This is a genomic window from Tersicoccus mangrovi, assembly GCF_036881825.1.
GTDB classification, from domain to species: domain Bacteria; phylum Actinomycetota; class Actinomycetes; order Actinomycetales; family Micrococcaceae; genus Tersicoccus; species Tersicoccus mangrovi.
This window is the reverse complement of sequence record NZ_JBAJMW010000010.1, coordinates 56,417-112,537: the sequence shown is the minus strand read 5'-3', so window position 1 is coordinate 112,537 and position 56,121 is coordinate 56,417. Positions and strand designations below refer to the sequence as shown.

48 protein-coding genes and 2 tRNA genes (1 of these 50 running past the window's edge) are annotated in these 56,121 nt (G+C 70.1%); 28 read left to right on the top strand and 22 right to left on the bottom strand.

Features of this window, described 5'->3' with window-relative positions:
• Positions 1 to 201 precede the first annotated feature (201 nt).
• The 4 genes from V6N00_RS16455 to V6N00_RS16440 form a co-directional block, all read right to left on the bottom strand.
• Entirely contained in the window at positions 202 to 579 is a 378-nt protein-coding gene (locus tag V6N00_RS16455; RefSeq protein WP_334234069.1) for a hypothetical protein, read from the bottom strand.
• Positions 580 to 639: 60 nt separating this feature from the next.
• A complete protein-coding gene (locus tag V6N00_RS16450; protein ID WP_334234067.1) occupies positions 640 to 2,184 on the bottom strand; it encodes a glycosyltransferase family 87 protein in 1,545 nt (514 codons plus the stop codon).
• Positions 2,185 to 2,295: 111 nt separating this feature from the next.
• Positions 2,296 to 2,430 carry a hypothetical protein gene (locus V6N00_RS16445; RefSeq protein ID WP_334234065.1) on the bottom strand — a complete coding sequence of 45 codons (135 nt, stop codon included), beginning with the start codon at positions 2,428 to 2,430 and terminating at the stop codon, positions 2,296 to 2,298.
• Positions 2,431 to 3,122: 692 nt separating this feature from the next.
• Positions 3,123 to 4,571, bottom strand: a complete 1,449-nt coding sequence (locus V6N00_RS16440; RefSeq protein ID WP_334234064.1) for a CCA tRNA nucleotidyltransferase — start codon at positions 4,569 to 4,571, stop codon at positions 3,123 to 3,125.
• A 120-nt stretch (positions 4,572 to 4,691) separates the two neighbouring features.
• On the opposite strand from V6N00_RS16440, the gene V6N00_RS16435 reads away from it, so the two are divergent.
• The 4 genes from V6N00_RS16435 (at position 4,692) to trxA (ending at position 9,310) form a co-directional block, all read left to right on the top strand.
• Positions 4,692 to 5,195 (top strand): NUDIX hydrolase, encoded by a 504-nt coding sequence (locus V6N00_RS16435; protein ID WP_334234062.1) that lies wholly within the window; start codon positions 4,692 to 4,694, stop codon positions 5,193 to 5,195.
• A gap of 47 nt (positions 5,196 to 5,242) precedes the next feature.
• On the top strand, positions 5,243 to 6,988 hold the full coding sequence (gene murJ, locus V6N00_RS16430) for a murein biosynthesis integral membrane protein MurJ (RefSeq protein ID WP_334234060.1): 1,746 nt from the start codon (positions 5,243 to 5,245) through the stop codon (positions 6,986 to 6,988).
• A gap of 138 nt (positions 6,989 to 7,126) precedes the next feature.
• Entirely contained in the window at positions 7,127 to 8,794 is a 1,668-nt protein-coding gene (locus V6N00_RS16425; protein ID WP_334234058.1) for a hypothetical protein, read from the top strand.
• Between the two features lie 189 nt (positions 8,795 to 8,983).
• Entirely contained in the window at positions 8,984 to 9,310 is a 327-nt protein-coding gene (trxA, locus tag V6N00_RS16420) for a thioredoxin (protein WP_334234056.1), read from the top strand.
• 146 nt (positions 9,311 to 9,456) lie between these two features.
• Here the strand turns inward: trxA and V6N00_RS16415 are convergent, their stop codons facing one another.
• The 9 genes from V6N00_RS16415 to rpmH all read right to left on the bottom strand — a co-directional run bounded on the left by V6N00_RS16415 (position 9,457) and on the right by rpmH (position 17,782).
• A complete protein-coding gene (locus tag V6N00_RS16415) occupies positions 9,457 to 9,585 on the bottom strand; it encodes a hypothetical protein (protein WP_334234054.1) in 129 nt (42 codons plus the stop codon).
• A 1,625-nt stretch (positions 9,586 to 11,210) separates the two neighbouring features.
• On the bottom strand, positions 11,211 to 12,728 hold the full coding sequence (locus tag V6N00_RS16410) for a ParB/RepB/Spo0J family partition protein (protein WP_334234052.1): 1,518 nt from the start codon (positions 12,726 to 12,728) through the stop codon (positions 11,211 to 11,213).
• A gap of 335 nt (positions 12,729 to 13,063) precedes the next feature.
• Complete coding sequence (locus V6N00_RS16405) at positions 13,064 to 13,960, bottom strand: ParA family protein (RefSeq protein ID WP_334234083.1); 897 nt, start codon at positions 13,958 to 13,960, stop codon at positions 13,064 to 13,066.
• A gap of 567 nt (positions 13,961 to 14,527) precedes the next feature.
• Positions 14,528 to 15,265 (bottom strand): 16S rRNA (guanine(527)-N(7))-methyltransferase RsmG, encoded by a 738-nt coding sequence (gene rsmG / locus V6N00_RS16400; RefSeq protein ID WP_334234050.1) that lies wholly within the window; start codon positions 15,263 to 15,265, stop codon positions 14,528 to 14,530.
• Positions 15,262 to 15,882 (bottom strand): Jag family protein, encoded by a 621-nt coding sequence (locus tag V6N00_RS16395; RefSeq protein ID WP_334234048.1) that lies wholly within the window; start codon positions 15,880 to 15,882, stop codon positions 15,262 to 15,264. The genes rsmG and V6N00_RS16395 overlap by 4 nt, the downstream gene beginning before the upstream one ends.
• Positions 15,879 to 16,838, bottom strand: coding sequence for a membrane protein insertase YidC (yidC, locus tag V6N00_RS16390; RefSeq protein ID WP_334234046.1), 960 nt, complete (start codon positions 16,836 to 16,838; stop codon positions 15,879 to 15,881). Before yidC ends, V6N00_RS16395 begins: the two co-directional genes overlap by 4 nt.
• Before the next feature lie 14 nt (positions 16,839 to 16,852).
• A complete protein-coding gene (gene yidD, locus V6N00_RS16385) occupies positions 16,853 to 17,260 on the bottom strand; it encodes a membrane protein insertion efficiency factor YidD (protein WP_416385106.1) in 408 nt (135 codons plus the stop codon).
• Complete coding sequence (rnpA, locus tag V6N00_RS16380; RefSeq protein ID WP_334234044.1) at positions 17,257 to 17,598, bottom strand: ribonuclease P protein component; 342 nt, start codon at positions 17,596 to 17,598, stop codon at positions 17,257 to 17,259. The genes yidD and rnpA overlap by 4 nt, the downstream gene beginning before the upstream one ends.
• 46 nt (positions 17,599 to 17,644) lie before the next feature.
• A complete protein-coding gene (gene rpmH, locus V6N00_RS16375) occupies positions 17,645 to 17,782 on the bottom strand; it encodes a 50S ribosomal protein L34 (RefSeq protein ID WP_076694722.1) in 138 nt (45 codons plus the stop codon).
• Positions 17,783 to 18,323: 541 nt separating this feature from the next.
• Here rpmH and dnaA point away from each other — a divergent pair.
• From dnaA to V6N00_RS16305, 14 genes are all read left to right on the top strand, one after another.
• On the top strand, positions 18,324 to 19,751 hold the full coding sequence (dnaA, locus tag V6N00_RS16370; RefSeq protein ID WP_334234041.1) for a chromosomal replication initiator protein DnaA: 1,428 nt from the start codon (positions 18,324 to 18,326) through the stop codon (positions 19,749 to 19,751).
• Between the two features lie 505 nt (positions 19,752 to 20,256).
• On the top strand, positions 20,257 to 21,381 hold the full coding sequence (gene dnaN / locus V6N00_RS16365) for a DNA polymerase III subunit beta (protein ID WP_334234039.1): 1,125 nt from the start codon (positions 20,257 to 20,259) through the stop codon (positions 21,379 to 21,381).
• Positions 21,382 to 21,408: 27 nt separating this feature from the next.
• Positions 21,409 to 22,440 (top strand): phosphogluconate dehydrogenase (NAD(+)-dependent, decarboxylating), encoded by a 1,032-nt coding sequence (gene gnd, locus V6N00_RS16360; RefSeq protein ID WP_334234037.1) that lies wholly within the window; start codon positions 21,409 to 21,411, stop codon positions 22,438 to 22,440.
• Between the two features lie 4 nt (positions 22,441 to 22,444).
• Positions 22,445 to 23,647, top strand: a complete 1,203-nt coding sequence (gene recF, locus V6N00_RS16355) for a DNA replication/repair protein RecF (protein WP_334234035.1) — start codon at positions 22,445 to 22,447, stop codon at positions 23,645 to 23,647.
• A 200-nt stretch (positions 23,648 to 23,847) separates the two neighbouring features.
• Positions 23,848 to 24,345 (top strand): DciA family protein, encoded by a 498-nt coding sequence (locus V6N00_RS16350; protein WP_334234080.1) that lies wholly within the window; start codon positions 23,848 to 23,850, stop codon positions 24,343 to 24,345.
• 452 nt (positions 24,346 to 24,797) lie between these two features.
• Positions 24,798 to 26,795 (top strand): DNA topoisomerase (ATP-hydrolyzing) subunit B, encoded by a 1,998-nt coding sequence (gyrB, locus tag V6N00_RS16345; RefSeq protein ID WP_334234033.1) that lies wholly within the window; start codon positions 24,798 to 24,800, stop codon positions 26,793 to 26,795.
• Between the two features lie 97 nt (positions 26,796 to 26,892).
• On the top strand, positions 26,893 to 29,601 hold the full coding sequence (gene gyrA / locus V6N00_RS16340) for a DNA gyrase subunit A (protein WP_334234031.1): 2,709 nt from the start codon (positions 26,893 to 26,895) through the stop codon (positions 29,599 to 29,601).
• Complete coding sequence (locus V6N00_RS16335; RefSeq protein WP_416385105.1) at positions 29,598 to 30,281, top strand: DUF3566 domain-containing protein; 684 nt, start codon at positions 29,598 to 29,600, stop codon at positions 30,279 to 30,281. The genes gyrA and V6N00_RS16335 overlap by 4 nt, the downstream gene beginning before the upstream one ends.
• Positions 30,282 to 30,418: 137 nt before the next feature.
• Entirely contained in the window at positions 30,419 to 31,294 is an 876-nt protein-coding gene (gene efeU, locus V6N00_RS16330) for an iron uptake transporter permease EfeU (protein ID WP_334234029.1), read from the top strand.
• A gap of 3 nt (positions 31,295 to 31,297) precedes the next feature.
• On the top strand, positions 31,298 to 32,485 hold the full coding sequence (gene efeO / locus V6N00_RS16325; RefSeq protein WP_334234027.1) for an iron uptake system protein EfeO: 1,188 nt from the start codon (positions 31,298 to 31,300) through the stop codon (positions 32,483 to 32,485).
• Positions 32,486 to 32,531: 46 nt separating this feature from the next.
• Positions 32,532 to 33,770 (top strand): iron uptake transporter deferrochelatase/peroxidase subunit, encoded by a 1,239-nt coding sequence (efeB, locus tag V6N00_RS16320; protein ID WP_334234026.1) that lies wholly within the window; start codon positions 32,532 to 32,534, stop codon positions 33,768 to 33,770.
• Positions 33,771 to 33,851: 81 nt separating this feature from the next.
• Positions 33,852 to 33,925: transfer RNA gene (locus V6N00_RS16315), tRNA-Ile, on the top strand.
• A 29-nt stretch (positions 33,926 to 33,954) separates the two neighbouring features.
• Positions 33,955 to 34,074 (top strand): DLW-39 family protein, encoded by a 120-nt coding sequence (locus tag V6N00_RS16310; RefSeq protein WP_334234023.1) that lies wholly within the window; start codon positions 33,955 to 33,957, stop codon positions 34,072 to 34,074.
• Positions 34,075 to 34,085: 11 nt separating this feature from the next.
• Positions 34,086 to 34,158 (top strand) — tRNA-Ala (locus V6N00_RS16305).
• A gap of 62 nt (positions 34,159 to 34,220) precedes the next feature.
• Here V6N00_RS16305 and V6N00_RS16300 read toward each other — a convergent pair.
• Together V6N00_RS16300 and V6N00_RS16295 are read right to left on the bottom strand one after the other, a co-directional pair.
• Positions 34,221 to 35,678, bottom strand: a complete 1,458-nt coding sequence (locus tag V6N00_RS16300) for a hypothetical protein (RefSeq protein WP_334234021.1) — start codon at positions 35,676 to 35,678, stop codon at positions 34,221 to 34,223.
• A 452-nt stretch (positions 35,679 to 36,130) separates the two neighbouring features.
• Complete coding sequence (locus tag V6N00_RS16295) at positions 36,131 to 36,853, bottom strand: hypothetical protein (RefSeq protein ID WP_334234019.1); 723 nt, start codon at positions 36,851 to 36,853, stop codon at positions 36,131 to 36,133.
• A 160-nt stretch (positions 36,854 to 37,013) separates the two neighbouring features.
• Here V6N00_RS16295 and V6N00_RS16290 point away from each other — a divergent pair, with 160 nt between their 5' ends.
• Both V6N00_RS16290 and V6N00_RS16285 read left to right on the top strand, forming a co-directional pair.
• Positions 37,014 to 37,556 (top strand): peptidylprolyl isomerase, encoded by a 543-nt coding sequence (locus V6N00_RS16290; RefSeq protein WP_334234016.1) that lies wholly within the window; start codon positions 37,014 to 37,016, stop codon positions 37,554 to 37,556.
• A 24-nt stretch (positions 37,557 to 37,580) separates the two neighbouring features.
• Positions 37,581 to 38,435: a rhomboid family intramembrane serine protease gene (locus V6N00_RS16285; protein ID WP_334234014.1), complete on the top strand. Its 855-nt coding sequence runs from the start codon at positions 37,581 to 37,583 to the stop codon at positions 38,433 to 38,435.
• Positions 38,436 to 38,735: 300 nt separating this feature from the next.
• Here the strand turns inward: V6N00_RS16285 and V6N00_RS16280 are convergent, their stop codons facing one another.
• The 3 genes from V6N00_RS16280 to V6N00_RS16270 form a co-directional block, all read right to left on the bottom strand.
• On the bottom strand, positions 38,736 to 41,315 hold the full coding sequence (locus V6N00_RS16280) for a glycoside hydrolase family 65 protein (protein WP_334234011.1): 2,580 nt from the start codon (positions 41,313 to 41,315) through the stop codon (positions 38,736 to 38,738).
• A complete protein-coding gene (locus V6N00_RS16275; protein ID WP_334234008.1) occupies positions 41,312 to 42,031 on the bottom strand; it encodes an HAD family hydrolase in 720 nt (239 codons plus the stop codon). Before V6N00_RS16275 ends, V6N00_RS16280 begins: the two co-directional genes overlap by 4 nt.
• A 292-nt stretch (positions 42,032 to 42,323) precedes the next feature.
• Positions 42,324 to 42,800, bottom strand: a complete 477-nt coding sequence (locus V6N00_RS16270; protein ID WP_334234006.1) for a VOC family protein — start codon at positions 42,798 to 42,800, stop codon at positions 42,324 to 42,326.
• Positions 42,801 to 42,940: 140 nt separating this feature from the next.
• Between V6N00_RS16270 and V6N00_RS16265 the strand changes: the two genes are divergently transcribed.
• The 5 genes from V6N00_RS16265 to V6N00_RS16245 all read left to right on the top strand — a co-directional run bounded on the left by V6N00_RS16265 (position 42,941) and on the right by V6N00_RS16245 (position 49,614).
• Positions 42,941 to 44,548, top strand: a complete 1,608-nt coding sequence (locus tag V6N00_RS16265; protein ID WP_334234005.1) for an MFS transporter — start codon at positions 42,941 to 42,943, stop codon at positions 44,546 to 44,548.
• Positions 44,549 to 44,659: 111 nt separating this feature from the next.
• On the top strand, positions 44,660 to 45,325 hold the full coding sequence (locus V6N00_RS16260; RefSeq protein ID WP_334234004.1) for an SDR family oxidoreductase: 666 nt from the start codon (positions 44,660 to 44,662) through the stop codon (positions 45,323 to 45,325).
• A gap of 184 nt (positions 45,326 to 45,509) precedes the next feature.
• Positions 45,510 to 47,378, top strand: coding sequence for a Na+/H+ antiporter (locus V6N00_RS16255; protein WP_334234002.1), 1,869 nt, complete (start codon positions 45,510 to 45,512; stop codon positions 47,376 to 47,378).
• A gap of 44 nt (positions 47,379 to 47,422) precedes the next feature.
• Positions 47,423 to 48,712 carry a M18 family aminopeptidase gene (locus V6N00_RS16250; RefSeq protein WP_334234000.1) on the top strand — a complete coding sequence of 430 codons (1,290 nt, stop codon included), beginning with the start codon at positions 47,423 to 47,425 and terminating at the stop codon, positions 48,710 to 48,712.
• A gap of 131 nt (positions 48,713 to 48,843) precedes the next feature.
• Positions 48,844 to 49,614 carry a MerR family transcriptional regulator gene (locus V6N00_RS16245; RefSeq protein ID WP_334233998.1) on the top strand — a complete coding sequence of 257 codons (771 nt, stop codon included), beginning with the start codon at positions 48,844 to 48,846 and terminating at the stop codon, positions 49,612 to 49,614.
• Between the two features lie 161 nt (positions 49,615 to 49,775).
• Here the strand turns inward: V6N00_RS16245 and V6N00_RS16240 are convergent, their stop codons facing one another.
• Positions 49,776 to 50,621: a hypothetical protein gene (locus V6N00_RS16240; protein WP_334233996.1), complete on the bottom strand. Its 846-nt coding sequence runs from the start codon at positions 50,619 to 50,621 to the stop codon at positions 49,776 to 49,778.
• 174 nt (positions 50,622 to 50,795) lie between these two features.
• Between V6N00_RS16240 and ribA the strand changes: the two genes are divergently transcribed.
• The 3 genes from ribA to V6N00_RS16225 all read left to right on the top strand — a co-directional run bounded on the left by ribA (position 50,796) and on the right by V6N00_RS16225 (position 53,794).
• Entirely contained in the window at positions 50,796 to 52,118 is a 1,323-nt protein-coding gene (gene ribA, locus V6N00_RS16235) for a GTP cyclohydrolase II RibA (RefSeq protein WP_334233994.1), read from the top strand.
• A complete protein-coding gene (locus V6N00_RS16230; protein WP_334233993.1) occupies positions 52,115 to 53,278 on the top strand; it encodes a hypothetical protein in 1,164 nt (387 codons plus the stop codon). Before ribA ends, V6N00_RS16230 begins: the two co-directional genes overlap by 4 nt.
• A gap of 114 nt (positions 53,279 to 53,392) precedes the next feature.
• Entirely contained in the window at positions 53,393 to 53,794 is a 402-nt protein-coding gene (locus V6N00_RS16225) for a hypothetical protein (protein ID WP_334233991.1), read from the top strand.
• An 83-nt stretch (positions 53,795 to 53,877) separates the two neighbouring features.
• Here the strand turns inward: V6N00_RS16225 and V6N00_RS16220 are convergent, their stop codons facing one another.
• The 3 genes from V6N00_RS16220 to V6N00_RS16210 form a co-directional block, all read right to left on the bottom strand.
• The gene (locus tag V6N00_RS16220; protein ID WP_334233988.1) at positions 53,878 to 54,804 is read right to left on the bottom strand and encodes a class I SAM-dependent methyltransferase; all 927 of its coding nucleotides are present in this window, start codon (positions 54,802 to 54,804) and stop codon (positions 53,878 to 53,880) included.
• A 7-nt stretch (positions 54,805 to 54,811) separates the two neighbouring features.
• Positions 54,812 to 56,044 carry a glycosyltransferase family 4 protein gene (locus V6N00_RS16215; RefSeq protein WP_334233986.1) on the bottom strand — a complete coding sequence of 411 codons (1,233 nt, stop codon included), beginning with the start codon at positions 56,042 to 56,044 and terminating at the stop codon, positions 54,812 to 54,814.
• Between the two features lie 10 nt (positions 56,045 to 56,054).
• Positions 56,055 to 56,121, bottom strand: the final stretch of a protein-coding gene (locus tag V6N00_RS16210) for a 6-pyruvoyl trahydropterin synthase family protein (RefSeq protein ID WP_334233985.1). It continues 326 nt past the right edge of the window; the window shows 67 of its 393 coding nt (coding positions 327-393); its start codon lies off the right edge, out of view; its stop codon occupies positions 56,055 to 56,057.

Below are 56,121 nucleotides of genomic sequence, written 5' to 3'. Positions count from 1 at the left end.
AGCACCTCCCATCGTGCCGACCAGGAGCCCGTTTCCTCATCCCCGCCCCACTGTCGGCAACGTCAGGACCCACAACACCTAGGGGCGGGACGGTCCGTGACCGTCGCGGCGCCTCGTCCCGGGACGCCGATCGGCGCACCGCCGGGACAAGGCGGTGCGCCGATCGTGATCACTCAGGGAGGAAGGGAAGGCGTCGATGGATCACCCCCGTCCCTTGCGTGGCGGCAGGGAGGTCGAGGAGCGGACCAGCTGGATCGGGGCCGTCAGCGTGGCCACCTGGGGATGGGCGACGGAGGTGGAGGAAGCGGCGTTCCGGGCGGCGTCGGAGGCCGCGGCCTGCGCCGGGAGCGCGCTACCGGTGGCGAGGGTCGCCGTCAGCAGTGCGGCCGCGCCGAGTCGGCGCCAGAGTCGACGCGGGCGGGGCCGCCCGGCGGCAGCGGTCGTGCCGACGCGCGTGCGGGTGGCATCGGCCGCGCCCGGCTCGACCATCCCGTTGGCGGCGACCATCGACGGGGTGTGCGCGTAGCGGATGAGGGGCCGCGGGTCGGCGGTGCCGGTGCGGCCTGCGTGCTCTGACATGACGTCCTCCGGGTTCTGCTGGGCTGGTGTCTCCATTCCAGGTCCCGGAGTTGGGTCGGCTCACAGACGGGGCTGTGGGTCTCCTGTGTCCCTGACGGCGCGCGTGGAACCCATCGTCGCCGGGCGGGGACGACGTCGAACGGTGATCCACGGCAGGACGTCGGCGGCTCCGTTGAACGGGCCACCCTGCGGGTCGTCGATGCCCTGGTCGCGCACGACGTCGAGGTCGGGACGGAGGATCTCCCGCACGACGGCGGCCATCAGGTAGATCAGCGCGACCATGTGGGCGATCACGGCGAGCGAGTAGTAGAGCTTGTCGATGTTGTGCTGGGCGTTGCCGCCGGACGTCAGCTGCCCGAGGTAGAGCCACGTCGCCGCCCAGTGCAGCACCTCGATGACCTGCCACACGAGGAAGCTGCGCCAGCGCGGGCGGGCGAGGGCGAGCAGGGGCACCAGCCACAGCACGTACTGCGGGGAGTACACCTTGTTGGTCAGCACGAATGCGGTCACCACGAGGAACGCCAGCTGGGCCATCCGGGGCCGGCGCGTGCTGGTGAGGCCGAGCAGCGCGACGGCGAGGCAGCACAGCACGAAGAGCCCGGTGCTCAGCGTGTTGATGGTGTCGACCGGCAGCGGGGTCAGGTGGAACCGGTCCGCCATCACCTCCTGCACGTACCAGACGGAGGAGAAGCCGGCCGGCCGGTCGCGGGTGAAGTCGAGGAAGTACCGCCAGCCCGCGTAGTCGGTCAGCATGAGCGGCAGGTTCACGGCCAGCCAGCTGACGGCCGTGGCGAGTGCGGTGAGGGCCACCGGCCGCCACTTCCCGGAGCGCACCGCGAGGACGAGGATCGGTCCGAGCAACAGGAGGGGGTAGAGCTTGACGGCCGTGCCCAGCCCGATGAGCACGCCCGCGAGCACGGGTCTCTCCCGGGCGAAGGCGAGCATCGCCAGGGCGGCGAGCATCACCGCCCAGAAGTCCCAGTTGATGGTCGCGGAGAGGATGACGGCGGGGGCCACGGCGAGCATCGCGGCGTCCCAGGGCCGGCGGTGGCTCATCCGGGCGGTCGCCACGACCGCGACGATCCACGTCGCCGCGACGAGGACGGCGTTGATGTCGAAGTACGCGGTGCTGCGCGCCACGGAGGCACCGCTGCCGGGGACCAGCAGCGCGGTCAGGCCGGCGAGAGCGCCGAGCAGGACGGGGTACTCGAACCGCTGACCGGGCGTGATGAAGGGGATGACGCCGGTGTCGAGTCCGCGGGTGTGGAACAGCTCGCCCCAGTCCGAGTAGCAGGCCGCGTAGAAGTGGTCCGGCGTGTGCCACCCGTTGACGCGGCAGTACTGCTTGACGACGACGGAGAGAACCGCCGCGACGACCGTCAGGAGCACCAGGACCCGCTCGATCGTGAAGAACCCGGGAGCGACGAGGCCGGGGGCGGCGTGCCGCCCGAGGGCGCCGCCGATGCTTGCGGTGAGCCGGCGCAGCACCGGGTCCGCCCGGGTGGGCGTGACGATGCGCATCACGCGGAGCCGGCCCGGACGGGTCCCGGCCGTGGGCCGGCCGGCCGTCGGATGCGCCGGACCGGGGGTGCGCTGCGCGGTCATCACGTCCTCTCGGCCCGGTCCCGGCCCCGGGCGGGGACGGACGACGCCCGGTCGGCCCGGCACGACGGGGTGCGGGGCCGACCGGACGGCTTCGGTTCGAGACTACGGCAGTCACCGGATCTGCATCCGGTGCAGCGGGTGGAGCTCATCCACCGGGCGCGTCGGCCGCGGGTCCACCGCCGGGGCGGCCGGAGCCGTGAGCAGCCGACGGTGCAGCCGACGGAGCAGTCGAGCAAGCGTGTGCATCGTGTCCTCCTCTCGGGCACGGATCTCCCCAGCGCAGGGCACACGGTGCGTCGCGCGACAGGGGCACGGCACTGCCCTGCTGCGGGCAGCACGGAATAGCCCCGTGACCGACGGCCGGAGACAGAAGAAAGGGGAGAGGAAAGCGCCCGATCCTGGTAAAGAAGGGCGCGACGGATCGTCGAATGAACAATCAAGAAACAGCGCGACCGAATGTCGCTCGACGATGCCGAGAATTCATGCGCGTCGTCCGCGGGTGCCAACGCTCAAGTAAGAACGCTCACCGGTGTGGAGGACTGCTAGGCATGCGGAAACATGCACGAATCGACATATACGACGTGCCGCATGGAAGGCAAGACCACCCTCAAGGTCGTCGCTACAGGCCTTCAGGGCCACGCAATCAGCGCAACTGCAGCCTAGTGCCCGTCAGGACGGGCGCGCACACAGTCGGTCAACGCGGCGGAGACGAGCCGTGGCTCCGACCCCTCAGCGGGCGTCGGAAAAGACGCCACGCCGGCAATCAGCAGTCGCGGTCGGGAGAATACGACGGGACATCATCACCTGGCTGCCTCCTTCGGCATCGACGTGGCGGGAACGACCGGGACATCGGACGGTCACCGGCCGGTGAGATCATTCACAGATTCACCGAAATAGACAGTACGGCATTCGTCGCGAGAGAAGCAATAGACGGAGCGCTATTCCTTTTCGCTCCTCTTCTGCGTCGAGAATTCGTCGCGGTGCTCGTCCCACCAGGCGCGCAGCATGCGCTCCACCGCCTCGGCGGGAAGGGGCCCCTCGTCCATGCGCACGCCGAGGAGGTACTGGTAGGCGCGGCCGACGACGGGTCCGGGCGGGATGTCGAGGATGCGCATGATGGCTGTGCCGTCCAGATCGGGGCGGATCGCCGCGAGTTCCTCCTGCTCGGCCAGGTCCGCGATGCGCTGCTCGAGGTCGTCGTACGCGAAGGCGAGCCGCTCGGCCTTGCGCCGGTTGCGGGTGGTGACGTCCGACCGGGTCAGGCGGTGCAGCCGCTCGAGGCTGTCGCCGGCGTCGGTGACGTAGCGGCGCACGGCGGAGTCGGTCCACCCGGCGTCGCCGTACCCGTAGAACCGCATGTGCAGTTCCACCAGGTGGGCGACCGCCTTGATGGTGTCGTTGTCGAACCGCAGCGCCTTCATCCGCCTGGCCGTCAACTTGGCGCCGACGACGTCGTGGTGCCGGAAACTCACGGCGCCTCCGGCCTCGAACCGCCGGGTCGCCGGCTTGCCGACGTCGTGCATGAGCGCCGCGAACCGAAGCACGAAGTCGGGGCCGGGCACCGGGCCGTCGGGGCCCGTCTCCAGCTCGATCGCCTGCTCGAGCACGGTCAGGGAGTGCTCGTACACGTCCTTGTGTCGGTGGTGCTCGTCGGTCTCCAGGCGCAGGGCGCTGATCTCGGGCAGGATCCGGTCGGCGATCCCGGTCGAGACGAGCAGGTCGATGCCCGCCCGGGGGTCGCGGCCGCGGACGAGGCGCACGAGTTCCTCGCGGACGCGCTCGGCGGAGACGATGCCGATCCGGTCGGCCATCGCGCTCATGGCGGCCTGCACGTCGTCGTCGACGGTCACCGCGAGCTGGGAGGCGAAGCGGGCGGCCCGCATCATGCGCAGCGGGTCGTCGGTGAAGGAGGACTCGGGGCTGCCGGGCGTGCGCAACCGGCGTTCGTGCAGGTCGCGGACGCCGCCGAACGGGTCGACGAGCTCGAGGTCCGGCAACCGCAGCGCCATGGCGTTGATCGTGAAGTCGCGGCGGCCGAGGTCCTCGGTCAGGGAGGAGCCGAAGGCGACGATCGGCTTGCGGGAGTCCGGGTCGTACGCCTCGGCCCGGTAGGTGGTGACCTCGAGGGTGAGACCGCGGCGGCGCATCGCGATGGTGCCGAAGTCACGGCCGATCTCCCACCAGGCGTCGGCCCACGGCTTGATCAGGGCGACGACGTCGTCGGGCCGGGCGTCGGTGGTGAAGTCCAGGTCCGGCGAGGAGCGGTCGAGGAAGAGGTCCCGCACGGGGCCGCCCACGAGGGAGAGTTCGTGCCCCGCCGACCGGAAGAGGTCACCGAGTTCCAGGACGACCGGGTCGATCCGGTCCGCGTCGATCAGCTGCGCCATAGTCCTTCAAGGGTGCCAGACCGCGGCACTCCCGTGCGCCGCCGTCACCACCGTGAAACCGGCCGGGGACCCGGCCCGGTGGGTTCAGGCCCGGATGCGATCCTCGTTACAGTGGGAGGCATGGCCCATCCCGTCCCGAGCGCGCCGAAACGGAACTCCCTGTTCGTTTCCGCCGCGCTCCCGACGGTCGAGGAGGTGTCCGCCGGCGGCGTCGTCGTCGACCTGGAGGACGACGGCCGGCGGGTGGCCATCATCGCGCGGATCAACCGCGGCGGGCGTCTGGAGTGGTGCCTGCCGAAGGGTCATCCGGAGAACGAGGAGAGCGCCCAGGAGGCCGCGACCCGCGAGATCGCGGAGGAGACCGGCATCGAGGGGCAGATCATCGCACCGCTGGGCAGCATCGACTACTGGTTCACCGTCACGGGCCACCGCGTCCACAAGACGGTGCACCACTTCCTGCTGCGGGCGACCGGCGGGGACCTGACGATCGAGAACGACCCCGACCACGAGGCCGTCGACGTCGCGTGGGTGCCACTGGCCGACCTGGCGGCCCGCCTGTCGTTCCCGAACGAACGCCGCATCGTCGACCTGGCCCGCGGCTTCCTCTCAGACGACCGGGACTGAGCATGTCGGATCGGCCCCGTGCCGCCGGACCTGAGACGATGACGACGATGTCCACCGAAGAGCGCGCCTTCTCCTCCGCCGGAGAGAACACTGCAGAGACCACCGTGGTACCCGCGGCGGAGAACCCGCCCACACCGTCGACCGGCGCCCGCTCGAGCGCCATCATGGCGGCCGGCACCCTGGTCTCACGCGTCCTCGGGTTCCTCAAGGTCATCGCCCTCGGCTATGCGCTGAGCGCCACGTCCGCGCTGTACGACACGTTCTCGGCGGCGAACAACCTGCCCAACCTCGTCTACGTCATGCTTGCCGCCGGGGTGTTCAACGCGGTCCTCGTGCCGCAGATCATCCGGGCCAGCCGGCAACCCGACGGCGGCGCGGACTTCACCAGCCGTCTCGTGACGCTGATCGTGCTGTTGCTCGCCGCCCTGACCGTCCTGGTCACCCTCGGCGCGGGCCTGCTGATGCACCTGACGACGCAGGGCTGGTCCTCCGACCAGTTGAACCTGGGCATCTCGTTCGCGCTGTGGTGCCTGCCCCAGATCTTCTTCTACGGCCTCTACGCGACCCTCGGGCAGATCCTCAACGCGCACGGCCGGTTCGGCTGGTACATGTGGGCGCCGGCCGTGAACAACGTCGTCGCCATCGCCGGCCTCGTCGTGTTCGTGCTCGTCATGGGGCGCAACGGGGTGGCGACGCCGCACACGGTGGCCACCTGGACACCGGCGCAGACGGCGATCCTGGCGGGCAGCTCGACGCTCGGCGTGGTGTGCCAGACCCTGCTGCTGATCAGGCCGCTGCACCGGCTCGGCCTGGGGCTGCGTCCCCGGTTCGGGTGGCGTGGCATCGGCCTGCGGGCGACGGGCCGCGTGGCCGGTTGGACCATCCTCACCATGATCGTCAGCAACGGGGTGTTCCTGTTCGCGACGTACCCGACCGCCTCGATCGCGTCGGGCGCGAAACGCGTCGGGGACAACATCGCCGGTCAGGGCGTCCTCGACACGGCGAGCATGATCTACACGTTGCCGCACGCGATCGTCGCCCTCTCGATCGCGACCGTGCTGTTCAACCGAATGTCCGCCGCGGCCGCCACGGAGGATGTCGTCGCGGTGCGCGCCGCGCTGTCCCGGGGCCTGCGGACGACGGCCGTGGCGACGGTGTTCGGGGCGGCCGCGCTGCTGGTCCTCGCCGGTCCGCTCGGCATGCTGTTCGCCGGTGGCCGGCCGTCCGACGGCGCGATCATGGGGCAGACCGTGGTGCTGCTCGCCGTCGGCGCCCCGTTCTTCAGCATCGCCTACCTGATGGGCCGCGTCTTCTACGCAGAGGAGGACGCCCGCACGCCGTTCTTCATCCAGTGCGGGCTCGCGGTCTTCGGGATCGCGGCGGCCGTGGGCATCCAGGTGGCCTACCACGCGGGTGTGCTGCCGGCGAGCCGGCTGATCTTCGCGCTGGCCCTGAGCTACACCGTCCAGAACATCCTCGCCGTCATCATCACCCATCCCCTGATCAAACGGCGGCTGGAGGGCGACTACGACGGTGCCCGGATCCTCGACGCGCACCTGAAGATGAGCATCGGCGCCCTCGTCTCGGCACTCGTGGGTGGCGCCCTGCTGCACCTGGCCGGTGGCTTCGCCGTGGGGGGCTTCCCGTGGCACAACCTGCTGACCGCGGCCGTGACCATCGCCGTGACGGGCCTGGTGATGCTCGCGGTGTACCTGGTGATGCTGCGGGTCCTGCGTGTGCGGGAACTCGGCAGCTTCCTCGACCCGGTCCTCGGTCGGCTGCGCCGTCGCTGACCGCGATCACCGCGGTCGCAGGGCTCGCCGTGCCGCACCCGGCTCCCCCGCCCGCGCTTCGGTAGGATCGAGACGATCATCGACTGATCGGTGGGTCCGGCCGGTCCCGCCGCCCACCGAGAGGAAGCGGGAAACTCCGTGACGCAGCCTGTCGACGTCGGCTCCATGCTCGGCGGCCGCTACAAGGTCACCGGACAGGTACTCGTGTCGGCCGACGCGGACTATGTCTTCGACGGCGTCGACCAGATCCTCAGTCGCAAGGTCTCGATCCTGGTCCCGTCCGAGGATCACGGCGACGACATGGTCCACCACGCCCGGCAGGTGGCCGTCGGTGAGCGCAGCGATCCCCTCCAGGTGCTCGATCTCGGCCGCAATCACGGCCACCCGTACCTCGTGACCAACCGCGCCTCGGCCGCCGAGCTGCTCGACGTGCTGCTCGCCGAGGAGGAGGCTCCGACCGCCGAGGACGACGACGCCCGGCCCTTCGACGTCGAGCGCGGCGCCTGGGTCGCCACCCCCGAGGCCCCCCCGACCGAGAGTCGTCCCATCAGCGGGTACCGTCCCGAGGCAGCCAAGGACGCGGACGATCGCCAGCTCGAGTCGGAGATCCTCCACGAGGACTTCGCCACCGGCGACGAGGCCGAGGACACCGATCAGGACGCTGCGCCGGCGCGCGGACGAAGTCGCTGGGGTCTGGGTCGCTTCGGCGCGGGCGCAGCCGTGGGCGCTGCCGCCGGTGCCCTCGCCTCCCGTGGCCGGACAGCGGCACCGGAGACCGCACGCCACGACACCGCCGACGCCGTCGACACCACCTCCTTCGACCGGATCGAGGGTCGCGAGCGTGGGTACGAGGATGAGTACGGTGACGAGGACTACCGCGACGGCAACGGCACGTGGGACGAGCCCGGGTACGACGACGAGAGCCAGTACGGTGACGAGCCGGCGGCCGCCGAACACGACCTCGACGACCAGGCCGACCTCGACGACGATCTGCGCGACGACGAGGACCTGCGCGACCGTCGTCACGGCGACGACGACTGGGACGACGAGGCGGCTGCGGCCGGTGCCGTGGGGGCCGGTGGCCGTGGACGCGATCGGTACGACCGGCGTGATGAGGACGACGACCTGGAGGACGACGACCGCGAGAACGATCCGCGCTTCTCCCGCGCGCTGGTCGGCATCCTCGTGGTGGCCCTGATCCTGGTGGGCGTCTTCTTCGTCTACACCCAGTTGGGCAACCTCACCGGAGGCGGGACGCCCGCGGCTCAGTCCACTCCTCAGACCACGGCCTCTTCCGCGGCAGCCGCGTCGCCGAAGGCGTCGGGCGCGTCGAGTGCTCCGGCGGCGCCCTCTGCGCCCCCGCGCATCATCGGCGTCGTGCGGGAGATGAAGAACAACCAGTACCCGGACATCGCCTCGCTCGATCGGCTGTTGCCCCGCCTCTACGACGGCAACGACACGACCGACTGGTTCAGCTCGACCTACTCGAGCGCCAACTTCGCCGGTCTGGCGGACAACCTCGCTCTCGTGTGCGCCCTGCAGCAGCCCGCCAAGGTGTCTCGCGTGGACATCACCCAGCAGGGTGGTCAGGGAGGCAGCTTCCAGATCATGGTCAACGACCAGCCGACCATCGACGGAGCACGGCAGGTCGCCCAGGGAAGCTTCACCTCTCCCCAGGTGTCGGTCCCGCTTCCCGGTGGTACCCCCGCGGGCAAGTACCTGATCGTCAACTTCACCGAACTGCCGCGGATCAACGGCGGGCAATACCCGTACGGCGTCAGGATCAGCGAGATCGCGCTGAACTGAGCGGCTCGATCCAACCGTCACGGGCATGATGGACGGCTTCACGGACGCTGAGTTCGGCCCTCGACGTGGTGACCCGTGCGCTGCTGGAATACCGCGGACGCCGGCACCGTTCATGTATCAGAACGTGATCGACCGACTGAGCGAACGGAGCCGGCGGCGATCGACGTGATGTCCACACGAGGAGGCACCATGAGCAACGCCAAAGAGGTCACCGACAGCAGTTTCCAGAGCGACGTCCTGCAGGCCGAGAAGCCTGTCATCGTCGACTTCTGGGCCGAGTGGTGCGGACCTTGTCGCATGCTGTCCCCGATCCTGGATCAGATCGCCGAGGAGCACCGGGACAAGGTCGATGTCGTGAAGATCAACGTCGACGACAACCCGGGCGTGGCCTCGAAGTACGGGATCACCTCGATCCCCGCGGTCTACGTCTTCAAGGACGGCGACGTCGCCGCGACCAGCATCGGTGCGCGGCCGAAGCAGCATTTCGAGCAGGCGTTCGCCGAGTTCCTCGGCTGACCAGCTGCACAGCGACCGAACGCTGACACGATTCGGCGATAGAGGGGCGGAGTCCATTGGGCTCCGCCTCCTCGTCTTCTACCCTCGTGAGGTCAACGAGTATCGCTTTACCAGCCATCACCTGGTTGTTCGGCGCTGGGCAGGGTCTACGAGATGTCCATGGGGTAGGGCACGGCGTCGTTCTGCTTCGCGCTGACGAGCGTCGTCGCTCCGTCGCGCTTGAATGAAACTTCATAGGTGGGCCAGTGCTTCCATCTGGACTGGAGGATCGCCATGGCGGCCTTCGTTGGCAGCGTTGTGTTCTCCAGTTCGGCGCGCATCGAGCGCCGTCTGGGGTGATATCAATCGGGCGAGTTCGTTCATGACCCTGCGGCGGTGAAATCCACAGGGGTCCGCACAGCCGTGGATTCCGGTTTCACGTGAAACCGCGATACCGCGTCAATCCGAATACGGCTGCCGCTGATGCGCCCTGGCGATGCGTCATGCTTCTGCGTTCGTCCACCTCGCTGGCTGTAGAGGAGGCCACGGCTATCGGTCCCCGCTCGACTGACCTTCACCTCGAGTAGTGAGCAGCCCGGAGTGGTGAGGGATACCGGAAGTCCCACTCGACAGGCCAGGCCATCGTTCGTGAACGAGTAGGCAGAGCGAGCGTCAGATCGCGGCCTCCCGCCCTCGAGTTTGCACGCTTCAGCCGTGGCGACTGAGTGCTCGTACATAAAGCGCTGGTTCCACGTGAAACCACCAGCCCCGGAATCGCGGTGACCCTCACGTCGGGTTCACGCATATCGTTTCGCTTCCTGCGACGGCGCCAACGACGGGATGTCCGAATCAGCGAGCGAACAGACGCCTCTTTGTCACGGAAGCAGTCATCTCAGCTCGACCTCGACAGTTTGTACCGTTCTGGCGACCGACACCCACATCACCAGGAGCTCCAAGGCGATAATCCGGTCAACACCGTCCTAGCGCGCCCGAACGAACTCGCGCACGGCACTGGATGCCCGCTAGACGGGCCTGCCGAATAGGTGTAAACGGACACAACCCATGAGCGCACGTCATCGCTCATCCACCGTGCACCTGAGCCTCCAGTGGCGCACCGACACGTCCTCGACACTCATTCATCGCTGCCGATTCGTCGAGCCATCATGCGCCTGACCGCGCCACACTCGATGCGGTTTCACGTGAAACATCGACGAGACTGATGCACCGACCGGTAACGACAGCGCTGCCGTTACCGTCGGGCCATGATCCCAGCCCGTGCGCGGATGAACAGTCGTTCACCACCCGTCCGCGCACACGACATCACGACACCATGGACCCCACCTGAGCTGACGACGGATCCACCGGTCCGCACTGACGCCATTTACTCAACAGATCGACCCTCCGACGGCCGCTATCGACGTCTGAAGCGGTGGCATGGCGCCTCCGGACCGTCCATCCGGGCACGATGAGATGCGCAAGCTCACCATCGCACCCATCGCACACATCCGGGCACGCACCCTCGCATGCTTTCCCGCAGCGGTGTGCTGGATTCGCAACGCTCCCGTGTGAAGTCCGCAGTTAGGCGCTTACGAACTCAGGGCGGATTTGAGCGAGTCCAGGATGGTCTGTCTTTCACGAGTCGGGACGGCGACGATGTCATCACCATGAGCGGCGACCGTTTCACGTGAAACACGGCCGCACATTTCTGCACAGACCAAGCATCACCTAAGCATCGAAGATGTACGACGCCAGTCAGAACGTCTCACTGACGACGTCCGCGCTGTTGACGAATACACGATGCCGTGGGGAGACCAAGACGGTGTAACGCATAGACTCCCGAAATCCGACTGACTGACGCCCTGGGAAAGCGAAGGAGCCCCTGTTTCACGTGAAACAGGGGCTCCTCTGGCGAAGGCGGCCGTTACTGCCTGACGTCCGGACTGATCATGTCGATGATGCGGTTCAGATCCTCAACACTTCCGAACTCGATGCTGACCTTCCCCTTGCGCGCGCCCAGGCTTACCTTCACGCTCGTGTCGAAGTAGTCCGACAGCGACGTCGCCAGATAGTCGAGCCGTTCGTGGCGAACGGAATTGCGCGGTGTCGCGGACCGCGGCGACCGCTTGAGGCCGTCGGACAACGCCACCGCCTCCTCGGTCGCGCGTACGGACATCCCTTCCGAAACGATCCGCTGAGCGAGCTTCTCGATCTCCGCGGCGTCTGCCAGCGAGAGCAGTGCGCGGGCATGGCCCGCTGACAACACGCCGGCGGCGACACGTCGCTGCACGAGAGGGGGCAGCTGCAGCAACCGAAGCGTGTTGGAGATCTGCGGACGCGAACGGCCGATCCGGCTCGCCAGCTCGTCGTGCGTGGCAGCGAAGTCGTCGAGCAGCTGCTGATAAGCAGCGGCTTCTTCAAGCGGGTTCAGTTGACTACGGTGCAGATTCTCGAGCAGCGCGTCGCGAAGCATGTCGGTGTCGTCGGTCGTGCGTACGATCGCCGGGATGGTGTCCAGGCCAGCTCGCTGGGTAGCCCGCCAGCGACGCTCACCCATCACCAGCTCGTAGCCCGAGCCAGCCGATCGACGACGCACGACGATCGGCTGGAGCACGCCGATCGTGCGGATCGAGTGCACGAGTTCGCCCATCTCATCCTCGTCGAACACCGACCGGGGCTGTCGCGGGTTCGGCTGTATGTCTGTCACGGCAATCTCGGCGAACACCGCCCCCGGCACCTCGACGAGGGTTTCACGTGAAACCTCGGCGGACGCGTCCCGGATGCTCCCCCCGACATTGTCCACAGGTGTGGAAATCTCGACGGCGTCCTTCTGTTGTCCGGCTTCGACGGACGGGGCGGCATCCGTCTCGTCTGCAACGGCCTCGGCCGACGTCTCCGAGTCTCCGCTCGGTGCCGGCGCAACGTTGCGAGGTCCGAGCGAACGCCCGGCCCGGCTTCCTCGAGCCAGCGCGTTCTCCATCGCCTCGGCCGACACCGAACGCCGGCCGGAACGATTCCTCGGCGTCGACGTCCGTCCCTCGCTCGTGCTGGACCCGGAATCGTCCGACGAGTCCGCCGCCTGGGACGGCGCGCCGTCGAAGAAGACATCGACCGGGCGCTTGGGCCGCGTCGACGAACTCCTGCCGCCCGATCGGGGAGGGACGGCACGATCCGCGTCCTGGTCCGGCGCGGCCGAGGACCGCCCGGCCTTGCGTGAATCCTTGACAGCGGAGTCGTCAACCGCGGTGGCGCGGGACGCTGCATCGTCCGCTCCCGCTCCTGCACCGGTGCTCGTCCGTGCGGACGCTGTCGGCGTCTCCGTGGGTCCCGCCGACCCGCTGGTCCCGCTGGTCCGGTCCTGCGATGTCGACGTCGACACCGTCATCTCATCGACACCGGTCTTCTGCTGAGGGATCTCGGGCGTCGCGGGAGCGACGGTCACCGCACTGTCCCTCACCGCGGCCTCGCCGGACTCAGGGACCGCCGGGGCCTTGCGCTCGTCCTGTTGGGGTGCCGAGGGAATGAGAGCGCCCAGTCCGCGTCCGAGGCCTCGTCGCCGTTCCGCCATGTGTGCCGTCCTGTCCTGCCGCCCTGAAACGTACCGACTCAGTCTAGTGTTCGGCGCAGCCCTCCGCCGGGTGGATCGCAGCACGCATGCCGCGCACCGATCACCCCGACAAGCCGATCGAATCAACGCCGATCGATTGAGAACGCATCCAGACGACGACGGCACTGTGCGGACGAGAAGTCCGCCGCGTGCGGGGGACCGACGGGCCGTCAGACCGCCGCGGACCGTTCGTTGATCTCCGTGGCGGCTTCCTGGTACGAGAGTGCTCCCGAGGAGGAAGGGTCGTAGGTGATGACCGTCTGCTGGTAGCTCGGCGCCTCGGAGATCCGCACCGAGCGCGGGATGACGGCGTCGAGCACCTGGCTGGGGAAGTGCTCGCGCACCTCCGCCGCCACCTGCGCCGCGAGGTTGGTACGCCCGTCGTACATCGTCAGGAGGATCGTGGAGACCTTCAGACTCGCGTTCAGGTGCTTCTGGATCATCGAGATGTTGTTGAGCAGCTGGCTCAGCCCCTCGAGCGCGTAGTACTCGCACTGGATGGGGATCACGACCTCGCGCGCGGCGACGAAGGCGTTGACCGTGAGCAGGCCGAGGCTCGGAGGGCAGTCGATGATGACGTAGTCGAGGCGCTCCTGTCCGGTGTCCGCACGGTGCGTCTCGTACTGTTCCAGCGCACGGCGCAGTCGCTGCTCGCGTGCCACCAGGGACACGAGCTCGATCTCGGCGCCGGCCAGGTGGATCGTCGCCGGCGCGCACAGCAGGTTCTCGATGTCGGGGCAGGGGACGAGGACATCGGCCAGGGGGACGTCGTCGAGCAGCACGTCGTAGATGCTGTCCACGTCCGCCGAGTGCGGGATGCCGAGCGCGGTGGAGGCGTTGCCCTGCGGGTCGATGTCGACGACGAGGACGTTCAATCCGGCACGCGCGAGAGCCGCCGCGATGTTCACCGCGGTGGTCGTCTTGCCGACGCCGCCCTTCTGGTTGCTGACCGTCAGGTACCGCGTGGCCGGCGGACGCTTGATGTCCTTGGCCTTGAGCCGTTCGCGTCGCCGGTTCTCGTTCGTGAGCTGCCGCGCCAGCGGTGTGCTCTCGTCCGCCGCGGCCAGCGGACCTGACGCCGACGCGGAGACCGCCGCGGCCTTCTCGGCAGACGCCACTCCGACCGCGGTCGGCGCGGCGGGAGCGTCGTCGGCCTCAGCAGCGACAACAGGCTCGGCGTCATCGGACTCGGTGGCCGAGGAATCGGAAGACGCCTCGGCCACAGAAGGCTCCGTGTGCACGTCGGCCGGGTCGGGCGTCGGCGCCTCAGCCGGCTGGGCGGCCAGCTCGTCGGAGTCGACCCGCTCCGTGACCGCAGGGGCCGCCGTCGCCGGCCGCGCGTCCGTCGAGACCGTGTCATCCACTGCCGCGTCCTCGGCCGCCGACGTGTCGGTCACGTCCGTGTCCACCGGTGTCGGTTCCGTCGTCGGCGGAGTGGTGTCCGGATTCTGCACGCGGGTCCTCTGCTCGGAAGGGCGATCGGCTGCCTGGCGACGGCCGGTGAGGAACGAACTCAACGACGCGAAGGTGGGGACGCGCTGCCCCGACTCGGTACTGCTCACGTGCTCGCTCTCCTCGTTGCGGTCGGCTTCCAGACTAACGGGACCGCGGACAGGCCCCAGGGACGCCGAAGCTCATCGTCGCGCTGCGGTCGATCGGTCCCGGGAGGGAGCGGCGTCGATGGCGACCACCGTCGTCGGTACCGGGAGCAGATCCTGCCCCGCAGTGAGGACACGCGGATCCACTCCGCCGGCTCGGCGGATGGCCTTCTCGGCCTTGGCGATCTCGTCGGCGGCGCTGCGTCCCTTGATCGCGAGCATCCGGCCGGATCCGTGCAGGAGCGGCATGCTCCAGGGCACGAGCGTGCTCAAGGCGGAGACGGCCCGGGAGGTGACGACGTCGACGTCGATCGAGCCGGCGACGTTCTCGGCCCGGTCGCGATGCACGCGCACCTGCTCCAGTCCCAGGTCCTCGATGACCTCGCCGAGCCACTGCACCCGCCGCTCGAGCGGTTCGATCAGCTCGATCCGCAGGTCCGGCCGGGCAATGGCCAGGGCGAGGCCGGGCAGCCCGGCACCGCTGCCGACGTCGGCGACATGGACGCCGAAGGGGATCAGTTCCCCGATGACGGCGCAGTTGAGCACGTGCCGTTCCCACAGGCGGGGAACCTCGCGGGGCCCGAGCAGACCGCGCTCGATACCCGACGTGGCGAGATGCTCCACGTAGCGCTGGGCGAGATCGACCCGCGACCCGAAGACCTGCTCGGCCGCCCGTGCCTCGTCCGCCGTGGGCGTCGGAGGAGTGCCCGTCGCGGACGCCGGGTCGGACGTCGAGCTGGCGGGAGCGGGATGCCGCTCGGTCGATCCGGTCACTGCTCGGGCAGCGACACCACGACGTGGCGGGAGGCGCCCTCGCCCTCGGACTCGCTGACCATGCCGAGGTCCGCGATCGCGTCGTGCACGATCTTGCGCTCGTACGCGCTCATCGGCTTGAGCGCGACGGGCTCGTGGCTGTCCTTGGCGCGGGTCACGGCCTCCTCGGCGAGGCGCTGCAGCACGGACGCGCGGTCACCGCGGTAACCGTTGATGTCCAGCACGAGGCGGCTGCGGGTGTCGGTCGAGGCGAGGACGGCGAGGCGGACGAGCTCCTGGAGAGCGTCCAGCACCGCGCCGTCGCGCCCCACGAGCGCCTCGAGCGGCGCGTTGTCCCCGTCGCTGACGATCGAGAGGTGGGTGCGGCCGCCGCGGACCTCGATGTCGATGTCGCCGTCGATGTCGGCGATGTCGAGCAGCTCCTCGAGGTAGTCGGCGGCGACGTCGCCCTCCTCCTCGAGACGGCGGCGCGTCGACGAGCCGCCCTGCTCGGAGGAGGACTCCGCGGCGTCGTCCGTCGAGACCGCATCCGAGGCGGTGGTCTCGTCGACGGCGTCCGTCGAACCGGCGTCGGGGGCCGAGGGGGCCTGCGGCTCCGTCACGCTGTCGGCGTTCATCGCTTTCTCCTGTTCTTGCGCTGCGGCTGGACGCGCTGCTGGACCCGAGGCTGAGTCTGCGCCTCGGCCGTCGCGACCGTCGCACCGGTGGTCTTCTTGGTGGGCTCGAGCTTGCCGCGCGCCCGCTGGCGCTCCTGCCACGCGCGGTGTGCGGGCGAGCCGGGCGTGGGCATGTTGCGGATGACGACGAACTGCTGCGCCATGGTCCAGACGTTCGTGGCCGTCCAGTAGATGAGCACGCCGATCGGGAAGTTGATACCGCCGACGGCGAAGACGAGCGGCAGGATGTACATCAGCATGCGCTGCTGGCGCATGAAGGGGCTGGCCAGCGCCTGCTCGGACATGTTCTTCGCCATGATCTGCCGCTGCGTGATGAACTGCGACGCCGTCATCGCCAGGATCATGATCACGCTGAGCACGATGACGGTCGCGTTGCCGCCGTTGTTCAGGAAGGTCGAGGACAGCGGCGCGCCGAAGATGCTCGCCTCGTTGAACTGCGAGACCTGCTCCGGGTTCAGCGCCCCGACGTGGCTGCGGTTCTGCGCCGCGTGGCCGATGCCGTTGAGCACGGTGAAGAGGGAGAAGAAGAAGGGCATCTGCACGATGAGCGGCAGGCACGCGGAGAACGGGTTGGTGCCGTGCTTCTTGTAGAGCGCCATTTGCTCCTGCGCCATGGCCTGGCGGGAGAGCTGGTCGGTCTTGCCCTTGTACTTCTTCTGCAGGGCGAGCAGTTCGGGCTGCAGTTCCTGCATCCCGCGCTGGGCCTTGATCTGCTTGACGAACAAGGGGATCAGGGCGCCGCGGATGACGATGACGAGGCCGATGATCGACAGCGTCCAGTTCCAGCCCGAGGAGTCGGGGATGCCGATGAAGTTGAACGCCTCGTGGAAGCCGATCAGGATCACCGACACGATCCACCGGAACGGCGTCAGGATCATGTCAAAGAAGTCGAACATTCAGCTTTCTCTCCTCAGGCCGCGTGACGGCCGTGCTCGATCGGGGATGGCGCATCCGGCGCGTCCTGATCGGCGGGGATCGGGGGATGGTTGAGCCGGACGATCCGGGGCGTGTGGCCGTCGGGCCAGACGCGGTCCCCGTGCGGCACGTGGTCCACTCCACCGGAGTGGAACGGGTTGCACCGCGCCAGGCGCCGGACGGTGAGCCAGGAGCCGCGCACGGCGCCGTGCACCGTCACTGCTTCCAAAGCATAGGCGGAACAGCTCGGGTAGAACCGGCAGACCGGTCCGTAGAGAGGGGAGACGACGGTGCGCCACGCGACGAGCAGGCCCATCAAGATCCATCGCGGCACCGAGGCCACGGCGTGGACCGTCGAACGGAACCACCCCGCGCGGGCCGGACCCGGCTGCGGGGCGGTCATCGCCGGTCCCGGGCGGCACGACGCCAGGCCCGGTCCACGTCGTCGGAGAGCTCGCCCCACGACGCCTGCGCGGCGGCCGGAAGGGCGCGCACCACGACGTCGGTCTCCGGGTCCTCCGACCAGTGATCGCTGATCAGCGCCCGGAGCCGCCGCTTGACGAGGTTGCGAGTGACGGCGTTGCCGACGGCACGCGACACGATCAGGCCGGCACGGCCGGACCGCGACGGATCAGCAGGACGCAGGTGCAGCACGACGCTGCGGCGGGCGGCCTTGTTCCCACCACGGATCACCGTGGTGAAGTCGGCCGGCGTCCTCAGACGCCGTTCGGCCGGGAACATCAGCACACCGCCGCCAGGCCCGGGTCAGCGCGAGGAGCCGTCCGGATCAGGCGGAGAGCTCGGTGCGGCCCTTGGCGCGGCGGGCGTTCAGGATCGCGCGGCCGGCACGGGTCCGCATGCGAGCACGGAAGCCGTGCTTCCGGGCGCGACGACGGTTGTTCGGCTGGAAAGTCCGCTTGGTCACGGTGTTCACTCCAAAGCTTCATCGGCGCCGAGTCGAACGAGGGGAAAGCAGAACCGGCGCGGGTGTGCGGTGACCTGGAGTCCATGCCCTCGTCGTGTCGACGAGACGCGGTCCGGTCAGCTTCCCTCGCGGGGCGACACGGCCGGCTCGGGCGATCGAGGACAGCACGAACTGTGGTCACACAGGACCATCCAACGCTACGGGACACCCCGCTCGGCGTCAAACCGGCTCGCCGTCGTCGAGCGTGCCCCCGGCCGCAGCGACGCTCCCGCGAAGCGTCCGTCCACAGGCTGCGGCGAGGTCGGTTTCCGCGCGGTCCCGGCCCACCGCCGCGGTCCGCGTCGGACCTCACACGTGATTGTCCACACGCGGTGGACAACCCTGTGGATTACGGTGGCATCGAGAACGTGGTGGACAATGGACGCCGGATCGCGGTGACCGTTGACAGGTTCCGCCCGTCACCGGACCATCGGTGTGCACCCCCGTGGCGCGCCAGCTCGCAGCAGCGCCACCCACGTCTTTTCTCAGGAGGAACGGCCGCATGAGCCAGGAGGATTCGGATCACCTCGGTGCATCCTGGCAACGCGTGGTCGCGGCCCTGGAGGACGACCACCGGGTCAGCGGGCGGCACCGCGGTTATCTGCCGCTCGTGCGGCCGCAGGGCATGTTCGGCAACACGCTGATCATCTCCGTCCCCAACGAGAACACGCGCGACGTCTTCCAGAACAACCTGCACCAGCCGCTCGCGGACGCCTTGCGTGCCGAGCTCGGCCAGGAGATGCAGGCCGCCGTCGTGATCGACACCGAGATGGCCCCGCCCGAGCCGCCTCGCGCCGCCCCGGAACCGGCACCGGTCCCCGAACCCGCGCCGGCCACCTCGAACCGGGCGCCGAGCCGATCGTCGGCCCCCGCCAACGTCGACACCGGCGACATGGGCCGGCTGAACCCGAAGTACATCTTCGACGCGTTCGTCATCGGCCAGTCCAACCGGTTCGCCCACGCCGCCGCCGTCGCCGTGGCGGAAGCGCCCGCGAAGGCGTACAACCCGCTGTTCATCTACGGCGACTCGGGTCTGGGCAAGACCCACCTGCTGCACGCGATCGGCCACTACGCCCGCCGGCTCTACCAGGGCATCCGCGTCCGGTACGTGAACTCCGAGGAGTTCACCAACGACTTCATCAACTCCATCCGCGACGACGAGGGCACGAGCTTCAAGCAGCTCTACCGCAGCGTCGACATCCTGCTGATCGACGACATCCAGTTCCTCGCCGGCAAGGAGCACACGCAGGAGGAGTTCTTCCACACCTTCAACGCCCTGCACAACCACGACAAGCAGGTCGTCATCACCTCCGACCTGCCGCCCAAGCAGCTGACCGGGTTCGAGGAGCGCATGCGGTCGCGCTTCGAGTGGGGCCTGATCACCGACGTGACCATGCCCGAGCTCGAGACCAGGATCGCGATCCTGCGGAAGAAGGCCATCCTCGAGGGCCTCAAGGCGCCCGACGACGTGCTCGAGTACATCGCGTCCCGCATCTCGACGAACATCCGTGAGCTGGAAGGCGCGCTGATCCGCGTCACCGCCTTCGCGTCGTTGAACAAGCAGCCGGTGGACCTGCAGCTCGCCGAGATCGTGCTCAAGGACCTCATCACAGAGGACGGCGCCAAGGAGATCACCTCCGCGACGATCCTGGGGCAGACGGCCGCGTACTTCCACCTGAGCCAGGAGGAGCTGTGCAGCAAGTCGCGCACGCGCACCCTGGTGACGGCGCGTCAGATCGCGATGTACCTGTGCCGGGAACTGACGGACATGTCGCTGCCGAAGATCGGGCAGGAGCTCGGCGGCCGCGACCACACCACGGTCATCCACGCGGACCGCAAGATTCGCCAGCTGATGGCCGAGCGGCGGCACATCTACAACCAGGTCACCGAGCTGACCAACCTCATCAAACAGACGCAGCGCGACGGCTGACGTCCCTCTCGTTCTCCTCCGACGACGCCCGGGTGCCTGTAGCGCGCCCGGGCGTCGTCGTCCATCAGCACCCTGCTGTTTTCCACCCCTGTGGACAACCCTGTGCAGAACGGTGCATCGCCCGTGGACAACCGGTCGCAGAAATGCCCCCGGGTGTGGACGCTCGCCCCGGTCGTGATCACTGTCCACCGGTGTGCACCGACGACGCTGTCGACGGATCACAACTCGTCCACATGCCGTTTCCGCGTCCGACCGGCCCCGACGAGGTTTTCCCACAGAATCCACAGCTGTTAATACCTCTACGGATCCTTCTCCCTCATGAAAGTTCTTCCGAGAACATCTTCCCGAACCGCTCGCCCAGGCCGCCGGTGCCCGTCCCGGCGACGCTTCGCTAAGCTGTCCCCGGACACCGTCCCGGACGCACCGCGCTCCGACGGGAGCCACCTGCCGCACCGGGACCTCTGGGCTCCCGTCATGACAACGCTGAAAGGCGGATGCATTCTCCGTGAAGTTCTCCGTTGACCGGGATGTCCTCGCCGAGGCTGTCACCTGGACCGCACGTTCGTTGTCCCCCCGCCCGCCGGTCCCGGTGCTCTCCGGGCTCCTGCTCAAGGCCGAATCCGGTGCGGTGAGCCTCTCGAGCTTCGACTACGAGATCTCCGCGAACCTGCAGTTCGCCGCGGACGTCGCCGAGGAGGGCACGGTGCTGGTCTCGGGCCGCCTGCTCGCCGACATCTGCCGCAGCCTCCCCTCCGCCCCGGTGGAGATCGCGACCGACGGCGCGAAGATCACGCTGAGCTGCCGCAACTCCCGGTTCAACCTGGCGACGATGCCGGAGAACGACTACCCGGAGCTGCCGGCCCTGCCCCCGATCGGCGGTGTGGTCGACGGCGGTGCCTTCGCGCAGGCCGTCTCGCAGGTGATCATCGCCGCGAGCCGCGACGACACCCTGCCGATCCTCACCGGCGTCCGGATCGAGTTCGAGGGCGAGACGATGACGCTGCTCGCCACCGACCGGTACCGCCTGGCGATGCGCGAACTGGGCTGGCGGCCCAGCAGCGCCGGCCTCTCCACGAGCGTCCTGGTCAAGGCCCGCACCCTCAACGAGGTGGCCAGGACGCTGGGCTCGGGTGGGGACCTGTCCATCGCACTCTCCGACGCCAACGAGCTGATCGGCTTCGAGAGCGGCGGCCGGCGCACGACGTCGCTGCTGGTCGACGGTGACTACCCCAAGATCCGGTCGCTGTTCCCCGACGTCACGCCGATCCACGCGTCGGTGCGCACCGCGGACCTGATCGAGGCGGTCCGCCGCGTCGCCCTCGTCGCCGAGCGCAACACCCCGATCCGGATGGCGTTCACCGAGGGCACGCTCTCCCTCGACGCCGGCACGGGCGAGGACGCTCAGGCGTCGGAGGCGATCGAAGCCAACCTCACCGGTGACCCGATCACCGTCGCGTTCAACCCGCACTACCTCAGCGAGGGTCTGGGCGCGTTCAGCACCGAGTACGTGCGGTTCTCGTTCACGACGCCGCCGAAGCCGGCCGTCATCTCGGCGCAGCAGGAGTCCGACAGCGACGAGCAGGACGACTATCGGTACCTGCTGATGCCGGTGCGCCTGCCCAACCAGTGACACATCCGACCGGACCGCGCTGAGCCGGTGCTCACGCGGGACCGACCGGGAACGAGGAGAACACCTCAGGAACCGACGGAAGGGACGGACACCATGCACATCGGCATGATCGGGCTCGGCAAGATGGGCTTCAACATGCGGGAGCGGCTGCGCCGCGGCGGCGTGGAGGTCACCGGATACGACCGCAACCCCGACGTCACCGACGTCCCCGACACGGATGCCCTCGTCAAGGCTCTGCCGTCCCCCCGCGTCGTGTGGTTGATGCTCCCGGCCGGCAAGATCACGGCGGGCGTGGTCGAGGAACTCGTCGGCAAGCTCGACTCCGGTGACATCCTCATCGACGGCGGAAACTCCAGGTTCACGGACGACCAGGCGCACGCCGACCATGCCGCCGAGCGCGGCATCGGCTTCGTCGACGTCGGCGTCTCCGGTGGTGTCTGGGGCCTCGAGAACGGCTACGGCATGATGGCCGGCGGCACCGACGAGGAGATCGCCACCCTGATGCCGGTGTTCGACGCGCTCCGCCCCGAGGGCCCGCGCGAGGAGAGCTTCGTACACGTGGGCGCCGTCGGATCGGGCCACTACGCCAAGATGGTCCACAACGGCATCGAGTACGGCGTCATGCAGTCGCTCGCCGAGGGATACGAGCTGCTGGCCAAGAAGAGCATCGTCTCCGACGTCACCGGCACCTTCCGCGCGTGGCAGAAGGGCACCGTCATCCGGTCCTGGCTGCTCGACCTGATGGTCCGTGCCCTGAACGACGACCCCGGGCTGGAGAAGATCTCCGGGTACGTCGAGGACTCGGGCGAGGGCCGCTGGACCGTCGAGGAGGCGATCGCCAACGAGGTGGCCGCCCCCGCGATCACGGCCGCCGTGTTCGCCCGGTTCGTGTCCCGGCAGGACGACTCCCCGGCGATGAAGGCCGTCGCCGCGCTGCGCAACCAGTTCGGCGGCCACGCCGTGCGGCCCGCCGGCCAGCGCATCGAGGGCTCGGGCACGCCGAGCCCCGGCAGCGAGAACACCGGTACCGACCCGTCGACGGCGGCAGGCCCGAGCTGACGACGTGCACCTCGCGGCTCTCTCCCTCACCGACTTCCGTACCTACGCCCAGCTGGACCTGACGCTCGAGCCCGGGGTCACCGTGTTCGTCGGCGCCAACGGGCTCGGCAAGACCAACATCGTCGAGGCCGTCGGCTACCTCGCGACCCTCGGGTCCCACCGGGTCAGCCAGGACGGCCCGCTCATCCGCTTCGGCGCCGAGCAGGCGCTCGTGCGCGCCCGGCTGGTGCGCCGTACCCAGCAGCTGAGCCTCGAGATGGAGATCAACGCCCGCGGCGGCAACCGGGTGCGGATCAACCGGGCCAATCCCGTGCGCGCCCGGGAAGCGCTCGGCCTGTGCCGCACGGTGCTGTTCGCCCCGGAGGACCTGGAGCTGGTCAAGGGCGACCCGGGCAGCCGCCGGCGCTTCCTCGACGAGTTGACCGCGACGCTCTTCCCCGCCCAGGCGACCCTGCGGGGCGAGTACGACCGGGTGCTCAGGCAGCGCAACGCCCTGCTCAAGTCCGCGCGGGCCGCCGGCCGGTTCACCGAGAATCACCGGGCGACTCTGCAGGTGTGGGACGAGCACCTCGCCGCGACGGGTGCGCAGCTGCTGCAGGCGCGGGTGACGCTCCTCGAGCGGCTCGCCCCGCACCTGTCGGCGGCGTACCGCCGGCTCACCGACGGCAGCAAGGAGCTCTCCGCCCGGTACCGCAGCACCGTGGTGGGACACGGCACGGACGACGACGACGTCACCGGGGCCGGCGCCGGCTCGGTCGGGCCGGTCGATGCGGGTTCTGACCTGGCGGGCCTGGACACCGAGACGATCCGCCGCGCCTTCCTCGAGGCCCTCGAATCCGGGCAGACCCGGGACCGGGACCGGGCGCTGACCCTGACCGGGCCGCACCGCGACGACGTCGAGCTCGTCCTCGGGCAGGCCCCGGCCAAGGGCTACGCTTCGCACGGCGAGTCCTGGTCGGTGGCGCTCTCGCTGCGCCTGGCCGCGTACGAACTGCTGCGGGAGGACGCGCTGACCGACGGCGGTGAGCCGATCCTCATCCTCGACGACGTGTTCGCCGAGCTCGACGCAGACCGCCGCACGCGGCTGGCCGCCATCGCCGCCGACGCCGAACAGGTCCTGATCACCGCGGCCGTCGTCGAGGACATCCCCGCGAGCCTGATCGACCGGCAATTACGGGTCGGCGCCGGAGTCGTGGAGGCGGCATGAGCCCGCGGACCGACGGGACCGGTCGCGGCGCGGGTGATCGCACCAGCCGTCGCACCAGCCGTGGCACAGCTGCGGCGTCGGGTGGCGCGTCGCGGTCCTCGGACGAGGCAGTGGCCGAGGAACGTCCGGCCGAGGATGCGCCGAGGAGTGCCGCTTCCGACGAGGGTGTTGCTTCCGACGGCGCCGCGCAGGAGGAGGCGATCGATGCGGCCGCGGCCGCCCTCCTGCGAGCCCGCGCCGCCGCGGAGGCCCGCGGGGAACGACGCGTCCGTTCCGCCGCGGCCCTGCGCCGCAGTGCGGACCGCGCGGCCGCCCGCACGGGTGCGCCCCGCCGCCGCACCGGTCGGGACCCGCTGAACCTGGGTTCCGTCGTCGACCGCATGGTCAAGGACCGCGGATGGAGTACGCCCGTCTCGGTGGGATCGGTGATCGGGCGGTGGCCGCAGATCGTCGGCCCCGACATCGCCGCACACTGCCACCCGGACGCGTTCCGCGAGACGACGCTGCACGTCGTGTGCGATTCGACGGCCTGGGCCACCCAGGTGCGGCTGCTCGTGCCGACCCTCCTGGCAAGGTTCGACGCCGAGATCGGGCCCGGCATCCTCACGGCCATCAAGGTCTCCGGCCCCACCGCGCCGAGCTGGCAGAAGGGTCCCCGGACCGTGCGGGGCCGCGGTCCGCGCGACACCTACGGGTGAACGGCGGCCGCGAATTCGGCGGACGCCGAAATCCGGCAGGAGAGCGTCTGGGACCCCGGCGGACGAGGACGGCCCCATGCGGTGCTCCGTTGACCGGCCAGATCCGGCAAAGAATTGTGCCCACGGCATGATGAGCGCATTCCGGGCGCAGCCACACGGTAGAATCGACAGAGTGTGCCGGAGGGCTACCGTTCGGTAGCCCCTGTGCCCTCCTGCGGAGGCGCGCCGACGGCACGTGTCATGGTGCGCGCGGCTTCCGCCGTCGCGCACGTCTCGATCACGAGGAGCCGGACGCGCCTGTGTCAGCCAACCTTCCCGACGACGGAACCACTCAGCCCCAGCCCACCGACCTCCCGGCAGGGACCCCGGCGGTACCGCCGTCAACGGAGGCGAACAGCGCGGACCCGTCGGTCGGCGGCACACCCGTCACCCCTCCGTCACCCCGGCCGGGCGTGACCGACGGCCAGTACGGCGCGAGTGACATCACCGTCCTCAAGGGGCTCGAGGCCGTGCGCAAGCGGCCCGGCATGTACATCGGCTCCACCGGTCCCCGCGGCCTGCACCACCTGGTCTACGAGGTCGTCGACAACTCCGTGGACGAGGCCCTCGCCGGTCACGCCACCCACATCGAGGTGACGCTCACGGCCGACGGCGGGGTGCGCGTCGTCGACGACGGCCGCGGCATCCCCGTCGGCATGCACCCGACCGAGAAGAAGCCCACCGTCGAGGTGGTCATGACCATCCTGCACGCGGGCGGGAAGTTCGGCGGCTCCGGCTACGCGGTCTCGGGCGGCCTGCACGGGGTGGGCATCTCCGTCGTCAACGCCCTCTCCCGCCGGGTCGACACGGAGGTCCGCCAGCAGGGCCACGTGTGGCGCCAGTCGTTCGCCGACGGTGGCCACCCGGTCACCGAGCTGGTGAAGGGGGAGGCCACCGACGAGACGGGCACCACCCAGACGTTCTACGCGGACGACTCGATCTTCGAGAGCGTCGACTACGACTTCGAGACGCTCCGCGCCCGGTTCCAGCAGATGGCGTTCCTGAACAAGGGCCTGAAGATCACGCTCACCGACGAGCGGGTGGCCGAGGAGGTCGGCGAGGAGATCGCCGACGGCGACGCCGCGGACGAGGCCGCCGAGCCGAAGCACCGCGAGGTCGTCTACCAGTACGAGAACGGTCTGCTCGACTACGTCACGTTCCTCAACTCGTCCAAGCGCACCGAGGTCATCAACGACGAGGTGATCGCGCTGGAGGCCGAGGACAAGGAGCGCAAGATCGCCCTCGAGCTGGCGATGCAGTGGACGACGGCGTACTCGGAGAGCGTGCACACGTACGCCAACACGATCAACACCCACGAGGGCGGCACCCACGAGGAGGGCTTCCGCGCCGCGCTGACCACACTGGTCAACCGCTACGCACGCGAGAAGAACATCCTCCGGGAGAAGGACGACAACCTCACCGGTGACGACATCCGTGAGGGTCTGACGGCCGTCATCTCGATCAAGCTCGGCGAGCCGCAGTTCGAGGGGCAGACCAAGACCAAGCTCGGCAACTCCGAGGCGAAGACCTTCGTCCAGCGCGTGGTCTCCGACCAGCTCGGCGACTGGTTCGAGCGCAACCCGGGGCCCGCGCGGGACGTCATCCGTAAGGCGATCCAGGCCTCCCAGGCCCGCATCGCCGCACGCAAGGCGCGCGAGTCGACCCGCCGCAAGGGGCTGCTCGAGTCCGGCGGCATGCCCGGCAAGCTCAAGGACTGCTCGTCGAAGGACCCGTCCAGGAGCGAGATCTACATGGTCGAGGGTGACTCGGCCGGCGGTTCGGCCGTGCGCGGCCGCGACCCGATGACGCAGGCGGTGCTGCCGCTGCGCGGCAAGATCCTCAACGTCGAGCGCGCCCGGCTGGACAAGGCCCTGAACAACAACGAGGTCCAGGCGATGATCACGGCGTTCGGCGCCGGCATCGGCGAGGACTTCGACATCACCAAGGCCCGGTACCACAAGATCGTGCTGATGGCCGATGCCGACGTCGACGGCCAGCACATCACCACGCTGCTGCTGACCCTGCTGTTCCGGTACATGCGGCCGCTGATCGAGCACGGCTTCGTCTACCTGGCCCAGCCGCCGCTGTACAAGATCAAGTGGTCCAACGCCGCGCACGACTACGTCTACAGCGACCGGGAGCGGGACGCCGTCGTCGCCGACGGGCTCTCCCACGGCCGCCGGATGCCCAAGGACAACGGCATCCAGCGCTACAAGGGTCTCGGCGAGATGGACTACACGGAGCTGTGGGAGACGACCATGGACCCCGACCACCGCACCCTGCTGCAGGTGACCATGGACGACGCGGCCGCGGCGGACCAGGTGTTCGCCGTGCTGATGGGCGAGGACGTCGACTCGCGGCGCGCCTTCATCCAGCAGAACGCCAAGGACGTCCGGTTCCTCGACATCTGACCGTCGGCCGGCCCGGTGCCGGCACCCGTCACCGCACCCGCGCGGCCGCCGTCGTCCCCACGACGGCCGGCCGTGAGATGAGAGAAGGATTCCCAGCATGAGCGACGAGACCCCGGAGAACCCCGAGGGCACCGAGGAGCCGACCCCGGTCGAGGGCGAGGTGCTGACCGATCGCGTCGAGCAGGTCGACCTGCAGACCGAGATGCAGCGCTCGTACCTGGACTACGCGATGGCCGTCATCATCGGCCGCGCGCTGCCCGACGTGCGGGACGGTCTCAAGCCCGTGCACCGGCGCATCCTCTACGCGATGTACGACGGCGGCTACCGGCCGGACCGTGCGTTCAGCAAGAGTGCCCGCGTCGTCGGTGACGTCATGGGTACCTACCACCCGCACGGTGACCTGGCGATCTACGACGCCCTCGTCCGGCTCATCCAGGACTGGACGCTGCGCTACCCGCTGGCGCTCGGCCAGGGCAACTTCGGCTCCCCGGGCAACGACGGCGCGGCCGCCCCCCGGTACACCGAGACGAAGATGGCCCCGCTGTCCCTGGACATGGTCCGGGACATCGAGCAGGAGACCGTCGACTTCCAGGACAACTACGACGGCCGCGACCAGGAGCCCACCGTGCTGCCGGCCCGGTTTCCGAACCTGCTGGTCAACGGGTCCTCCGGCATCGCGGTCGGCATGGCCACGAACATCCCGCCGCACAACCTGCGCGAGGTGGCCGACGGCGTCCAGTGGTATCTCGAGCACCCCGAGGCCACCAAGGACGAGCTGCTGACCGAGCTGCTCAAGCGCATCAAGGGCCCCGACTTCCCGACCCACGCGCAGATCCTCGGCCACAAGGGCATCGAGGACGCGTACCGCACGGGCCGCGGTTCCATCACGATGCGCGCCGTCGTCAACGTCGAGGAACTGCAGGGCCGCACCTGCCTCGTCGTCACCGAGCTGCCCTACCAGGCCAACCCCGACAACCTGGCGATCAAGATCGCCGAGCTGGTCAAGGACGGCCGCATCTCCGGCATCGCCGACCTGCGGGACGAGACCTCGGGCCGCACCGGCCAGCGCCTCGTCATCGTGCTCAAGCGCGACGCCGTCGCCAAGGTCGTGCTCAACAACCTGTACAAGCACACGTCGCTGCAGGAGAACTTCTCCGCGAACATGCTGGCGATCGTCGACGGGGTGCCGCGCACCCTCTCCCTCGACGCGTTCATCCGGCACTGGGTCACCCACCAGTTGGACGTCATCGTCCGGCGCACCCGGTTCCGGCTGCGCAAGGCCGAGGAGGAGGCGCACATCCTGCGCGGCCTGCTCGCGGCCCTGGACGCGCTGGACGAGGTGATCGCCCTGATCCGGCGCTCGTCCACGGTCGAGGACGCCCGTGACGGGCTGATCGAGCTGCTCTCGATCGACGAGCTGCAGGCCCGCGCCATCCTCGAGATGCAGCTGCGCCGGCTCGCCGCCCTGGAACGGCAGAAGATCCAGGACCGGTTCGCCGAGCTGGAGGAGGCGATCGCGGACTACAACGCCATCCTCGAGTCCCCCGCCCGGCAGCGGCAGATCGTCAGCGAGGAGCTCGCCGAGATCGTCGACCGCCACGGCGACGACCGGCGCACCGAGATCCTGCTCGGCTACGACGGTGACATGAGCATGGAGGACCTGATCCCCGAGGAGGACATGGTCGTCACCATCACCCGGGGCGGCTACGTCAAGCGGACCCGCACCGACCAGTACCGGGTGCAGCAGCGCGGCGGCAAGGGCGTGCGCGGGGCGCAGCTGCGCGCCGACGACGTCGTGGACCACTTCTTCATCACGACGACGCACAACTGGCTGCTGTTCTTCACCAACCTCGGCCGGGTGTACCGCGCGAAGGCGTACGACCTGGTCGAGGGCAGCCGGGACGCCCGCGGCCAGCACGTCGCCAACCTCCTGCCCTTCCAGCCGGACGAGACCATCGCCCAGGTGCTGGCGCTGAAGGACTACCAGCAGGCGCCCTACCTGATGCTGGCCACCCGCAAGGGCCTGGTGAAGAAGACCCGCCTGGCCGACTACGACTCGACCCGGTCCGCCGGCGTCATCGCGATCAACCTGCGCGACGGCGACGAGCTGGTCTCCGCCAAGCTGGTGTCCGAGGACGACGACATCCTGCTCGTCTCCCGCAAGGCCCAGTCCCTGCGCTTCCAGGCGACGGACGAGGCGCTGCGCCCGATGGGCCGCGCCACCTCCGGCGTCACCGGCATGAAGTTCCGCGACGGGGACGAACTGCTCGCGGCGGACGTCGTGAGCGAGGACGCCTTCGTCTTCGTGGTGACCGACGGCGGCTACGCCAAGCGCACCCCGGTGGACCAGTACCGGGTGCAGGGCCGCGGCGGCCTCGGCATCAAGGTGGCCAAGGTCGTCGAGGAGCGCGGCGAGCTCGTGGGCGCCGGCATCGTCCAGGAGGGCGACGAGGTGCTCGTCATCATGGAGAAGGGGAAGGTGGTGCGGTCCGCCGTCTCCGGCGTGCCCGCCAAGGGCCGCGACACCATGGGCGTGATCTTCGCCAAGCCCGACAAGGACGACCGGATCATCGGCGTCGCCCTGAACTCCGAGTCGCGCATCGAGGAGGAGGTGGCCGCCGCCGTGGAAGCCGACACCACCGCGGTGAGCCCTGCCCCGACCGAAGGTGCGGGTGCTGATGAAGTACCGTTGGACCAGCAATCCGAGGCGGTCGCGACCGCCGATCCCGACGACGGCGGCAGCGCGGACGGCTCGTCCGATGGTGCGTCGTCCGACGGAAGCGTCGACGACGGAGGTAGGCAGTGAGCTCCAACAAGCCCAGCGGTGACGGCCGTGGCGGACCCGGCCAGCGGTCGGATGCCCTGGAACGGATGAAGGCCAAGGGCACCGGCCTCCGTGACGCTGCGACCGGTCGCGCCCCGAGTCGGCCGGACCGGGCCCCCTCGACGTCCGGCCGCACCGGCACCGCCGGCCGGACCGCAGCCCCCGCCACGTCCTCCAGGACGCAGTCCCCCCGCCCCGCGACCTCCGCGAACCGGCCCGCCCAGGGCTCGGCCACCGGCCGCGACCCGCGGGATTCCGGCGCGCGGCCCGCGCCGAAGCTGGTGCGCCCCCCGCAGAAGACCAAGGTCCGCCGCGCCCGCCTGCTGGTGAGCAAGATCGACCCGTGGTCGGTGCTGAAGATGGCCTTCCTGCTGTCCGTGGCCCTCGGCACCATCACCGTCGTCGCGTCGATCGTGCTGTGGACGGTGCTGGACCTGACCGGCATCTTCACGCGGATCAACCAGATGCTCGGCGAAGTGGGCGGCAGTAACAGCTTCGACCTGCGGACCTACGCGTCGCTCGGCCAGGTGGCCTCGTTCGCCACGGTCGTCGCCGTCACGAACATCTTCCTGCTCACCGCTCTCTCCGTGCTCGCCGCCGTGCTGTACAACATCACGTCGACGCTCGTCGGCGGCATCGGCGTCACCCTCACCGACGACTGACGCCGGGCGGGGAGCATCCCCGCCCCGGAGCACGTCGGCGCAATACGGAAGGCTCGTGTTGTGTAATTGGGTTTCCTCGGTCTAACCTCGTTGTCGGGTGAGGTAAGGCTCACCTGAGTTGAGGTGAGGAGACCACGGTGACCGGGAACTACCTGATCGGCCTGCGCGAAGGGCTCGAAGCGGCCCTGCTGCTCGTGCTGCTGCTGGCCTATCTGCGCCGGACCGGCCGGACGGCGCTCATCCCGCGCCTGTGGGCCGGCGTCGCCGTCGCCGTCGTGCTCAGCGCCGCCTTCGGCGCCCTGCTGACCTTCGGGCCGCAGGGGCTGACCTTCGAGGCCCAGGAAGCCATCGGCGGCGGTCTGTCGATCGTCGCCGTCGCCCTCGTCACCGGCATGGTGTTCTGGATGGCCCGCACCGCCCGCTCCCTCGGCACGACGCTGACCACGCGGATGGACGCCGCCACGACCGCCGGCGGCTGGGCCGTCGCCGTCGTCGCCGCCGTCACCGTCGGCCGCGAAGGACTCGAGACCGCGCTGTTCCTGTGGGCTGCCGCCCAATCGACCGGCCAGACCTGGCAGCCGCTCGTCGGCTCCCTCGCCGGCATCGCGACCGCCATCGTCATCGGGTGGCTCATCGGCCGCGGCACCATCAAGCTCAACCTCGGCGTCTTCTTCCGCTGGACCGGGGCGCTGCTCATCGTCATCGCCGGCGGCGTGCTGGCCTACGGGCTGCACGACCTGCAGGAGGCCCGCATCCTGCCGGGCGTGGACGCTCTCGCGTTCGACCTGAGCGCCGTCATCCCGCCGGCCAGCTGGTACGGGACCCTGCTCAAGGGCATCTTCAACCTCTCGGCGGAGACGACCTGGCTGCAGGCGATCGCGTGGCTGCTCTACGTCGGCATCACCCTCGCCGTCTACCTGCGCGTGGTCCGCCGGCCGGCCCCGGGCAGTCCCGCCGCCGTGCGCGCCGGACGTACCGCCCGCACCGGTCTGCCCGTCGCGAAGGAAGCCTGATCGATGCTGGTCGACCCCCGTCGTCGGTGGCTGCCCGCTGCCCTGGTCCTCGGTGCCGCGTCCCTCGCGCTGACGGCCTGCACCCCCAACACCCCGCAGGCTGCCTCGACCGGCGGTAGCGCCGCGTCGGGCGCCGTGACCGTCACGAGCACCGACGACGCCTGCACCCTCTCCTCGACGCAGGCGCCCAGCGGCAACGTGACCTTCCGGGTCACCAACAAGGGCAGCCAGGTCACCGAGTTCTACGTGTTCGCGCAGGACGGCGTGCGGATCGTCGGCGAGGTGGAGAACGTCGGGCCCGGATTGAGCCGCGACCTCATCGTGCAGGCGCCCGCCGGCAGCTATCGCACCGCGTGCAAGCCGGGTATGAGCGGTCAGGGCATCCGCGCCGGCTTCACGGTCACCGACTCGGGCAAACCCGTGTACGCCGACGCCTCCTCCCAGCAGCTGCTGACCACGGCGACGACGCAGTACCGCGCGTACGTGAAGGAGCAGACCGAGCAGCTGGTCACCGGGACCGCGAAGTTCGTCGCCGCCGTGAAGGCGGGCGACACCGCCGGTGCGCGTGCCCTGTACGCGTCCACCCGCAGCCACTGGGAGCGGATCGAGCCGGTCGCCGAGTCCTTCGGGGACCTCGACCCGCGGATCGACGCCCGCGAGGCGGACCTGGAGAAGGGCCAGACCTGGACCGGCTGGCACCGGCTGGAGAAGGACCTGTGGCCGCCGGCCACCGGGTACACCGCCCTGACCGCGGCTCAGCGGACCACGGTGGCCGACCAGCTGCTGGCGGACACGAAGGAGCTGGCGAAGCGGACGACGGCGGCGACGCTGACGCCCGCGCAGCTCGGCAACGGTGCGAAGGAGCTGCTCGACGAGGTGGCCACCGGCAAGATCACGGGCGAGGAGGAGGCCTTCTCCCACACCGACCTGTGGGACTTCCAGGCCAACGTCGACGGGGCCCGCATCGCCTTCACCAGCCTCCGTCCGGCGCTCGAGGCCAAGGACAAGGCGCTGGCCACCACGCTGAGCACCCGGTTCGACGCCCTGCAGAAGGAGTTGGACCAGTACCGGAAGGGCGACGGGTTCGTCTCCTACACGGACCTGACCCCCGCGCAGGTGAAGACCTTGTCGACCAGGGTCGACGCCCTCAGCGAGCCACTGGCGAAGCTGACCGGCGCCGTCGTCGCGTGACATCTATGCTCTCCGCTGCATATTCCCGCCTCGACATGTTCTCGTCGTGAGTCGCCTCGGACGTCGGTCCTTCCTCGCCCTCGCGGGCACCGGAGGGGTCACGGCGGCGGTCGGTGCCGCGGCCGTCGCCGCCGGCGTGGACCGCGCGCCGGACGCCGCGCCGGCGTCGTCCGTCGTGCCGTTCCACGGCGATCACCAGGCCGGCATCGTCACGCCGGCGCAGGACCGGCTTCACCTGGCCGCGTTCGACGTCGTCACCGATTCGCGGGACCAGCTGATCGCCCTGCTGGAGCAGTGGACGGACGCCGCCGCGACGCTGACGGCCGGTGGCTCGCTCAGTCCCGACGCGGGGTACGACTCCCCGCCCACCGACACCGGTGAGGCGCTCGGACTGAACGCGGCGAACCTGACCATCACGATCGGCTTCGGCGCCGGGCTGTTCACGAAGGACGGCAAGGACCGGTTCGGGCTGGCGAAGCACCGGCCGGCGGCGCTGATCGATCTGCCGCACTTCCCCAAGGACGCGCTCGAGCCGGCGCGCACGGGCGGGGACCTCGTCGTGCAGGCGTGTGCGGACGACCCGCAGGTGGCCGTCCACGCGATCCGCAACCTGGCGCGCATCGGCTTCGGCACGGTCAGCGTGCGCTGGTCGCAGCTGGGCTTCGGCCGCACGTCGTCGACCAGTACGGCGCAGGCGACGCCCCGGAACCTGTTCGGCTTCAAGGACGGCACGGCCAACCTCAAGGCCGAGGAGAACGACGCGCTCGCCGAGCACGTGTGGGTGGGCGAGGACGGCGGCTGGATGGCCGGTGGCACCTACCTGGTGGCGCGGCGGATCCGGATGCACATCGAGAACTGGGACCGCACGTCGCTGCGGGAGCAGGAGCAGGTAGTCGGGCGGGACCGTACCGAGGGCGCCCCGCTCTCGGGCGGTACCGAGTTCACGGAGCCGGACCTGGCGCGGGCCGGCAACGACGGTGCCCCCCTGATCGCGCGGACGTCGCACGTCGCCATCGCGCATCCGTCGCGCAACGACGGCGTGCGGATGCTCCGGCGCGGGTACAACTACACGGACGGCTCGGACGGGCTGGGCAAGCTCGACGCCGGGCTGATGTTCCTGGCCTTCGTCACCGATCCGCGGACCCACTACGTGCCGATGCAGACGGCCATGGCGCGCAACGACGCCCTCGCCGAGTACCTCCGGCACACCGGGTCCGGACTGTTCGCGGTGCCCGGTGGGGTGACCCCTGGCGGGTACATCGGACAGCGGCTGTTCGAGGCATGATCCGGCGCCTGTTCTAGGCCCGCCGATTTGGGCGGGTGCGGCGCGATGCGGTATCGTCGTGTCTCGGCCCAACGGGTCTGGGGGCGTATAGCTCAGGCGGTTAGAGCGCTTCGCTGATAACGAAGAGGTCCCAGGTTCAAGTCCTGGTACGCCCACTCCCACCCTCTCGCTTCGTGAGGAATCCATGAAGAAACTGCTGGCCGTCGCGGCCGCTGCCGCCGCCGGTGTTCTCGCCTGGCGCCGGTACCAGGATGCCGAGGCCGAGAAGAAGAAGTGGCACCAGGCCACCGACACGATCGACTGATCCACCCACTCGGGGACTTAGCTCAGTTGGTAGAGCGGTAGCTTTGCAAGCTTCAGGTCAGGGGTTCGATTCCCCTAGTCTCCACGCGAACGGACACGAAGGCCCGGTCCACACGGACCGGGCCTTCGTCGTGTCGCGGGGGCCGGCTAGTATTTAGATTCGTCCGCGGAGTGCCGAAGAATCGCGGCCAATGTGGTCAAGTCGTCTGGACTCTGATGATTCCCGAGTAAGCGAACTGAAAGTGCTCGGATCTCCTCGATAGGTAGCCATGGCGGAATCTCGCTATAGCGGCGTTCAAATTGCTTGAGCTGCCACGTGCTGGAGTCCAGCTCTTCGACCCACCCGGCGCAAGAGACGACGAGCTGTGTTAGCAGCTGGGGAGAGTTCTCCAATACTTGACCCAAGCGCATTCGCAACTCCGAATCTGACATGGCGTTAGCGAAAGCCCACATCATCGATTGACCGTTGACGTCGTTGCCTACCCACGAGGTTTCGCTGGACCAGTCCGTGTCCCACCACAAGCGGCGTAGGCTTTCGCTCGCGGCAACAGCAAGGAAGTTCCCTTCGGAATCGCCGCGAGCGGCTTGTTGAAGCAAGGCGGTTGCGGCACAGATGGGGAGCCGTTGCCGATCTCGATTCATTAACTCAAGCTTCTCTTCCTTCGTCGCGTTCCTTGCCACTGCAGCAGCGAGGGCGGCCGTCACGTCCAAGCTGATGGCGAGGAAGTGCACAGTTGGTGGAATTTCTGACGCCGTGAGAGTAGCTTCCGCAATACGTTCACGGAGATCGGGGTCGTACAGGCGGTGAGTGACTCGACTAAACGGCCGAGCTTCGTCGAGCAGTGTGCGGTGTTGTGCGAGGGGATCAGTCACACTCGGTGGCTCGACGATTGAGGGAGATGCCGGCCTCTCAACATCCTCGCCACGAGACGCGCGGACGAGTTCGTTCACCGAGCGCTGTAGGTTTTCCAGTGTTTGATCGAACGCTGTGTCTAACGTCGGATTAGATCCTCCAGCCCAGGATCCGGCCGTGTCCATCAGCGCAATGATTGCGCCATTCAGATCGTCGCACCACGGAGAAATCTGTGCGCTTGTCACACGGATTGCAGCGAGTTCAACTCGGGCCGCATCGGCCGCAGGCCCTAAATCGTTAATCGCAGCTTCGAGAGCAGCTTGGATGCCCTCTCGAATCGGACGCACTTCCGACTCCGATGGCTCTAGGTAGATGGTATTTCCGTCTTCGTCCCACATACTTGAGGAATTGTGCGTCCGCTCCCTTAGCTGTTGCCAACGACGTGCCCACCTCCGAGCATCGCTGCGCGTACGCTCAGCTAAAAGCCGAAGGGCCTCGACCCGCCGAACTAACTCGAGCGTTGACGGTGCTCGGAGCGTTTCGAACGCTTCGGAAGCTATGAGTGCTTCGGTTGCCTCGTCGTCGCTTATTGACCAGCTGCGTAGAATCTTGTCATACTCTGCGATCTGCGCGGCTTTCCAACGACGAAGCATCTCGGCCGGGAACATGTCCGGCTTCTCGTCAATCTCATAAGAGTGCTCTATGCATAAGATAACGAGATTGTCTGGCCCTCGATTTTTTTCTGCGGTCATATCGATCCACCGAGGTCCACCCACGCGTCGGGCGTGGATGTGGGCTACTCGACTGTTAAGTATCCGGTCGCCGGTATCGTCAGAAATCCTGTACAACGGTCGGTTGCAATCCGGATGGGCGCAACGAAAGGCCGACGCGTACAACTGACGGACGGTGGCTGGCGTCGGCAGCGGGTAGGACGTTGCCATCATGCGTCCGGAGCCGCCGAGTCGTAGACCTGCGAAGGCTTGCTACTGCTGTTCGTCACTGGTGCTCCGCCTTCCGATCGCTTTCTAAACCTCGGTCAAGTATCGAGACCGACTCGATTCAAGTCCATGGTCTAGCCATACAGCAGCGAACCGGGCGCGTTGAACCGGCGTCCGTCTTGCGCGACGAAGCTCGAGACTCAATAAACACAGAAGGGCCCGGTGACCGTGACGGTCACCGGGCCCTTTCGCGTACAGCTACTGCGTCACGCCTGCGGGGCGCTCGGGTTGCTCGGCGGCACCTGCGCGCCCGCGGCCGGGGCCGTCGGGGCGGTGTCCGCGACGTGCTTGCCGTCGCCACCGGAGACCGTGGTGGTCACGCGGGGGCTGGCCGGCTGCGGGGTCTTCCACGGGTCCTCGACCGGCTTGGACGCGCGCCAGGCCGAGAAGCCCGCGACGCCGGCGGCCGTGATGGCGCCGACGATCAGCCAGCCCTTCCCCGTCTTGCCGCTGGAGCGCCGGGCGTTCCGCGACGTCGTCTTTGCGGCGTCGACGAGGGCCTTCTGCGCCTTCTTGACGGCCTTCTTGTCACCGGTGATCTTCGCGACGATGAAGTCGAGCTGCTCCGGCGTCTCCACACCGCCCAGCTTCCTGGCCATTTGGGCGGCGATGTCGCCGATCTTCAGCTGCGCGGCCGGGATGTACTCGTCGACCACTTTGTCGCGCGCGGTGTTCAGCGCGGGGGTCGCCCGGTCCAGCTGCTTCTGCAGCGCAGGGCCGGCGTTGTCCACGGCCTTGGAGATACGCGGACCGGCGGCGTCGAGGCCGTGCTGCAGCTTCGGCGTCAGGGTGGCGACACCATCGGCCAGCTCGTGACCGGCACGGCGGGCAGCCTTCTGGACGGCGGGGGAGGCGGTGTCGATGCCCGCCTGCACGCGGGAGACCGCCCACTCCAGGGCGCCCTCGGGGGACTTGACCTTCTTGCTCACAGCTACCTCCGTCAAAGGGTGTGGTTGTCCGCCTCTAGCCTACGGGGTCGCGTCAGCCTCGCACTATCGGCCTCCGACGCCGTTTCACTGTGCGCTGAACCGGGCCGTCACGCCCGTCCTGACGGGAGTCCTGTCAGTGCCGCATGGAACAATCAGGCCCATGAGTGCACAGGCAACGCAGAAGGCGACCATCCACACGACCCAGGGCGACATCGTCGTCGAGCTCTTCGGCAACCACGCCCCGAAGACCGTGGCGAACTTCGTCGAGCTGGCCACCGGCAAGCGCGAGTGGACCCACCCGGCCACCGGCGAGAAGACCACCGACCCGCTGTACGACGGTGTCATCTTCCACCGCATCATCAAGGACTTCATGATCCAGGGTGGCGACCCGCTCGGCCGCGGCGTCGGCGGCCCCGGCTACGAGTTCGACGACGAGATCGCCCCCGACCTCGACTTCACCCAGCCCTACAAGCTGGCGATGGCGAACGCGGGCAAGCGCGGTGGCCACGGCACCAACGGCTCGCAGTTCTTCATCACCACGGTGCCCACCACCTGGCTGCAGGGCAAGCACACCATCTTCGGTGAAGTCACCGACGCGGACTCCCGCGCCGTCGTCGACAAGCTGAACAACGTGCCGACGGACCGGGACGACAAGCCGGTCGACGACGTCAGCATCACCAGCATCGACGTCGAGGACGTCTGAGTCCGGCCTGAGGACGACGCGACGATGAGCTTCGGACAACCGGCGGTCGGCGGGACCGACACGGAGCCGCGGTGCCCCCGGCACCCGGACGCCGTGTCCTACGTGCGCTGTCAGCGCTGCGGGCGACCCGCCTGCGCCCAGTGCCAGCTTCCCGCCGCCGTCGGTGTCCAGTGCGTCGACTGCGTCGCTGAGCAGGCGGCCGCCACCCCCACCCCGCGCACCAGCTTCGGCGGCGCGGTGCGGGAGGGGCGCCCGATCGTCACGTGGACGCTGATCGGCGTCTGCGTCGTCGTCTTCCTGCTCCAGCTCCTGCTGCCCGGCACCACCTATCTGCTCGGGTACGCACCCGTGCTCACGGCCACCGAGCCGTGGCGCATGATCACCAGCGGGTTCCTCCACTCGCCGGGCATGCTGTTCCACATCCTCTTCAACATGTACGCGCTGTGGGCGCTCGGCCAGACCCTCGAGCCGACGCTCGGGCGGGCCCGCTTCCTGGCCGTGTACCTGCTCGCCCTGGTCGGCGGCTCGGTCGGCATCCTCTGGCTCGGCGACCCGCTCACGCTCGTCGTCGGCGCGTCCGGTGCCATCTTCGGCCTCTTCGGGGCGCTCTTCGTGATCCAGCGCCGGATCGGCGCGGACTCCCGCGGTCTGCTGATCGTCCTCGCGATCAACGCCGCCCTCGTCTTCTTCTCCCCGTCCATCGCGTGGCAGGCGCACGTCGGCGGACTCATCACCGGCGCCCTGGCCGCCGTCCCGCTCGTGTGGGCGCCGCGCGGACCGCGCCGCGCCCGCATCCAGTGGCTCGGACTGGCCGGGGTGCTCGTGCTGCTGGTCGTCCTCACGGTCGTGCGGCTGACGATCACGCCCGCCCTGATGTGACCCGCTGCTCCGGTTCGGTCGGCTGATCCCCGTCCGCGAGACCGTCCCCGAACGCCCCCGGTGCCCGTCGTCGGGGGCGTTCTGCGTCCCCATCACCCGTCTCCTCGTGTGCAGTTGTCCACAAGGCCGTCCACACTGTGTACAAAGCACACGGCTGTGATTCGGGCGGGATCGGCGCGAACAGGCCGCTGTGGCGTCGTCCACCGGTGTGTGCGACACGCCCACAGGGTTATCCACAGGTGTGGACGACGAGCGGGAGAACGGTGCTGATGAGAACCGCGCCGCCGACAGTGCGGGCAGTCAGGCGCGCTCGGGCGTCGGACGCTCGTTCGGCCGGATCTGCTCCAGCGGTGCCGTGTCCGTGGGCAGGGCTGCGGTGATCAGGGACCCGTCCTCGCGGGTACCACCCAGCACCGGGGTGCGAGGACCGCGTCCGTGCCGGGGACCCTGGCCGTGCAGCGGCACGACGAGCGGCTCGTCGTCGAGCACCTGCAGCAGCTCCCCGCGCACGGTGAGGTCGACGGGGCCCTGTCCCACCTCGACGGTGACGGTGAGCTGGTGCTGCTCGACCTCCACCCGCATGCGCACGCCGAGCCGGCGGATCCGGAACGTCAGCCGGGACCAGGACTCGGGCAGGCGTGGGTCGAAGCCCAGGCCCACGCGCAGGTCCATCATGCCGCCGAACCCGTAGACGAGGCAGTTCCAGACTCCGCCCGCGGAGGCGATGTGCACGCCGTCGACCGTGTTGTGGTGCAGGTCCGCCAGATCGACGTAGAGGCCGTGGAAGAAGTAGTCCAGGGCGGACTGCTCGTACCCGACCTCGGCGGCGATGATCGACTGCACGACCGCTGACAGCGTCGAGTCGCCCGTGGTGATGGGGTCGTAGTAGTCGAAGTTCGCCTTCTTCTGCGCGTTCGTGAACCGGTGACCCTGCAGGAACATCGCGAGCACGACGTCGGCCTGCTTGAGCACCTGGAAGCGGTAGATGACCAGCGGGTGGTAGTGCAGCAGAAGGGGCCGGCGGTCCTCGGGGGTGGCCGGCAGGTCCCACAGTTCCCGGTCGAGGAAGTGTTCGTCCTGCGGGTGGATGCCCATCTCCTCGTCGTAGGGGATGTTCATGTGGGCGGCGCAGTCCAGCCAGGCGCCCGGCTCGGCGGGGTCGAGATCGAGCCGGTGCACCATCCGTTCGTACGCGGCCGTGTCCGTCTGCCGCAGGGTGCGCACCGCGCCCGCCGCCCGCTCGAGGTTGTACCGGGCCATGACGTTGGTGAAGAGGTTGTTGTTGACCACGGTGGTGTACTCGTCCGGGCCCGTGACGCCGTGGATATTGAAGACCCGGTGTTCGTTCTCCCGCCAGAAGCCGAGGTCCTGCCACATGCGGGCGGTCTCCACGAGGATGTCGATGCCGTTGATGCGCATGAACTCGTCGTCACCCGTGGTGTCCACATAGCGGCTGACGGCGAAGGCGATGTCCGCATCGATGTGGTACTGCGCGGTGCCGGCGGCGTAGTAGGCCGACGCCTCCTCGCCGTTGATGGTGCGCCACGGGTAGAGCGCCCCGCGCTGGGCGAGCTCGCGGGCGCGTTCGCGGGCCTTGTCCAGCTGATTGACGCGGAACCGCAGCGCGTTCCGGGCCAGACCCGGATTCGTGTAGGAGAGGAACGGGATGACGTAGACCTCGGTGTCCCAGAAGTAGTGGCCCTCGTACCCGGAACCGGTCAGCCCCTTGGCGGGCACGCCGAGCTGGTCGGCGCGCGCGGTGGCCTGCGCGAGCTGGAACAGGTTCCAGCGGATGGCCTGCTGGGTCGCGGCGCTCTCGCCCTCCGGGCCGCCGTCGCTCTCGACCTCGACGTCGGCGTCCGCCCAGTACCGGTCCAGCCAGGCCCGCTGCGCGTCGCGGCTGACCTGCGGCCCGTCCGCGCGGAACCGGTCGAGCGTGCGGCGGCAGCGGTCGAACAGTTCGCGCACCGGCACGCCGCGGGACGAGTGGTAGGTGACGGCCTTGGTGATGGTGATCGGACGCCCCGCGGTGGCGTTGATCCGGTACACCTTCTTCCCGAGATCCGGCTCGGTGCTGATCAGTTCCTCGACGTCGTTCTCGGTCTCGATGTGGTGGTCGGCGCCGACGGCGAGCGTCATCCTCGACGACGCGCACTGGTAGCCGAGGATCATCCGCCGGCCGCTGGACCAGTCACCGCGCGGCTCGAGCACCCGGGTGTGCAGCTGCGCGCCCTTCCGGGGGTCGGTGCTGCCCTGCCCCATCGCGGCCGCGGACACGTGGTACTCGTCGAACCCGTCCTGCCGGTTGAGGATCTGGGAGGACACGGCCACGGGGGCGTCGCCGTCGAGCATCGTCACCTTGAGCGTCATCACCGCCAGGTGCCGCTGGTCCAGTGAGATCATGCGCGTGGACTCGACCATGACGCGCTGGCCAGCCGGCGTGCGCCAGATGAGGTTGCGCCGCAGGACGCCGTCGCGGAAGTCGAGGGACCGCTCGTAGTGCTCGAGGTCCGCCACCGAGAGCAGCAGCGGTTCGTCGTCCACGTACAGCTTCATCAGCTTCGAGTCCGGGACGTTGACGATCGTCTGGCCCGTCGTGGCGAAGCCGTACGCGGACTCGGCGTGCCGGATGGGCCAGGTCTCGTGGAAGCCGTTGATGTAGGTGCCGTGGGTGTGCGCGTCACGGCCCTCGGGCGGGTTGTCTCGCATGCCGAGGTAGCCGTTGCCGACCGCGAAGAGGGTCTCGGTCAGGGGCAGGTCCGCCGTCGCCGGCCACGTCTCCGTCAGGCGCCACGGGTCGGCGGGGAAGCGGTCCCGGTTGAGGGGGTCGGTGAACGGGTGTTGGCCGTCCTCGACGCCGCGGGTGTGGCCGGGATTCATGGGAGCACCTCGTCCAGTTCGGCGACGACGACGTCGGCGCCCGCATTCGTCAGCGCGTCCGCCCCGGCACCCCGGTCCACCCCGATCACGAGCCCGAAGTGCCCGGCGTGCCCCGCGGCCACGCCCGAGGTGGCGTCCTCGACGACGACGGCGCGGGCCGGTTCGACCTCGAGCAGCGTCGCCGCGCGCAGGAACGTGTCCGGCGCGGGCTTGCCCGCCAGGTGGTCCGCGGCCGCGACCTCACCGTCGACGACGCAGGCGAAGTCCCGGGCGATGCCGGCGGCCTCGAGCACGGGTCCCGCGTTCCGGGAGGAGGAGACCACCGCCATCGCCGTCCCGCGCTGCTGCAGCGCGTCGAGCAGGCGCGCCGACGCGGGGTAGGGCGCGATGCCGTCCCGGGTCAGCACGGCGGTGAAGGCGGCGTTCTTGCGGTTGCCGAGCCCGTTGACCGTCTCGGCGTCCTCCGGGTCGTCCGGGCTCCCTTCGGGCAGCGTGATGCCGCGGGAGGCCAGGAAGGCGCGCACCCCGTCGGTGCGGGGCCGGCCGTCCACGTGGGCGAAGTAGTCGGCGTCGGTGAACGGCGGCTGGTCGCGATCCGCGAGGAAGGCATCGAACATCTCCGCCCACGCGGTCCGGTGGATCTGCGCGGTCGGGGTCAGGACGCCATCGAGGTCGAACAGGACGGCGTCGTAGTCGCTCCAGTCCACGGGACCCATGCTAGAGGCGCGCTGACGCGGGAGAAAGCGTTTACGGTGTCGCGGCGGAACGCGCCACCAGTGGGGTGGCCGGTTACCCACAGGGGTTGTCCACAGTGTGGAGAACTTACACGGCTGTCATTCCCTCACTCGCGGCGAGCCCGCCCCCGTGATGCCTCGGCCTCAGCGCACCGTTTCAGCACGATCGCCGCATCAGTTCGCTGTTCTCTGCCCACATCGTGCACAACCTGTGGACAAGTGTGGGTGTGGAACCTGTTGACGATGCGTCGCCGTGCCCTGACGTCCACCCCGGTCAGGCGTCCTCCGCGCCTGGCCCGTCGAGGAACAGGCAGAACGGGTGGCCCGCGGGGTCGAGCATGACGCGCACGTCGTCCCGCGGCTGGAACTCCGCGAGGCGCGCGCCGGTCCGCTCGGCGAAGGCCACGGCCGCTTCCAGGTCGTGGACGGCCACGTCCAGGTGGATCATCATCGCGGGGTCGCCCTCGCCGGCCGGCCAGACCGGGGGCACCCAGCGCGCCTCGTACTGGAAGGACAGGCCCGCTCCCGACGGGGCCCGCAGTGTCACCCACTCCGGCTCCCGGGTGCCGTAGGGGAACCCGAGGAGCCGGTGATAGAAATCGGCGAGGGCAGGGGGGTCGTCGCTGTCCAGGACCACTCCGGTCAGGGCCAGGAACGGGCGGTCCGACGACGGGGAGATCGTGGGTGAGATTGCGGGTGTGACGGCGGGTGTCACGACGGGTGTCTCGGTGCTGTCCGGCTGTGTCATCATGCCCCGAGCCTAGGGGCCGGCGACTCGGTCTGATCCCCGTCCCGACAGGTCTCCGGACCGATTCTGTCCGCATGAGAAATAGGAGACCGGTCTGGATCCCGGTAGGCTCGACGGGTTTTGTCATCGACCCGAGAGGCACCATGCCGCCCGAATCCAGCAATCCAGAGCAGTCCGCTCAGCGTTTCGACCACCACCCCGAGAGCCGCCCCGAGCGCGCCGCCGAGAGCCGCGCGCGCCGTCGTGCCCGACGTCGTGAACTGACCGTCGACGACGTCAACGTCGTCGACCGGCCGACGCTGCGCAAGGCCGTCAGCGGCACCGTCGTCGGCAACGCCATGGAGTGGTACGACTTCGGGATCTACGGCTACCTCGCGGTCACCATGGGTCAGGTGTTCTTCCCGGCCAGCGACCCGGGTGCCCAGCTGCTGGCCTCCCTGGCCGCCTTCGCCGTCAGCTTCCTCGTCCGCCCGCTCGGCGGTCTCGTGTTCGGCCCGCTCGGCGACAAGATCGGCCGCCAGCGCACGCTCGCGGTGACCATGCTGATGATGGCCGCCGGCACCTTCGTCATCGGCCTCCTGCCCACGTTCGAGCAGGTCGGCGTCCTCTCGCCCGTGCTGCTCGTCGTGATGCGCATGATCCAGGGCTTCTCCACCGGGGGCGAGTACGCCGGTGCGACCACGTTCGTGACGGAGTACGCGCCGGACCGCCGCCGCGGCTTCCTCTCCTCGTTCCTGGACGTCGGCAGCTACCTCGGCTTCGCCGTCGGTGCCGGCACCGTCTCGATCTTCCAGCTCGCGATGGGTACCCAGGGCATGCTCGACGGCGGCTGGCGCTGGCCGTTCCTCATCGCCGGCCCGATCGGCCTGATCGGCCTGTACTTCCGTCTCCGGATCGAGGAGTCACCCCAGTTCGAGGCGAACCAGGCGATGCGCGAGCAGGCCGACGCCGCCACGGCTTCCTCCGGGGGCGCCGCGACCGAGCCCCGCCTCGGCCTGATCGGCATCGTGCGCTCCCACTGGCGCGAGCTGGCGATCGCGATGTTCCTCGTCGCCGCCGCCAACACCGTCGGCTACGCGCTGACGTCGTACATGCCGACGTACCTGACCGACACCCTCGGCTACGACGCGCTGCACGGCACCGTGCTGACGATCCCCGTGCTCGTCGCGATGTCCGCGGGCATCCCGTGGACCGGCCGCCTGTCGGATCGCTTCGGCCGGCGCCCTGTGCTCGCCACCGCGGCGATCGCGACCATCGTGCTGATGATCCCCGCGTTCAGCCTGCTGGCCATCGGCGCGCTGTGGTCGACCATCCTCGGCCTGTGCCTGGTGGCGCTGTGCGTGATGCCGTACGTCGCCAACCTCGCCTCCTCGCTGCCGGCGCTGTTCCCGACGGCGAGCCGCTACGGCGCGATGGGCGTGGCGTACAACTTCGCCGTCGCCATCTTCGGCGGCACCACCCCGCTGCTCGTGCAGGGTCTGATCCAGCTGACCGGGCAGGACATGGTGCCGGCCTGGTACCTCATGTTCTTCTCCGTCCTCGGCCTGCTCGCCATCTGGCGGATGCCCGAGACCGCCGGCCGACCGATGCTCGGCTCGATGCCGAACGTGCAGTCCGAGCAGGAGGCCGCCGAGCTCGTCGCCGGCCAGCACGAGAACGAGCTGCTCGACCTCGAGGCGCTGCCGTTCGACACGGTCGCCTCCGCCGGCACGCCGGACCCCGACGCGGGAACGCTGACGCCCAGCCGCTGACGCGAAGAGGGCGCCTCATCGAGCGCCGCAGCAGCACGGGCCGGGAATCGAACGATCCCGGCCCGTGTTGTCGCCGGGTGAAACCCACCCTCGATGAGACGGAGGAGAAGCATGTCCCGCATCGCCATCCTCGGCGGCCACGGCAAGGTCGCCCTCCTGCTCGCCCGTGACCTCACCGGCGCCGGCCACCAGGTCACCTCCCTGTTCCGCAACCCGGAGCACACCGACGAGGTCGCCGCCACCGGCGCCGAGCCCGTCGTCTTCGACCTCGAGTCGGCCGCTACCGACGAGATCGCCGCCCGACTCTCCGGGCACGACGCCGTCGTGTTCTCCGCCGGCGCCGGCGGAGGCAGCCCCGAACGCACGTGGGCCGTCGACCGCGACGCGGCCATCCGGTCGATCGACGCCGCCGCGACCGCCGGCGTCCGCCGCTACGTCATGGTGTCGTACCTCGGCGCCGGACCGGACCACGGCATCGACCCGTCCGACGGCTTCTACGCCTACGCCGAGTCCAAGGCCGCTGCCGACGCCTACCTGCGCGACAGCTCCCTGGACTGGACCATCGTCGCTCCCGGGTCCCTGACCCTGGACGAGCCGACCGGCGCCATCGAGGTCGACCCGCCCGCGGACCGCGCGAGCCGCGCCGGCTCCTCCCGCGCGAACGTCGCCCTCGTGGTGGCCGCCGCGCTCGCCGATCCGGCCTCCGTCGGACGTACGATCGGCTTCACGGACGGCTCGACGCCGATCGAGCAGGCCGTCGCCTCCCCCGCCGCCTGAGGCGACCGGCAGGCGCACGATCACACGCTGCGGTCACCGTGAGGTGACCGCGGCGGTGTACACCGACGACGGTCGACCACGGACCGGCGCATGCAGACCGGCGCACACCGACCGGCACACCCAGGCCGGTCACCCGAGTGAGCGATGAACGACTGACGGACGAGGCAGGAGAGGAGCGCGGCGCATGATCGAGGGCATCTGGATCCTGCTGATGATCGTGACGGTGCTCGTCGTGGCACCGCTCGCGCGTCGTCTCGGCGTGGCCGCACCGCTCGCGCTCGTCGTCGTCGGCATCGGCGCCTCGTTCCTGCCGTTCGTCCCGCACGAGCCGATCGACCCCGAGATCATCCTCACCGGGCTGCTCCCACCCCTGCTCTACGCCTCCGCGATCGGCGTCTCCCTGCTCGACGTGCGTTCGGAGGCGCGGCCCATCCTGCTGCTCTCGATCGGCCTGGTGGCCTTCACCGCGTTCGGCGTGGGCCTGGCCGTGTGGTGGTTGCTTCCCATCGGCTTCGCCGCCGCCTTCGCGATCGGCGCGGTGGTCGCGCCGCCGGACGCGGTGTCCGCCTCCGCGATCGGCCGCACGATCGGGCTGCCCCGCCGCGTGCTGACGATGCTCGAGGGCGAGTCCCTGCTCAACGACGCCACCGCCCTGGTGCTGTTCGGCACGGCCCTCTCGGCCATGTCCGGCGCGGCGTCCTTCGGGTCGGTGACCGGCGGCTTCCTGCTCAGCGCGCTCGGCGGCGCGGGCGTCGGCGTCGTCGTCGCCTGGATCATCGGCCAGGTGCACGTGCGCGTGACCAACCCGTCCGTCAACACCGGGCTCTCGCTCATCACCCCGTGGCTGGCGTTCGAACCCGCCGAGGCGATCCACGGCTCGGGCGTGCTCGCCGTCGTCGTGGCCGGCCTGATCATCGCCCACCGTTCGCCGGAGCAGCAGAACGCGCTCAGCCGCATCAGCCAGTCCACCAACTGGCGCACGGTGCAGTTCCTGCTCGAGAACCTCGTCTTCCTCATCATCGGGCTGCAGCTGTCCACGATCCTCGGCGCGGTCGGCGAGACGCAGATCGGCGCGGTCCCCATCATCGCCCTGTGCGCCGCGGTGTTCATCGCCGTCGTGGCGCTGCGCTTCATCTGGGTGTTCGTCACCCGGTTCGCCGTCGTCCTCGGCCGTGGCGCGGAGGGCCGGCCGCTCAGCGTGCCCGAGTCCGCCGTGCTGGCGTTTGCCGGCATGCGCGGCGTGGTGACGCTGGCCGCCGCGTTCGCGCTGCCGCCGGAGACGCCGCGCCGCGAGGTGCTCGTGCTGATCGCCATGGTCGTGGCCGTCGGGTCGGTGCTGATCGAGGGCTCTCTGCTGCCCGCGTTCGCCCGGTGGGTCGGGGTCCGGGGCCCGGGACGCTCCGAGGACGCCCTGCAGGAGGCCCACGCGGTCCAGCGGGTCATGGAGGCCGGCGTGCAGCGGCTCGACGAGATCGACGAGGCGCACGCCATGGACCCCGAGACCGTCGACGAGCTGCGCCGGATGGCCGAACGACGCATCAACCGCTCCTGGGAGGCACTCGGCTCGCAGACCGAGCACAAGACGCCGGCCCAGACCTACCGTGCCCTGCGTATCAAGATGCTGCGCGCCGAGCGCGACGAGGCGCTGCGGATCCGCGCCGACCGCGGCGTCGACCACGCCGTCCTGCAGCGCGTCATGGACTCCCTCGACATGGAGGAAGCCGTCGTCCTCTCGGCCGGCGGCGAGGCGGAGGAGGACGACGAGGACCTGGTCACGCCGTCGGCCATCGCCGGTGAGTGCGAACACCTCGACGAGGCGCGTGACCGCGACCAGCCCGAGGCGAACGCGGACCACTGCCTCGACTGCGACCGCGAGGGCACCCCGACGGTGCACCTGCGGATGTGCCTGACCTGCGGCAACGTCGGATGCTGCGACTCCTCGCCGGGCACGCACGCCCGCCGGCACCACGAGGAGACCGGGCACCCGGTGATGCGCAGCATCGAGCCCAGCGAGGCATGGCTGTGGTGCTACCCCGACGAGCTGCTGGGCTGAGCGTCTCCGCAGGCCGGACCCCACATCCTCTCTAGACTGGGCGCATGACGGACGACGGTGCGCACAACGTGGACGAGTACATCGAGGACCTGGCCGCGTTCGTCACCGCGTCCCCGTCCTCCTTCCACGCGGCCGCCGAGGGCGCCCGCCGTCTCGGTGAGCACGGCTTCACCACGCTGGACGAGCGCGACGACTGGTCCGGCCTCGGCCCGGGCCGCTACCTCGTCGTCCGGGACGGGGCACTCGTCGCCTGGGTGGTGCCCGACGGCGCCGGGCCTGCCACCGGGTACCGCGTGATCGGCGCCCACACCGACTCGCCGGGCTTCAAGCTCAAGCCGCACCCCGACGTCGGCCTGCTCGGCTGGCAGCAGGCCGGCGTCGAGATCTACGGCGGCCCACTGCTGAACTCCTGGCTCGACCGGGAGCTGTGCTTCGCCGGCCGGGTCACCACCCGGCACGGCGCCGAGCACCTGATCGCCACCGGCCCCGTCGCCCGGATCCCGCAGCTGGCCATCCACCTGGACCGCACGGTCAACGAGGGACTGGCCCTGGACCGGCAGACCGGGGTGCAGCCCGTGTGGGGCGCCGGCGACCCCGGCGGGCTGATGGACCGGCTGCTGCGCGGCAGCGGGATCGACCCCGAGCACGTCGTCGGCTGGGATCTCGTCGTCGCGGACACGCAGCCGCCCCGCCGCTTCGGCGGTGCCGAGGAGTTCCTCGCGTCCGGACGGCTGGACAACCTCTCCGCGATGCACGCCGGGCTGCTGGCGATGATCGCCGCACCCGGAGACGGCACCCTGATCTCGGTGCTGGCCGCGTTCGACCACGAGGAACTGGGCTCCCAGTCCCGCTCCGGCGCCTCCGGTCCGCTGCTCGCCGACGTGCTCGAGCGGATCACCGACGGGCTCGGCGGTGACGCCGTGGACCTGCGTCGTGCGCTCGCCGCATCGACCTGCCTGTCGGTCGACGCGGGACACCTCGTCCACCCCAACCAGCCCGGCCGGCACGACCCCGTCAACCGGCCACGGCCCGGCGCCGGCCCGCTGCTCAAGCTCAACGCCAACCAGCGGTACGCGACCGACGCGGTCGGCGCGGCGATGTGGGCGCGGGCGTGCGCGGCCGCCCGCGTGCCGTACCAGGAGTTCGTGTCCCACAACGGGGTGCCGTGCGGATCGACCATCGGCCCGCTGACGGCCACCCGGCTCGGCATCCGCACCATCGACGTCGGGCTCGGCCTGCTGTCGATGCACTCGGTGCGCGAGATGTGCCACGTCGACGACGCGGCCGCCCTCGGGGCCGCCGTCGCGGCGTTCCTCACCCTGCCAGTGGAGTGACCCCGGCCGATTGAGGTCGCCACCATCGGCGTCGACTCGTTGACTGTCGACGCGCCGACTCTAGACGCGCTGACTCTCGACCTCGTCCACTGCTTGACCTTGACGCTACGTCAACTCCTAGCGTGGTGGTCATGGAATGGTCCATCCACCAGATCGCGCGACTGGCCGGCACCACCAGCCGCACGCTGCGCCACTACGGGGACGTCGGCCTGCTCGAACCGAGCCGGATCGGCGCCAACGGCTACCGCTACTACGACCAGACCGGCCTGGTGGCCCTGCAGCGCATCCTGCTGCTGCGCCAGCTCGGGCTCGGCCTGCCGCGGATCCGCGAGGTGATGGCCCGGCAGGCCGACCCGGCCGAGGCCCTGGGCGTGCACCTGCGGTGGCTCCGCCTCGAGCAGCAGCGACTGGACGACCAGATCACCGCCGTGCAGGCGACCCTGCACCGGCTCGCGGAAGGAGACGACCTGATGGCCGAGGAATCACTGAACGGTTTCGACCACACGCAGTACCGGCAGGAGGTCCGGGAGCGCTGGGGCGAACAGTCCTGGCGCGACGCCGACACCTGGTGGCGGGGGATGAACGACGACGAGCGGACGCAGTGGCGGGAGGCCAGTGAGCGGCTGCAGCGCGACTGGGCGGCGGCTGCCGCGGCCGGCGAGAATCCCGACGGGGAGGCCGCGCAGGCGCTCGCCGCCCGGCACGCCGACTGGCTCGCGTCCATCCCGGGAACGCCCGGGTACGGCACCGGCGCCCCCGCCGCAGCGTATCTGCGGGGCCTGGGCGAGATGTACGTCGCCGACGACCGGTTCGCCGTCACCTATGGCGGGACCGAGAACGCGGCGTTCGTCCGGGACGCACTGAGCCGCTACGCCGAGCGGCTGGACGGCGCCGAGGGCTAGAGCGAACGGAGGCGCGGCGGTCGGGCCGGTCGATCCAGCCGGTCCCGCGACACGCAGGTCGTCAGGGGGATATGACACTCGATCCCGGATGGCGCCGGCGTGTCCCGGGACAGAGCGCCTCCCGGATCGCGACGACCGCCGGCAGCCGTCCTCCGGCGGGCTCAGACGCCCGGACGGCGACGGCGGTCCCATCCGGCCGCGGCGCGGGCCGCCGCCACGGCCGCCGCACTGCCGAGGGCATCCGCCGACCGGGCGACGGCGCGCTGGGCGTTCTGCGCCAGTTCCTGCGCGAGGTCGTTCCAGGGGCCGGCCGCCTGCGACGACGGCCTGGTCGTACGGCCGTTCCGCACGTGGTGCTCGGCGGCGTCGAAGGCGCGGATGAGACGGCGGACGGCCTGTCGGTACGCCGCGAACTCCGCCGGCGTCATCGTCGTGTCCGGCGAGGCCGGCCGCAACCGGCCGGCGTGCGCCTGTTCGCGCAGGAACACCCCGGTCAGCGGCGACCGCGCGTCGGTCATCTCGGGATGGGCGACGGCCTGCGCGGGGTCGGTCTCGTACGCCATCCACCGCACCATGACGGCGTCGTGCGCCCGGATCAGACGGGGAAGCGGCAGCGCGTCCCGGCTCGCGCGTGCTTCGGGCAGGGCCGCCCGCGCGGCTCGGATGTCGGCCCGGTGAGCGCTCAGCTGCGCGGCGGCCGCGCGTCGATGGGACTGCGACGCCTGCAGCGCGGTCCGGGCGGCGGCGACGTCGGAGGCGGACGCGCGGGCGCTCACCCGTTCCGCCTCGATCCGGGCGACCTCCGCACGGGCGGCCTGCACGTCGGCGCGACACCGGGCGGCATCGGCGCGGGCCGCGCGGAGTTCGTACCGGGCGGCATCGAGCTCGAGGCGCCGGTTCCGGGAGGTGGTGCGCGTGCGCAGTCCGGCCCATCCGGCGGCGCCTGCTCCGGCCGCGGCGGGCACGGCCCACCACGTCGCTTCGATCATCGCCAGGATCGGATCCACGCGGTCATGCTACGACGGCGGGCTGGACGGTGTCTGGGCCGGTGCCCGAACCGGGGCCAGGACCGAGGCCCCCGCCGGTGTCCGAATCGGGGCACGAACGGCGGCCGTGCAGGTCACAGGCGGCTCGGCCCCGCCGTCTTGGGACCGTTCGGACCGATGTGGAAGGCTTCACCCATGACCGCCCACTCCAGTGTCGTGACCCGGGTCGCCACCACGTCCCTGCCCTGTCGGCACGGCGTGTTCGACATGCTCGGATTCGTCGACGACGCCGGCATCGAGCACGTCGTCCTCTCCCAGGGAGACCTGTCCAGCGACGTCGCCGGCCCGCCCATGGTCCGCGTGCACTCCGAGTGCCTCACCGGTGACGGCTTCGGGTCCTGGCGCTGCGACTGCGGGGACCAGCTGGACGCCGCGCTCGCGACCATCGCGGCCGTGGGGCGGGGTGCGGTGGTCTACCTGCGCGGGCACGAGGGGCGCGGCATCGGGCTCGCCGAGAAGCTGCGCGCCTACGAGCTGCAGGACACGGGCATGGACACGGTCGACGCCAACCTCGCGCTCGGCCACGAGGAGGACGCGCGGACGTATCACGCGGCCGCCGCGATCCTGGCCTCGCTCGGTGCCACCCGGATCAGCCTCCTCTCGGGCAACCCGGCGAAGCAGCTCGCGCTCGAGGCGCTCGGCATCGAGGTCGTCGGACGTCACAACCTCGCCGTCCCGGCCCGTGCCGAGAACGAGCGCTACCTGGCCACCAAGCGGGCCCGGATGCGGCACGACCCGGCGGCCGACACCGATCCCGAGCTGATCGGCCGGTACGGGGACATCACCGGCCCCGAGCGCGTGGTCATCGCCCAGATGGGCCAGAGCGCCGACGGGTTCATCGCCGCCCGAGGCGGGGACGGCGCCGAGCTGACCTCCGTCGAGGACCGCGAGCACCTGCACCGGCTGCGCGCCCTCGTCGACGCCGTCGTCGTCGGCGCCGGCACGGTCGTCGCGGACGACCCGCAACTGACCGTCCGCTCCGTGCCGGGCATCAACCCCGTCCGCGTCGTCGTCGACCCGAGCGCCCGGATCAGCCCCGCCGCCCGCGTCCTGACCGACGGCGCCGCCCCCACCCTGTGGCTGGTCGGAGGGGACGCGGTCACACCCGAGGTGGCACCGCACGTCACCGTGACCCGGCTGCCCAGCGCCCAGGACGGCATCCTGTGCACCGCGATCCTCGACATGCTGGCCGACCGTGGGCTGGGCCGGGTGTTGATCGAGGGCGGCGGCCGGACCGTGTCCCGCTTCCTCGCGGCCGGCGCGATCGACCACCTGTTCCTCACCATCGCGCCGGTGCTGATCGGCGACGGCGTGCCCGGCGTCCGGTTCCCCGGTGCCGAACGCCTCGACGGCGCGCTTCGGCCCCCGTCGCGCTCCTTCCCGCTCGGCCCGGACACCTGTTTGCACTTCGACCTGCGGTCCGACCGGCGACCGGCCGCCGAGGAGTCGACCGCATGAGCGAGGTCGCCCCCGGCATCGACCGGCTCGTCATCGGCATCGTCGCCGACGACGGCTTCCCCGCCCGGATCGCCCAGGCGCTGATCCCGACGGCGGAGGCGGCGGCGCGGGCCGCGTTCGACGGCGACCACGAGGTGGCGGTCGAGAGCGTGGTGGACTCGCTGCCGCTCAACGCTGCCGGTGAGATCCCGCTCGGAGACGCCGGCGCGATGCTGCGCGAACGGCACGGCTGGGACGCCGTCGTCTACTTGACCGACCTGCCCCGTCTGGGGCTGGAGGGCCCGGGACTGGTCGGCGACTTCGACCACCGGAACAGGATCGTCCTGCTCTCCGTCCCGGCTCTCGGCGTCTTCGGCGTGCGTCGCCGGGCCCGGCGGGTTGTCAAGGAGGGCCTGCGGGTCATCTTCACCGAGGACGTCGGCGAGGCGGAGCCGGTGATGATCAACAACCCGGTCGAGGCCCGGCTCGCACCGATCCGCCGCACCTCGGCACCCGACGCCGAGTCCTCCCTGTTCGAGTTGACCGGCCTGCGCGGGTACCTGCAGCTGTTCGCCGGGATGGTGCGCAGCAACCGGCCGTGGCGCCTGCTGCCCTCCCTGTCCGGGGCGCTCGCCGCCTCGGCCGCCGTCGGGGCGTTCGGCGTGTTCTACACGAGCGTCTACCAGATGTCTGACTCGCTGACCGCCGAGCGGCTCACCGGGATCAGCCTGTTCGCCGTCGCCCTCTTCGTGGTCTGGCTGATCCTCCACAATTCGCTGTGGGAGCGGCCCGCCGGTCCCGCGCCGAACCGCCGGGCCGTCCTCTACAACGCGTTCACCGTGGTGACGATCGGCATGGGCGCCCTCATCATGTACGCGACCCTCTACGTCATCCTGCTGGTGGGCGCCGTGGCCGTGATCGACTCGGACTACTTCGCCAGCCAGCTGGGCCACCCCGTCAACTTCACCGACTATCTGGATCTGGCATGGCTGTCGAGCTCCCTGGGCACGGTGGCCGGGGCGCTGGGATCGAGTTTCGACAACGAGGACGCGATCCGCAGCGCCACGTACTCCCGGAGGGAGAATGAACGTCATCGGCTGATCGAGCGCCTCGACGACAAGCACGAGGACAAGCACGATGACGAACCCAGTGACGAGCGGGGCGACGACCGGCACGTGTAGCGCCCGAGGACGCCGCGGTGGCATCCGCGGTCCCGCTGTGGGAGGCTGACAGCACTTGATCTCTCGATAATCGAATGATCGGTCGCGGACGGCGCGGCCGTGCAGGAGGGCACCATGAGCAGGTCACATCCGAACCACCCCGAGTCGGTGGAGGGACCCGATCCGGCCGCGGATGAGGAGGCCACCGGCTGGCCGCCGCGGACCAGTCCCGGCATCGATCCGGGCCGGGAGGCCGACGAGGGCGAGGCGACGGTCCGCGACGACGACGCCCTGTCGCGCGGTGAGGACGGCGAGGAGTTCGTCGCCGGGCAGCCGACGAAGGCGTCCAAGGGGCTCGGCGCCATCTGGGGCGACCCCGAATGGGCCCCGGTCGACGAACCCATGAGCGAGCGTGCGCTCCAGGAGCGCGACGACGCCACGGCCACCGCCGCCACCGTCTACGAACTGCACGAGACCGAGAGCGGCGAGCGGTACCTCACCGACACCTCGGTCGAGGAGGACGACACCAACAGCTGAGCCGCGTCCCGGCCGGCGCTGAGCGCCGGTATCGGGGCTTACCGGACGCGACCGGCGTCGGGCCGGCCGGTTCGGCCGCGCACTCAGGCGCTCGGCATCACCAGCACGTCCCGGTGGCCGACGCGCAGGCGCAGCGCGCCGTCGCGGGCCGCGACCAGCCGGTCGTCCCGCCAGGCTTCGACGTCCTGTGGTGTCAGGGCGGCCGAGGTCGTGGGCGCCGTCCGATCGGGCTCCTGCGGCTCCTCGGTCAGATCCGTGCCGTCACGACGCACCTGCTCGGCGACCGCCGCGGCCCGATCGCGCAATAGTCGTTCGATCAGGGCGCGATCGGCGGGGTCGGCCGCGTCGACCTGCCAGTCGGTCTGCCGGACGGTCACGTGCACGGTCGACGTGACGCCGTCGCCGAGCGCTCGCTGCAGCGCCGGGACGCCGTCCGGGCCGAGGTGGCCGTGCCGCTGCTGGTGGTCGTTGAACGCCGCCTGGACCGCGTCGTCGAGCGGGCCGGCCGGGTCGAGGGTGCCGGTGCCGTCCACGGTGAGGCTGAACAGGCCGTGGGCGCCCGCGTCCCGGAGGATCGCCGCCAGGTCCTCGACCGTGGCGCTGTCGAGCAGGTCGAGCAGGGCGGCGCAGGTGACGAGCACCGGTTGGCCGGGTTGCCGGTGCATGGCCAGCACGGCACCCAGGTGAGCGACGTCGGAGGCCACCGGTTCCCACGGCACGTTGAGGCCCGACAGCCGCTCCCGCAGTTCGGTCAGCAGGGCCTCGTCGTGGTCGACGAGCAGCCACGTCTGCGCGAGCGGGAGCCGCGGCATCAGCCAGCGGGGGTTGGCACCCGTGCCGGTGCCGAGGTCGATGCACAGCACGGGCACGCCGCCGGCTGAGGTCGCCTCCGCGTCGAGGGACCGGACCAGCGGTGGGAGCAGGTCGGTGGTCGTGACCGTGCGAGCGCGGTCGTCGGCGTGCTCGCGCAGGGCGAGCCAGTCGGAGCTGATCGGATCGAGCTGCGTCATCGCGTCCTCATCCCGTCTCGATGGTGGGCGTTCGTCGCCCGGAGCCGGCGGCTCGGCGGGTCCATGGCCGCCAGCACCGCGGCGGNGTCCTCATCCCGTCTCGATGGTGGGCGTTCGTCGCCCGGAGCCGGCGGCTCGGCGGGTCCATGGCCGCCAGCACCGCGGCGGTGGCGGCGTCCCAGCCCTGCGGGTGCGTGCCGGTGGCCGCGTCACGCCACCGGGCACGCACGTCGGGGTCGGTGAGCCAGTGGTGGAGCACCGCCGCGAGGGCGGCGGGATCCTCGGCGTCGACGGCGGCCCCGGGCAGGGCGCGCGGTGCCGCCGCAGCGCCGATGCCGCCCCAGCGCCCGCTGCCGTGTGCTCCGGTCAGCGCCTCGACCGCGCCCGTCCCGCGACCGACGACGGCGGGCACGCCGTGCTGCAGTCCTTCGGTCACCACCATGCCCCAGCTCTCCCACGTCGAGGGCAGCACGAGCAGGTCGACGTCGGGCCAGTGCGCGGCCAGGGAGGAGGCGTCGCGTTCCCCGGTCACCTGCACGCGCTCCCCGAAGGACGCGGCGGCGTCGCGCACCCGGGCCGCGTAGGCCGGGTCCGCCGTCGTGCTCCCGATGATCTCGGCGGACCAGGAGGCGTCGGTGAGCCGGCTGAGTGCCCGCAGGAGGGTGAGCTGGTTCTTGTTCGGGGTGAGCGCCGCCACGCAGGCGATCGCGGGGGCGCGGTGCGGGTCCGGGGACGGGTGGTCACCGGCTGTCCCGGCGGCCTCCTGCGGATCACCGACGCCGGGACGGGCGAGCACGAGTCTGGCCGTCAGTTCCGCGGCGGGCCGGCCGGTGAGGGGCCACGCGTGGGCGAGCAGCCAGCGCCCGGTCCAGGCGCTCGTGACGACCACGACGTCGGCGGCCGCCAGGGCACGCGCCTGGGGCGGGCCGCCGTGCCGTTCGGGCAAGTGGACGAGCAGGCCCGTGTGGACGCCTCGCCGCGTGAGGTCGGTGAGCACCTCGGGGCTGCGGGTCGCGATGAGACCGTCGACGAGGACGCGCCCGTACCCGGTGGCGGCCGCGCGAACCCGTCCGGCAGCCTGCCGGTCGGGCCGAGGCCAGTGGCCCGGCACGTCGATCACGTCCACCCGGTGGCCCAGGGTGCGTGCCCGGGCCGCGACGGCGCGGTTGAAGAGGGTGCCCCCGCTACGGTGCCGGACGTTGGCCGGGGTCAGCAGGGCGAGCCGGTCCACCGCGCTCATGCCGCTCGGCTCAGTCCAGGGACCGGGTATAGCCGGCCCAGGCGTCCGGGTGCTCCCGCAGGACGACGTCCAGCTCG

Bases quoted from the DNA above. Each gene is read 5' to 3' on its own strand.
- V6N00_RS16455 (WP_334234069.1), bottom strand. From the start codon at position 579: ATGTCAGAGCACGCAGGCCGCACCGGCACCGCCGACCCGCGGCCCCTC.
- V6N00_RS16450 (WP_334234067.1), bottom strand. From the start codon at position 2,184: ATGACCGCGCAGCGCACCCCCGGTCCGGCGCATCCGACGGCCGGCCGG.
- V6N00_RS16445 (WP_334234065.1), bottom strand. From the start codon at position 2,430: ATGCACACGCTTGCTCGACTGCTCCGTCGGCTGCACCGTCGGCTGCTC.
- V6N00_RS16440 (WP_334234064.1), bottom strand. From the start codon at position 4,571: ATGGCGCAGCTGATCGACGCGGACCGGATCGACCCGGTCGTCCTGGAA.
- V6N00_RS16435 (WP_334234062.1), top strand. From the start codon at position 4,692: ATGGCCCATCCCGTCCCGAGCGCGCCGAAACGGAACTCCCTGTTCGTT.
- murJ (WP_334234060.1), top strand. From the start codon at position 5,243: ATGTCCACCGAAGAGCGCGCCTTCTCCTCCGCCGGAGAGAACACTGCA.
- trxA (WP_334234056.1), top strand. From the start codon at position 8,984: ATGAGCAACGCCAAAGAGGTCACCGACAGCAGTTTCCAGAGCGACGTC.
- V6N00_RS16415 (WP_334234054.1), bottom strand. From the start codon at position 9,585: ATGGCGATCCTCCAGTCCAGATGGAAGCACTGGCCCACCTATGAAGTT.
- V6N00_RS16395 (WP_334234048.1), bottom strand. From the start codon at position 15,882: ATGAACGCCGACAGCGTGACGGAGCCGCAGGCCCCCTCGGCCCCCGAC.
- yidC (WP_334234046.1), bottom strand. From the start codon at position 16,838: ATGTTCGACTTCTTTGACATGATCCTGACGCCGTTCCGGTGGATCGTG.
- yidD (WP_416385106.1), bottom strand. From the start codon at position 17,260: ATGACCGCCCCGCAGCCGGGTCCGGCCCGCGCGGGGTGGTTCCGTTCG.
- rnpA (WP_334234044.1), bottom strand. From the start codon at position 17,598: ATGTTCCCGGCCGAACGGCGTCTGAGGACGCCGGCCGACTTCACCACG.
- dnaA (WP_334234041.1), top strand. From the start codon at position 18,324: ATGAGCCAGGAGGATTCGGATCACCTCGGTGCATCCTGGCAACGCGTG.
- gyrA (WP_334234031.1), top strand. From the start codon at position 26,893: ATGAGCGACGAGACCCCGGAGAACCCCGAGGGCACCGAGGAGCCGACC.
- efeO (WP_334234027.1), top strand. From the start codon at position 31,298: ATGCTGGTCGACCCCCGTCGTCGGTGGCTGCCCGCTGCCCTGGTCCTC.
- V6N00_RS16310 (WP_334234023.1), top strand. From the start codon at position 33,955: ATGAAGAAACTGCTGGCCGTCGCGGCCGCTGCCGCCGCCGGTGTTCTC.
- V6N00_RS16300 (WP_334234021.1), bottom strand. From the start codon at position 35,678: ATGACCGCAGAAAAAAATCGAGGGCCAGACAATCTCGTTATCTTATGC.
- V6N00_RS16290 (WP_334234016.1), top strand. From the start codon at position 37,014: ATGAGTGCACAGGCAACGCAGAAGGCGACCATCCACACGACCCAGGGC.
- V6N00_RS16285 (WP_334234014.1), top strand. From the start codon at position 37,581: ATGAGCTTCGGACAACCGGCGGTCGGCGGGACCGACACGGAGCCGCGG.
- V6N00_RS16280 (WP_334234011.1), bottom strand. From the start codon at position 41,315: ATGAATCCCGGCCACACCCGCGGCGTCGAGGACGGCCAACACCCGTTC.
- V6N00_RS16275 (WP_334234008.1), bottom strand. From the start codon at position 42,031: ATGGGTCCCGTGGACTGGAGCGACTACGACGCCGTCCTGTTCGACCTC.
- V6N00_RS16270 (WP_334234006.1), bottom strand. From the start codon at position 42,800: ATGATGACACAGCCGGACAGCACCGAGACACCCGTCGTGACACCCGCC.
- V6N00_RS16265 (WP_334234005.1), top strand. From the start codon at position 42,941: ATGCCGCCCGAATCCAGCAATCCAGAGCAGTCCGCTCAGCGTTTCGAC.
- V6N00_RS16260 (WP_334234004.1), top strand. From the start codon at position 44,660: ATGTCCCGCATCGCCATCCTCGGCGGCCACGGCAAGGTCGCCCTCCTG.
- V6N00_RS16255 (WP_334234002.1), top strand. From the start codon at position 45,510: ATGATCGAGGGCATCTGGATCCTGCTGATGATCGTGACGGTGCTCGTC.
- V6N00_RS16250 (WP_334234000.1), top strand. From the start codon at position 47,423: ATGACGGACGACGGTGCGCACAACGTGGACGAGTACATCGAGGACCTG.
- V6N00_RS16245 (WP_334233998.1), top strand. From the start codon at position 48,844: ATGGAATGGTCCATCCACCAGATCGCGCGACTGGCCGGCACCACCAGC.
- ribA (WP_334233994.1), top strand. From the start codon at position 50,796: ATGACCGCCCACTCCAGTGTCGTGACCCGGGTCGCCACCACGTCCCTG.
- V6N00_RS16230 (WP_334233993.1), top strand. From the start codon at position 52,115: ATGAGCGAGGTCGCCCCCGGCATCGACCGGCTCGTCATCGGCATCGTC.
- V6N00_RS16225 (WP_334233991.1), top strand. From the start codon at position 53,393: ATGAGCAGGTCACATCCGAACCACCCCGAGTCGGTGGAGGGACCCGAT.
- V6N00_RS16220 (WP_334233988.1), bottom strand. From the start codon at position 54,804: ATGACGCAGCTCGATCCGATCAGCTCCGACTGGCTCGCCCTGCGCGAG.